At 36.3% G+C, this 57671-nt stretch carries 52 protein-coding genes, 1 CRISPR repeat array and 1 riboswitch (1 of these 54 running past the window's edge); of the genes, 23 read left to right on the top strand and 29 right to left on the bottom strand.

Annotated elements, in window-relative coordinates:
- Positions 1 to 244 precede the first annotated feature (244 nt).
- Positions 245 to 1672, top strand: coding sequence for a sugar porter family MFS transporter (locus tag DKK70_RS12350; protein ID WP_219999777.1), 1428 nt, complete (start codon positions 245 to 247; stop codon positions 1670 to 1672).
- A 308-nt stretch (positions 1673 to 1980) separates the two neighbouring features.
- Here the strand turns inward: DKK70_RS12350 and DKK70_RS17665 are convergent, their stop codons facing one another.
- The 12 genes from DKK70_RS17665 to gutQ all read right to left on the bottom strand — a co-directional run bounded on the left by DKK70_RS17665 (position 1981) and on the right by gutQ (position 12895).
- The gene (locus tag DKK70_RS17665) at positions 1981 to 2223 is read right to left on the bottom strand and encodes a tannase/feruloyl esterase family alpha/beta hydrolase (RefSeq protein WP_110434282.1); all 243 of its coding nucleotides are present in this window, start codon (positions 2221 to 2223) and stop codon (positions 1981 to 1983) included.
- 892 nt (positions 2224 to 3115) lie between these two features.
- Complete coding sequence (gene thiD / locus DKK70_RS12340) at positions 3116 to 3910, bottom strand: bifunctional hydroxymethylpyrimidine kinase/phosphomethylpyrimidine kinase (protein ID WP_110434281.1); 795 nt, start codon at positions 3908 to 3910, stop codon at positions 3116 to 3118.
- A complete protein-coding gene (gene thiE / locus DKK70_RS12335) occupies positions 3907 to 4563 on the bottom strand; it encodes a thiamine phosphate synthase (RefSeq protein ID WP_110434280.1) in 657 nt (218 codons plus the stop codon). The genes thiD and thiE overlap by 4 nt, the downstream gene beginning before the upstream one ends.
- A gap of 12 nt (positions 4564 to 4575) precedes the next feature.
- The gene (gene thiM / locus DKK70_RS12330) at positions 4576 to 5361 is read right to left on the bottom strand and encodes a hydroxyethylthiazole kinase (RefSeq protein ID WP_110434279.1); all 786 of its coding nucleotides are present in this window, start codon (positions 5359 to 5361) and stop codon (positions 4576 to 4578) included.
- Between the two features lie 52 nt (positions 5362 to 5413).
- Positions 5414 to 5515, bottom strand: a riboswitch (TPP riboswitch).
- Positions 5516 to 5566: 51 nt separating this feature from the next.
- Positions 5567 to 6928 carry a Trk system potassium transporter TrkA gene (trkA, locus tag DKK70_RS12325; protein ID WP_034883905.1) on the bottom strand — a complete coding sequence of 454 codons (1362 nt, stop codon included), beginning with the start codon at positions 6926 to 6928 and terminating at the stop codon, positions 5567 to 5569.
- A gap of 115 nt (positions 6929 to 7043) precedes the next feature.
- Positions 7044 to 8039, bottom strand: coding sequence for a tryptophan--tRNA ligase (gene trpS / locus DKK70_RS12320; protein ID WP_110434278.1), 996 nt, complete (start codon positions 8037 to 8039; stop codon positions 7044 to 7046).
- Between the two features lie 23 nt (positions 8040 to 8062).
- Entirely contained in the window at positions 8063 to 8758 is a 696-nt protein-coding gene (locus DKK70_RS12315) for a phosphoglycolate phosphatase (RefSeq protein WP_110434277.1), read from the bottom strand.
- A complete protein-coding gene (gene rpe, locus DKK70_RS12310; RefSeq protein ID WP_110434276.1) occupies positions 8751 to 9428 on the bottom strand; it encodes a ribulose-phosphate 3-epimerase in 678 nt (225 codons plus the stop codon). Before rpe ends, DKK70_RS12315 begins: the two co-directional genes overlap by 8 nt.
- 39 nt (positions 9429 to 9467) lie before the next feature.
- Entirely contained in the window at positions 9468 to 10286 is an 819-nt protein-coding gene (locus DKK70_RS12305; RefSeq protein ID WP_110434275.1) for a Dam family site-specific DNA-(adenine-N6)-methyltransferase, read from the bottom strand.
- A 9-nt stretch (positions 10287 to 10295) separates the two neighbouring features.
- Complete coding sequence (locus DKK70_RS12300) at positions 10296 to 11156, bottom strand: SPOR domain-containing protein (protein WP_110434274.1); 861 nt, start codon at positions 11154 to 11156, stop codon at positions 10296 to 10298.
- A gap of 66 nt (positions 11157 to 11222) precedes the next feature.
- Positions 11223 to 11744: a shikimate kinase AroK gene (gene aroK, locus DKK70_RS12295; protein ID WP_034883898.1), complete on the bottom strand. Its 522-nt coding sequence runs from the start codon at positions 11742 to 11744 to the stop codon at positions 11223 to 11225.
- Between the two features lie 188 nt (positions 11745 to 11932).
- Positions 11933 to 12895 (bottom strand): arabinose-5-phosphate isomerase GutQ, encoded by a 963-nt coding sequence (gene gutQ, locus DKK70_RS12290; protein WP_110434273.1) that lies wholly within the window; start codon positions 12893 to 12895, stop codon positions 11933 to 11935.
- A gap of 500 nt (positions 12896 to 13395) precedes the next feature.
- A CRISPR array of direct repeats spans positions 13396 to 14145; the repeat unit is 28 nt; unit sequence GATTGATGCCGTATAGGCAGTTTAGAAA.
- A gap of 187 nt (positions 14146 to 14332) precedes the next feature.
- On the opposite strand from gutQ, the gene DKK70_RS12285 reads away from it, so the two are divergent.
- Complete coding sequence (locus DKK70_RS12285) at positions 14333 to 14794, top strand: hypothetical protein (RefSeq protein ID WP_110434272.1); 462 nt, start codon at positions 14333 to 14335, stop codon at positions 14792 to 14794.
- A 594-nt stretch (positions 14795 to 15388) separates the two neighbouring features.
- On the opposite strand, the gene DKK70_RS12280 is transcribed toward DKK70_RS12285, so the two are convergent.
- Together DKK70_RS12280 and DKK70_RS12275 are read right to left on the bottom strand one after the other, a co-directional pair.
- Entirely contained in the window at positions 15389 to 16012 is a 624-nt protein-coding gene (locus DKK70_RS12280) for a LysE family transporter (protein ID WP_110434271.1), read from the bottom strand.
- Positions 16009 to 17451 carry an LTA synthase family protein gene (locus DKK70_RS12275; protein WP_110434270.1) on the bottom strand — a complete coding sequence of 481 codons (1443 nt, stop codon included), beginning with the start codon at positions 17449 to 17451 and terminating at the stop codon, positions 16009 to 16011. The genes DKK70_RS12280 and DKK70_RS12275 overlap by 4 nt, the downstream gene beginning before the upstream one ends.
- A 249-nt stretch (positions 17452 to 17700) precedes the next feature.
- Here DKK70_RS12275 and DKK70_RS12270 point away from each other — a divergent pair, with 249 nt between their 5' ends.
- The 10 genes from DKK70_RS12270 (at position 17701) to DKK70_RS12225 (ending at position 27140) form a co-directional block, all read left to right on the top strand.
- Positions 17701 to 18330: a nitroreductase family protein gene (locus DKK70_RS12270; RefSeq protein ID WP_110434269.1), complete on the top strand. Its 630-nt coding sequence runs from the start codon at positions 17701 to 17703 to the stop codon at positions 18328 to 18330.
- Positions 18331 to 18341: 11 nt separating this feature from the next.
- On the top strand, positions 18342 to 19550 hold the full coding sequence (locus DKK70_RS12265) for an FTR1 family iron permease (protein ID WP_219999776.1): 1209 nt from the start codon (positions 18342 to 18344) through the stop codon (positions 19548 to 19550).
- A 134-nt stretch (positions 19551 to 19684) separates the two neighbouring features.
- The gene (locus tag DKK70_RS12260) at positions 19685 to 20248 is read left to right on the top strand and encodes an iron transporter (protein ID WP_110434268.1); all 564 of its coding nucleotides are present in this window, start codon (positions 19685 to 19687) and stop codon (positions 20246 to 20248) included.
- Positions 20249 to 20333: 85 nt separating this feature from the next.
- Positions 20334 to 21554, top strand: coding sequence for a Fe-S-containing protein (locus tag DKK70_RS12255; protein WP_110434267.1), 1221 nt, complete (start codon positions 20334 to 20336; stop codon positions 21552 to 21554).
- A gap of 21 nt (positions 21555 to 21575) precedes the next feature.
- Positions 21576 to 22850: an ABC transporter permease gene (locus DKK70_RS12250; RefSeq protein ID WP_110434266.1), complete on the top strand. Its 1275-nt coding sequence runs from the start codon at positions 21576 to 21578 to the stop codon at positions 22848 to 22850.
- Positions 22851 to 22863: 13 nt separating this feature from the next.
- Positions 22864 to 24006: an ABC transporter permease gene (locus tag DKK70_RS12245; protein ID WP_219999775.1), complete on the top strand. Its 1143-nt coding sequence runs from the start codon at positions 22864 to 22866 to the stop codon at positions 24004 to 24006.
- Positions 24007 to 24017: 11 nt separating this feature from the next.
- Complete coding sequence (locus DKK70_RS12240) at positions 24018 to 24677, top strand: ABC transporter ATP-binding protein (RefSeq protein WP_110434265.1); 660 nt, start codon at positions 24018 to 24020, stop codon at positions 24675 to 24677.
- A gap of 20 nt (positions 24678 to 24697) precedes the next feature.
- On the top strand, positions 24698 to 25192 hold the full coding sequence (locus tag DKK70_RS12235; RefSeq protein ID WP_181416003.1) for a DUF4418 family protein: 495 nt from the start codon (positions 24698 to 24700) through the stop codon (positions 25190 to 25192).
- 77 nt (positions 25193 to 25269) lie between these two features.
- The gene (locus DKK70_RS12230; protein WP_110434263.1) at positions 25270 to 26475 is read left to right on the top strand and encodes an ABC transporter permease; all 1206 of its coding nucleotides are present in this window, start codon (positions 25270 to 25272) and stop codon (positions 26473 to 26475) included.
- The gene (locus DKK70_RS12225; RefSeq protein WP_110434262.1) at positions 26475 to 27140 is read left to right on the top strand and encodes an ABC transporter ATP-binding protein; all 666 of its coding nucleotides are present in this window, start codon (positions 26475 to 26477) and stop codon (positions 27138 to 27140) included. Before DKK70_RS12230 ends, DKK70_RS12225 begins: the two co-directional genes overlap by 1 nt.
- A gap of 25 nt (positions 27141 to 27165) precedes the next feature.
- Here DKK70_RS12225 and DKK70_RS12220 read toward each other — a convergent pair whose 3' ends face one another.
- From DKK70_RS12220 to DKK70_RS16845, 3 genes are all read right to left on the bottom strand, one after another.
- Positions 27166 to 27747: a Maf family protein gene (locus tag DKK70_RS12220; protein ID WP_110434261.1), complete on the bottom strand. Its 582-nt coding sequence runs from the start codon at positions 27745 to 27747 to the stop codon at positions 27166 to 27168.
- Complete coding sequence (locus DKK70_RS16850) at positions 27744 to 27920, bottom strand: hypothetical protein (protein WP_181416002.1); 177 nt, start codon at positions 27918 to 27920, stop codon at positions 27744 to 27746. The genes DKK70_RS12220 and DKK70_RS16850 overlap by 4 nt, the downstream gene beginning before the upstream one ends.
- Positions 27921 to 28011: 91 nt before the next feature.
- Positions 28012 to 28167, bottom strand: coding sequence for a hypothetical protein (locus tag DKK70_RS16845; protein ID WP_181416001.1), 156 nt, complete (start codon positions 28165 to 28167; stop codon positions 28012 to 28014).
- A gap of 167 nt (positions 28168 to 28334) precedes the next feature.
- Here DKK70_RS16845 and DKK70_RS12215 point away from each other — a divergent pair, with 167 nt between their 5' ends.
- From DKK70_RS12215 to DKK70_RS12190, 6 genes are all read left to right on the top strand, one after another.
- The gene (locus tag DKK70_RS12215; RefSeq protein WP_110434260.1) at positions 28335 to 28763 is read left to right on the top strand and encodes a universal stress protein; all 429 of its coding nucleotides are present in this window, start codon (positions 28335 to 28337) and stop codon (positions 28761 to 28763) included.
- A gap of 597 nt (positions 28764 to 29360) precedes the next feature.
- On the top strand, positions 29361 to 29552 hold the full coding sequence (locus DKK70_RS12210; RefSeq protein WP_110434259.1) for a hypothetical protein: 192 nt from the start codon (positions 29361 to 29363) through the stop codon (positions 29550 to 29552).
- 450 nt (positions 29553 to 30002) lie between these two features.
- Positions 30003 to 30383 carry a VOC family protein gene (locus DKK70_RS12205; protein WP_110434258.1) on the top strand — a complete coding sequence of 127 codons (381 nt, stop codon included), beginning with the start codon at positions 30003 to 30005 and terminating at the stop codon, positions 30381 to 30383.
- 675 nt (positions 30384 to 31058) lie between these two features.
- Positions 31059 to 32429 (top strand): hypothetical protein, encoded by a 1371-nt coding sequence (locus tag DKK70_RS12200; protein WP_110434257.1) that lies wholly within the window; start codon positions 31059 to 31061, stop codon positions 32427 to 32429.
- 861 nt (positions 32430 to 33290) lie between these two features.
- A complete protein-coding gene (locus DKK70_RS12195) occupies positions 33291 to 34667 on the top strand; it encodes a hypothetical protein (protein WP_110434256.1) in 1377 nt (458 codons plus the stop codon).
- Between the two features lie 496 nt (positions 34668 to 35163).
- Positions 35164 to 35460 (top strand): ArsR/SmtB family transcription factor, encoded by a 297-nt coding sequence (locus DKK70_RS12190; RefSeq protein WP_181416010.1) that lies wholly within the window; start codon positions 35164 to 35166, stop codon positions 35458 to 35460.
- A 53-nt stretch (positions 35461 to 35513) separates the two neighbouring features.
- Here DKK70_RS12190 and DKK70_RS12185 read toward each other — a convergent pair whose 3' ends face one another.
- The 6 genes from DKK70_RS12185 to DKK70_RS12160 all read right to left on the bottom strand — a co-directional run bounded on the left by DKK70_RS12185 (position 35514) and on the right by DKK70_RS12160 (position 44391).
- A complete protein-coding gene (locus DKK70_RS12185; RefSeq protein ID WP_110434307.1) occupies positions 35514 to 36884 on the bottom strand; it encodes an MFS transporter in 1371 nt (456 codons plus the stop codon).
- 235 nt (positions 36885 to 37119) lie between these two features.
- Positions 37120 to 39243 (bottom strand): bifunctional 23S rRNA (guanine(2069)-N(7))-methyltransferase RlmK/23S rRNA (guanine(2445)-N(2))-methyltransferase RlmL, encoded by a 2124-nt coding sequence (rlmKL, locus tag DKK70_RS12180; RefSeq protein ID WP_110434306.1) that lies wholly within the window; start codon positions 39241 to 39243, stop codon positions 37120 to 37122.
- Positions 39244 to 39630: 387 nt separating this feature from the next.
- Positions 39631 to 40323, bottom strand: a complete 693-nt coding sequence (locus DKK70_RS12175; RefSeq protein ID WP_110434254.1) for a hypothetical protein — start codon at positions 40321 to 40323, stop codon at positions 39631 to 39633.
- A gap of 401 nt (positions 40324 to 40724) precedes the next feature.
- Entirely contained in the window at positions 40725 to 41279 is a 555-nt protein-coding gene (locus DKK70_RS12170) for an MltR family transcriptional regulator (RefSeq protein WP_110434253.1), read from the bottom strand.
- A 6-nt stretch (positions 41280 to 41285) separates the two neighbouring features.
- Positions 41286 to 42446, bottom strand: coding sequence for a mannitol-1-phosphate 5-dehydrogenase (locus tag DKK70_RS12165; RefSeq protein ID WP_110434252.1), 1161 nt, complete (start codon positions 42444 to 42446; stop codon positions 41286 to 41288).
- Between the two features lie 76 nt (positions 42447 to 42522).
- The gene (locus DKK70_RS12160) at positions 42523 to 44391 is read right to left on the bottom strand and encodes a PTS mannitol transporter subunit IICBA (protein ID WP_110434251.1); all 1869 of its coding nucleotides are present in this window, start codon (positions 44389 to 44391) and stop codon (positions 42523 to 42525) included.
- Positions 44392 to 44792: 401 nt separating this feature from the next.
- Between DKK70_RS12160 and DKK70_RS12155 the strand changes: the two genes are divergently transcribed.
- The gene (locus tag DKK70_RS12155) at positions 44793 to 45089 is read left to right on the top strand and encodes a hypothetical protein (RefSeq protein WP_110434250.1); all 297 of its coding nucleotides are present in this window, start codon (positions 44793 to 44795) and stop codon (positions 45087 to 45089) included.
- 598 nt (positions 45090 to 45687) lie between these two features.
- Here DKK70_RS12155 and glmS read toward each other — a convergent pair.
- From glmS to DKK70_RS12140, 3 genes are all read right to left on the bottom strand, one after another.
- Positions 45688 to 47520: a glutamine--fructose-6-phosphate transaminase (isomerizing) gene (gene glmS / locus DKK70_RS12150; protein ID WP_110434249.1), complete on the bottom strand. Its 1833-nt coding sequence runs from the start codon at positions 47518 to 47520 to the stop codon at positions 45688 to 45690.
- Positions 47521 to 47523: 3 nt separating this feature from the next.
- The gene (gene glmU, locus DKK70_RS12145; RefSeq protein WP_375334992.1) at positions 47524 to 48900 is read right to left on the bottom strand and encodes a bifunctional UDP-N-acetylglucosamine diphosphorylase/glucosamine-1-phosphate N-acetyltransferase GlmU; all 1377 of its coding nucleotides are present in this window, start codon (positions 48898 to 48900) and stop codon (positions 47524 to 47526) included.
- Between the two features lie 145 nt (positions 48901 to 49045).
- Complete coding sequence (locus DKK70_RS12140; RefSeq protein WP_110434247.1) at positions 49046 to 50362, bottom strand: MFS transporter; 1317 nt, start codon at positions 50360 to 50362, stop codon at positions 49046 to 49048.
- A 482-nt stretch (positions 50363 to 50844) separates the two neighbouring features.
- On the opposite strand from DKK70_RS12140, the gene DKK70_RS12135 reads away from it, so the two are divergent.
- From DKK70_RS12135 to DKK70_RS12120, 4 genes are all read left to right on the top strand, one after another.
- Positions 50845 to 52221 carry an MFS transporter gene (locus DKK70_RS12135; RefSeq protein WP_110434246.1) on the top strand — a complete coding sequence of 459 codons (1377 nt, stop codon included), beginning with the start codon at positions 50845 to 50847 and terminating at the stop codon, positions 52219 to 52221.
- Positions 52222 to 52241: 20 nt separating this feature from the next.
- A complete protein-coding gene (locus DKK70_RS12130; RefSeq protein ID WP_086359557.1) occupies positions 52242 to 53318 on the top strand; it encodes a zinc-binding dehydrogenase in 1077 nt (358 codons plus the stop codon).
- Positions 53319 to 53335: 17 nt separating this feature from the next.
- Positions 53336 to 54175 carry a class II fructose-bisphosphate aldolase gene (locus tag DKK70_RS12125; RefSeq protein ID WP_086359558.1) on the top strand — a complete coding sequence of 280 codons (840 nt, stop codon included), beginning with the start codon at positions 53336 to 53338 and terminating at the stop codon, positions 54173 to 54175.
- Positions 54176 to 54339: 164 nt separating this feature from the next.
- Positions 54340 to 55098, top strand: a complete 759-nt coding sequence (locus DKK70_RS12120) for a DeoR/GlpR family DNA-binding transcription regulator (protein ID WP_110434245.1) — start codon at positions 54340 to 54342, stop codon at positions 55096 to 55098.
- A 140-nt stretch (positions 55099 to 55238) separates the two neighbouring features.
- Here DKK70_RS12120 and DKK70_RS12115 read toward each other — a convergent pair whose 3' ends face one another.
- The 3 genes in view from DKK70_RS12115 to DKK70_RS12105 are tightly spaced (at most 14 nt apart) and all read right to left on the bottom strand, a layout consistent with a single transcriptional unit that may run on beyond the window.
- The gene (locus tag DKK70_RS12115; RefSeq protein WP_110434244.1) at positions 55239 to 56219 is read right to left on the bottom strand and encodes an aldo/keto reductase; all 981 of its coding nucleotides are present in this window, start codon (positions 56217 to 56219) and stop codon (positions 55239 to 55241) included.
- Positions 56212 to 57189: a carbohydrate kinase family protein gene (locus DKK70_RS12110; protein ID WP_110434243.1), complete on the bottom strand. Its 978-nt coding sequence runs from the start codon at positions 57187 to 57189 to the stop codon at positions 56212 to 56214. Before DKK70_RS12110 ends, DKK70_RS12115 begins: the two co-directional genes overlap by 8 nt.
- A gap of 14 nt (positions 57190 to 57203) precedes the next feature.
- A protein-coding gene (locus tag DKK70_RS12105) for an NAD(P)-dependent alcohol dehydrogenase (RefSeq protein ID WP_110434242.1) crosses the window boundary here: on the bottom strand, positions 57204 to 57671 show its 3' portion. It continues 576 nt past the right edge of the window; only the last 468 of its 1044 coding nucleotides appear in the window; the start codon falls outside the window, past its right edge; it ends in the stop codon at positions 57204 to 57206.

Genomic DNA, 57671 nt, shown 5'->3' with positions numbered 1-57671 from the left:
ATTTTTTATAAAAAAACAAAATTTATTAATTAATTATATTTTCAATCCATTTAATAACAAAATTGTGATTCGAATCACATTTTAATTGTTTTTGATAAAAAAGCAGTGAGCAATGTCACGAAATTGATATTTCATTAAATATATTTTTGGAATAATAATTCTATTTATGGTTTTATATTTGATTAAAAACACAGATTACAAAAAAGTAATCATGTTTATGATAATCAAAAGAGGAAAGTTAACGATGGAAAATTATATTTCAACAAATCCAGCATCAGGGCCAAACAGTAAAACAAAAATAGAACCATTTACAAAATTGGTCGTATTATTTGCTACTCTAGGTGGACTATTGTTCGGTTATGATACTGGTGTAATTGCAGGTGCTTTGCTTTTCATTAAAACAGAGTTACAACTTGATGCTGTTGCTATGGGTATGATAACCAGTTCACTTTTATTTGGCGCCGCATTCGGCGCTTTAGTTTCAGGACGAATATCAGATAAAATCGGTAGAAGAAAAATTATTTTATTACTTGCTACGGCATTTGTTATAGGAGAGGTTGGTTCATCGCTTTCACATAATGTTCCTCAAATGGTTTTTTTTAGAGTTATTTTAGGCATTGGGGTAGGGGGCGTTGCAGCAGTTGTGCCTGTTTATATTGCTGAAATGGCTCCAGCCAATCGGCGCGGGCAATTAGTAACGTTACAAGAATTAATGATTGTATCAGGACAACTTATTGCTTATATATCTAACTTTACATTGCACCAATTATTTGGTGGTGAAAATAGTTGGCGATGGATGTTAGTCATGGCTACACTTCCAGCGGTTATATTATGGTTTGGAATGTTATTTATGCCTGATTCACCAAGATGGTATGCATTGAATGGTAAATTAGCCAAAGCTAAAGAAGTTTTATTAAAAATCCGTTCTAAAGAGGATGCACAATGGGAATTACTCGAAATTGAAGAAACGCTTTCAGATGAAAATAAACAAAATGGTAGCCTTAAAGATCTTACTACTCCATGGATTTTTAAAGTATTTCTAATTGGCGTTATTTTCGTTATGTTTCAACAATTAACAGGTGTTAATGCCATTATGTATTATGCACCAACAATATTACAATCTTCCGGTATGAGTTCTGATGCCGCTTTATTCGCAACGATCGCAAACGGCGTAGTTTCTGTTGTAATGACATTAGTCGGTATTTGGTTATTGGGATTTATTGGAAGAAGAACAATGGCTCTTATTGGACAAATGGGCTGTACTTTTGCACTTTTTTTTATAGCGGTCGTCGGTTTTTTCATACCAGAATTTAATTCTAGTGGTGAAGTTAATTTAGTTCGTAGCTATTTAGTATTGATTGGAATGCTACTATTTTTATGCGCACAACAAGGTGCTCTGGCTCCTGTTATGTGGTTGTTAGTTTCCGAAATGTTCCCAATGAAAGTCCGTGGATTATCAGCAGGTATAGCTGTTTTTACCTTATGGTGCACAAATTTTTCTGTTGCATTAATTTTCCCGTCGTTACTCAATGTTGCAGGAATTTCAGGAACATATCTAATTTTTGCTTGTATAGCTACCGTAGGATCTCTATTCATGCTACGTTTCTTACCTGAAACAAAGGGAAGAAGTCTAGAACAAATTGAACATTATTTAAAAGAAAAATATGAATAATGATATCAATTTCTTTGTTAATATTTACAAGCTAAAAATACAGCTTGTAAATATTATAAAAAAGCATGATATTCAACTAATTATAAATGCTAGTATGGCGAATTATAAATAATATATTTCAGTAGCAGATGGAAGATAAAATTTATTTAACATGAATAATGATAATTAAAATTGAGTTTAAAAATCATCATTCATATAAAAAATTTTTTTAATTCAATAAAGTAAGCAAACCAAAATAATATAAAGAACGGGTTATCTGAAATACTAAAAACTAGCTAACCAAATATTTTGGCTAGCTAGTGATTAAATTACTGACATACAAAATTTTCAAGATTGTTAGTATCGCCTTTACCGCTGTATATTGTTTTTTCTGGGTATTGGTATAAAGGTCTTTGTATGGTCACTTGACCATTTTCAATTTTTTGGGCGATAAGTCGAGTGGGTACTTCTTTCTTCTCAACCCAATTAACTAGTGATTCAAAGCCATTAATCGTATCTGGACCATCACCACCATTACAATGGTCTACGCCAAGCGCTAAATAAAATTCTATAAAATTATCTGTATAGTTTTTACACCCATATTTTTCAGCACGTTATTATAGTATTGAATTGTCCCTTTTGGCGCTATATGGCGAACATCCAAGTCATGTCAAATAATCATTTTGCTACCTAATTTTTAAAATTGACTTAAATCTGGATTATCAGTTCCCATTATTGGATGAAATGATTAAATTTATTCATTAATATAGCTATCCAAACGATTATCGCCTAATGTTTCGCAAAAAAAATTGGTTCTTGTTTAATCCAATATCTTAAATAATAAACAGGGATAGGAAGAGCTGTTTTATTGCTGGCTAATAGATAAAGTGGGGGGGAAGTTGATTGAATATTAAACCACAAATATTGCCCATTTTCTGTTATGTTCCAATATTAACCTTATCAACTCCAGCTTGATAGAGTAATTCATTATTAGTCTTTATCATGTGGTTGGTAAATATGCCGATAATAGAATTGTAATAGCTAAAAAATTGACCTATCAATGAAAAGTTAAAGGATTATCTATTCAGAAGCTAACGATTCAAAAAAAGTTACGTTAAACGGTAATTAGATTGCAGTAAAAAAAGTTACATTAGTCTTTTTGATATGGGCAATCTTGCTATACATCGCTTTTGTTTAACTAAGAAAACTGGTCAATATCCTTTTAATTATTACTCAAATTCTTAAACATATCTTATAAAAGACTAAGTATTTGCAATTTATGCTATCGCGATGTTAATTTAAACGGCTTTCATTGTTTATGGTTTTTGACATAAAAAGAAAGCTCATTTAGTTTATTAATTGAAATTAAGAAAATTTGTGCTTTTGTACCGCAGGTGTATCATTACGAACTAAAATAATATTCACCTTTTTGTACATCGCTTTTAATATTCATTAAAAAGTAATTTACCACCATTGATAAAAATGGTGAGTAGGTCCAATTCCTTTACCAATTTTCAAACTATCCGCATGCTCAATAGCGCCTTGTAGGTAGTTTTTGGCTTGTTTTACCGCGTCTTCTAGATTATGTTTCGGTAATAATGCTGCAATTGCCGCAGAGAGGGTGCAACCTGTACCATGGGTATTTTTAGTGGCGATTCTCGGTGAAGTCATTCTGATAATTTTATTGTCAGTGATTAGATAATCAGGACTTTCTTGGCTTGGCAAATGTCCGCCTTTCATTAATACTGCCTGACAGCCTAATTTGAGTAACTTATAACCCTGTCGTTGCATTTCATCTTCGTTTTTAGCCTCCTGACAATCAAGCAAAGCAGCAGCTTCAGGAAGGTTAGGGGTTATGATGGTAGCTAATGGTAATAAACGATCTCGAATAGCAGAAATGGCATCTGCTTTTAGTAATGGATGGCCACCTTTAGCAATCATTACGGTATCAAGCACAATATTGGCAATAGGATTAGCGTTTAATAGGTGAGCAACCGAGGTGACAATCTCTTTATTCATCAGCATGCCAATTTTCACGCTATCAATATGGATATCTTGATAAAGGGTATTAAATTGTGCTTCGACAAAGTCAGGTGGAACGGCGTGCACGCCATTAACACCTTGGGTACTTTGCGCGGTTAATGCGGTAATTACCGACATGCCATAAGCGCCAAGTGCTGAAAATGCTTTCAGGTCCGCTTGAATACCGGCGCCACCACTAGGATCACTACCGGCTATGGTTAATGCAACTGTTGTCATACTCCTATTTCCTCTTTTGCTTGTCTTATTTTTTTTATTAGTTCAGATGTAGCTTTAGCAATATCGGCTTGACCACAAATTGCCGAAACTACCGCAATACCTTCAATACCTGTTTGTACCACTTCGGTTAAATTATTTACTCCTATGCCACCAATAGCTACTGCCGGGCACTGTTTGGTGTTAACCAGTTTTGTCAATTGGTCAATACCTGTTGCTGTTGCGGCATCTTTTTTGGTGGTAGTTGGAAAGATTGGGCCAATGCCCAGATAATCGACCAATTGCCAAGGAACACTCTCCAGTTGTGCTAGATTAGAAACCGAAAGTCCTAACCACTTATCATTACCAATTAAGCGGCGGGTCACTTCGACCGGTAGATCACTTTGTCCAACATGAACACCATCGGCATCAATGGCTAAAGCTATATCGACATGATCATTAATCAATAGTGGCACTGGGGTATTGCTTAATACCTCTTTTAACGCTAGGGCAGCGTGATACCAATTTTTACCTGAGTAGTCTTGTTCTGAGCGTAATTGCACCGCGGTAACACCATTTTCAACGGCAATTTTTGTGGTATTAACCATGCCGTTTATGCCACCACAAAGTAGCGGATCAAGCACTAAGTAGAGGGTTAAATCCAGTTGCTTTTTCATCAAATATCCTTATTAGTGATTTTGGTTAAATAGCGAAAGTTGGTCAATTATTGCCATAGCAAAAGTGCCTAGACCTGACTGTTTGTTAGCGAGTTCACCGACTTTTTTCATCATAAAACAAGCAGAGGCGGTTGCGGCTAAACGATCTTTACTAGTGGCGATAAATGCGGCCACCATTGCTGATAATGAGCAACCTGTACCAGTTACTCGGGTTAGCGCGATATCCCCCCCTACAATGCTATAAATTTGCTTGCCATCTGTGACATAATCAATCTCGCCGGTTATAGCTACAATGGTTCGATATTTTTCGGCTAATAGTTTTGCCGCGTTTAATGCCGAATCGGTAGAATCAAGCCCATCAGGTCCTTTAGAGGATGATTGTTGACCACTTAAGGCTAGAATTTCGGAAGCATTTCCACGAATAACTGAGGGTGAAAAGGTTAAAAGTTGTTGGGCAATTTCAGTGCGGTATTTCAGTGCTGCCCCAACTGCGACCGGATCAAGTACCCAAGGGGTTTGCGTTTGTTTTGCTTTCGCGGCAGCTAATAACATTCTTTTGGCACTTTGGCTATCTATCGTACCAATATTAATTAATAAACTACTAGCAACGGCAACAAAGTCTTCAACTTCCTGTTCGGCAACCACCATCGCCGGCGAAGCGCCAATCGCCAATAGAACATTAGCGGTAAAATTTTGAACCACATCATTAGTAATACAATGGATTAATGGCCGTTGTAGGCGAACTTGCTCAATAAAGGGGATGGCATCATGGCTTGGGAATAATTTAATAGCCGACATATTCTATCCTTATCTAATTAGTAATGTTAAGGGAAGAATATGTCAAAACGAGCAATTAAGACTAAGACTTCCCTACGCTGGTATGATCCAGATCAGGTTCAACGGGTAAAATCTCAGTTTTTTGCAATAACAAAAAACACCCCGAGTCAAAAACCAATTTGTAAAAAACGCTCTTATTATGAACTGAGTTTATAATTTAAACAAGCTATTGTAATAATCTTTCTATATCACTAATGGCTCGTCTATCAGCTAAGAAAATGATTAAGTGATCGCCATTTTCAATCATCAAATCGGTGTTAACAATAATCACATCTTCGCCACGCACCACCGCACCAATAGTCGCACCTGATGGTAATTTTAGACTGTTGATATTTTTACCCACTAATTTTGAATTTTCTGCCTCACCATTGGCAACCACTTCGACAATTTCTGACTCACCCTGACGTAGTGAGACCACTTTAACCACACCGGTTTGTCTAACATGACTTAATAGCTCTGAAATAGTGGCATGTTGTGGTGAGATTGCGATATCAATCACACTATCGTTGATCAACTCTAAATAGGCTTGGCGTTGAATAAGCACGATGACTTTTTTCGCCCCCATTCTTTTGGCAAGCATGGATGACATAATATTGGCTTCATCATCACTGGTGACCGCCACAAACAGATCGGTGAGTTCCACTTGCTCTTGCGATAATAACTCTTGGTCTGATGATTCACCATGTAATACCGTTGTATTAATAAGTTGCTCAGCAATTGATTCGGCTTTTTCAGCATTGCGTTCGATTAATTTAACTTGATAATCGTTTTCTAAACGCTTAGCTAAAGCGACAGCTATGCCTCCGCCACCACTAATAATGATGCGCTTATAAGGTTTTTCTAACCGTTGTAGTTCACTGGTTACAGCTTTAATATTAAGAGGAGGAGTAATAAAATAGACCATATCCCCAGCTTCAATTAAAGTTGAACCAATCGGTCGAATAAAGCGGTTTTTACGATAAATTGCCACCACCCGAGCTTCGACATGCGGTAAATGCTCTTTCAGTTCTGACAGTTCACTTCCAACTAAGGCGCCACCATAATAAGCGGTTACTGCCACTAAACAGACTCGATTATCATAAAACGAAGCAAACTGAAGCGCGCCAGGATATTGTACTAATTGGCTAATATGATTGGTGATTAAGTTTTCGGGAGCGATAATGTGGTCAATATTGATACAATCTTTATTAAAAAATGGGTATTTTTCATCGTTATATTCAGGGGCGCGGATTCGGGCAACTTTTTGTGGAATATTGAACATTACATGACCAATCTGACAAGCCATCATATTTACTTCATCAGAGTTAGTCACGGCAACTAACATATCAGCTGATTCAGCTCCAGCGCTCTCTAACACTTGCGGATAAGACGATTTGCCACAAATGACTCGGAGATCAAAACGTTCTTGCAAAGATTGCAATTTATCATGATCTTCATCAACGACTGTCACATCATTCTGCTTTTCAGTTACTAGATATTCAGCAAGTGCACTACCGGTTTGGCCGGCACCAAGAATAATAATTTTCATAACTAACCTATTATAATCAAAAAGGCTTTAATATGATTTATTGTCAAAAATATGACTGTAATTATCAATTAAAGCCGATCGATGTTATTTCGTATAGTGGCAATCTTATTTGGAATTATACAAAACCGATTGCATCATAAACTTTTTTCAACGTTGGCTCTGCTTTAGCGCGAGCTTTTTGTGCACCTTCTTGCATAATTGAAAGAAGATAATTTTCATCATCACGATACTGATGATATTTTGCTTGTAACCCAGTTAACATATCAATCACTTGAGTTGCCACCTCGGTTTTTAGATGACCATACATTTTACCTTCAAACTCTTTTTCAAGTTCAGCAATTGGCTTGCCGGTGATGCCCGTTAAGATATCTAATAAATTCGATACACCCGCTTTATTTTTTAAATCATAACGCACAACTGGTGGCTCGTCTGAATCGGTCATCGCTCGTTTAATCTTCTTCTCAACATCTTTTGGATTCTCAAGTAACCCTATAACATTGTTACGGTTCTCATCAGATTTAGACATTTTTTTGCTTGGATCTTGTAATGACATTACCCGAGCGCCAACTTTGGCAATAAACGGTTCAGGAACGGTAAATATATCCCCATAAAGCGCATTGAAGCGCATAGCAATATCACGCGATAGCTCAAGATGTTGTTTCTGATCATCACCAACAGGAACTAAATTAGCTTGATATAACAAAATATCAGCCGCCATCAACACCGGATAATCAAACAGTCCAGCGTTTATATTTTCAGAATGACGAGATGACTTATCTTTAAATTGCGTCATACGGCTCAATTCACCAAAATAGGTATAGCAGTTTAACGCCCAACCTAATTCAGCGTGAGCCGGTACTTGTGACTGAACAAAAATAGTACTTTTTTGTGGATCGATACCACACGCCAAATAAAGTGCTAGTGTATCAAGCGTCGCTTTACGCAACTTATTGGGATCTTGACGGACTGTGATCGCATGTTGATTGACGATACAATAAACGCAATCATATTCATTTTGTAAAGACACCCAATTCTTTAAAGCACCTAAGTAGTTGCCTAATGTTAGTTCTCCTGATGGCTGAGCGCCACTAAATACAATTGGTTTACTCATAATTTATTCCTAACTTATACTCATTATTTTTTTGCATCAGCTTTTGGCTGAGGTAACAGGGTTAATATTTCTTCAAAATCGTCAAATAAAAAATCTGGTTCGCTAGTTGCAATTGAGATCCCATAGTTATAACCATAACTTAACGCCACAGTTGGGCAATGGGCATTTTTAGCAGCAGTGATATCATTCTTTGAATCCCCAACAAATAGCAACTGATCGCTAAATAATCCAAACGTCGCCATAACTTGATAAAGTGGGGCAGGGTGTGGTTTTAACTTAATCACATCACCACCACCAAGAACCAATGAAAAGTAGTCTTTAATACCTAATGACGTCAATAGCGCCGGTAAAAATTGCGCTGGCTTATTGGTTACTAAAGCTAAAGGGTAATGATTTTCATAAAGAGTTTTTAAGGTCTGTGCTACATGAGGAAACAGGGTTGTCTGTTCATCCATAACCTTATCATAATGCTGGCTAAATATCTGTTTAGCTTCAGCAAAATATTCTTTTGTTGGATTGGTGTCAACCGCTTTGAAAACTCGTTCAAGCATCACATCGATGCCATTACCCACCATATTTTTCACTTGCTCATTAGTTACGGTCGCTAACTTTAAATCTGCTAACATTTTTTGTGCCGCTAAGGCAAGTCCCGGCACGCTATCAACTAAAGTTCCATCTAAATCAAAGGCGATGGCTTGAATATCATTTAACTTAGCCATGGTTAACTCCTGCTAATTCTTTACGCATTGCATCGATGACAGTTTTATAATCAGGTTGACCAAATATCGCTGAACCTGCAACAAACATATCTGCGCCGGCTCTAGCAATTTCTGCGATATTATCAACTTTAACCCCGCCATCAATTTCCAAGCGAATTTGTCTACCAGACTCAACAATGCGTTGCTTAACTTGTTGTAATTTTTTAAGCGTAGTCGGTATAAAAGATTGCCCGCCAAAACCCGGATTCACGCCCATTAATAAAATAATATCAACTTTATCCATTACATAATCTAAATGATCTAACGGCGTTGCTGGGTTAAGTACAATCCCTGCCGTACAACCCTGATCTTTAATTAACTGCAAAGAACGATCAAGGTGAATAGTGGCTTCAGGGTGAATTGAGATATTGGTGGCGCCAGCTTTGGCAAATGAAGTAATTAAATCTTCAACAGGGGAAACCATCAAATGGACATCAATTGGAGCGGTAATACCATAATCGCGAAGCGCCTTACAAAACATACTGCCCATAGTTAAGTTTGGCACAAAATGGTTATCCATTACATCAAAATGGACAACATCGGCGCCAGCATCTAATACTTTTTGCGTATCTTCACCAAGGCGAGCAAAATTAGCGGATAATATCGATGGTGCAATAATAAACTCTTTCATAACATACCTCTACTAACAAAACCTTATACGCAAAATAGGTTATTTTTGGTATAAGGCTAATATTTCATCAATTTTTTTGCGTCCTTCGCCTGCACAACTAATTGAGCGTCGCATTTCTGCTCGGTAAAGATGGCGCGCTTTATTATATAACGTTCTGGTATATTCAGTATCATGATTTGACACCAGTACTGGAATATCTTTTTTATAAGCAATACTTTCAGCCAGTTGTGACAATCGCATATGCTCTTCATAGCCAAAATTATTGGAATAATAAGCAGTAAAACCCGCTGATTCATTTGGTGAAAGATAAGGTGGATCACAATAAATGACGGAATTACGCTTCGCTAATTTCATTGCTTCATGATAAGGGGTACAAATAAACTCAGCTTTTTGCGCTTTTTGGGCAAAATAGTAAAGCTCCCTTTCAGGAAAATAGATCGTCTTATAACGACCAAATGGTACATTAAAAAGTCCACTATTATTATAGCGACACAGGCCGTTATAACAGTGACGATTCAAATAAACAAATAACAGCGATCGTAAATATTGATCTTTACTGTAGTTAAACACTTCACGAAGTTGATAAAAAGCCTCAGCTTGATTATTCTGATGATTAAATAACAGTTTAAGATCACTAATAAACTGTTCAGGATTAGATTGCAACAACTTAAATAATGCAATTAAGTCGTGATTGATATCAGCTAAAATATAACTTTTGAAGTTTGTGTTTAAAAAAACTGAGCCAGCTCCTACAAAGGGCTCAATAAGTTGCTCTCCTTCTGGTAGATACTGCTTAATTGTGTCCACAAGCTCATATTTTCCTCCAGCCCATTTTAAAAAGGCTCGTCGCTTCTTCAAAGGAAACTCCTATTTTGCTGATTTTTCTTTATTAATTGTAGCGCCAGATTTAATCCAAGGCTTATTGTTTTGCATTTCACTTGGTAAAGATTTAATTGCTTTTCTGGCTTCGTCAGCAGAATCATATGTACCATTAACTAAAATGTACCATTTATCATTATTTCTTTTGGTTTCATATATTTGGTAATTAGTTAAATTATGTTTTTTTACTAATTCTTTTAAGCCATCAATTGAACTTGATGAACTTAATTGAATCGCAAATTGAGTATCCTTAATATTGGCAATTGAAGTTGAATTTTTGCCTGTTTTGACATCATTGTCTGAACTCAATCTAACAGGTTTATGATCACTGCTATTTAGATCTTGAGGTTTGTTAGTAGTGACATCATTATTAGATGAACCACTACTGTGAGTCGTACTAATGTCAGTTGTGGGCGAGTTTGGTTTAGCACTCTTTGCGGGCAAATGGGTTTGACCATGACCACTCATACTTGTTATACCATTAGTCTGTGCCTGCCCATTAACATCATCAATAGGTGCTCGTCCCCTGTTGTTAGGTGCGTTACTTGGTGTCTGAGCAATTTGGGTACTGTTTATACCTTCATTTGCTTGCTCATTGTTGATTGTATCCGCTACTCCAGTTGATGAAACACCATTAATTTCAGGTGGCGTCAAGGGTGTTGGTGTTTTAGATTTTAATGAACGAAATATCATTAAACTAAGCAATAAAACAATAATGATCAAAGCTAACCCCATAACAATCAACTTTTTTTTCGAATATTGCTGAAAAAAAGTGGAAATGTTAAATGAGAGCGTAGACTGTTTATTTGATTGTTCTGGCATATAACGATCATCTTTATCTACACGCATGTTAACTCCTTAACCTATCAAAAGGTTGATTGCTTTATGGTTAGCTGATTTGAAAAATTAAAACTTTTAGATCTGTTCTATTTTTTCAATGATATATCCAGCAACGCCTTTAGCGCTTTGCTCATCAGTCTTAATCGTAATATCAGCGATCTCTTCATAAAGAGGATCACGCTCTTCGGCTAATTCTTCATAAAGTTCACGGGGGGTATTACCACCTTGTAATAAAGGACGACGCTTATCTTTTTGGGTTCTTGCCATCTGTTTTTCAATCGTAGTTTCTAAGTAAACTACAATACCTCGTGCTGATAAACGGTTACGCGTCTCTTTAGATAAAACCGAACCACCACCGGTTGCAAGTACTACTCCTTGTTTTTCAGTCAATTCGTTAATGACTTTTTCCTCTCTGGCTCGGAATCCGTCTTCACCTTCTAAATCAAAAATCCATGCTATATCAGCACCGGTACGTTTTTCAATCTCTTGGTCAGAGTCAAAAAATTCCATGCCTAGCTGTTGTGCAATTTGTCGGCCTATTGTGCTTTTTCCTGCCCCCATTGGGCCAATTAGAAAGATATTTCGCTTTTCTGCCATTGTAATTTCATCATCTATTAATTTTGGTTAAAATTTACAACACAATATCAATTTATAATGAAATGATTAATCAATCATTTCAGTACTGAATTGTGTAACTTACTTGGATCTCCGTCTAACGACAAAAATTTAGGTCGGTAATTATCTCAATAGATAGCCCCTTTTTGCAACAGGTATTTATTAATCGTTTAACCAATACCCGCTTGATGCAGATCATGAATATTCAGTGCACCGACTAATTCGCCGTGGTTATTGACCACTGGTGCAGCTGTGATGTTATGATCATTAAATGATTTTAAAGCCTCGACTGCTTTCCAAGTTTCCGGTATTTGATATCCTGGACTTGTCATCACATCGATAATCTTATCTTGTAGTGTACCATGTTTTAATAACAAACGGCGTAAATCTCCATCAGTAAAAACACCGACTATTTTATTACCATCTTTACATATTGCAACCAACCCTACACCGGTTCGACTTAATTCTAACATCGCGTCAAGTACCGTTGCCGATTGTGGAACGCTAGGAATTAAATCTCCCTTACGCATAATGTCTTTTACATGATTTAATAATTTTGCGCCTAAACTGCCAGCAGGATGGGAACGAGCAAAATCTTCTTCCTTAAAACCACGAGCTCGCATAACCGCAATGGCTAGCGCATCACCCATTAATAACGTATTGGTTGAACTTGACGTTGGTGCTAGTCCCATCGGGCAAGCTTCCTTTTCGATTGAAATGTCCAACACTGCTTGTGCCGCTAAGGCTAATGGTGAATCAAGCCCGCCAGTGATGGCGATAACCGGAATATTCATCCCGGCAAGGATCGGTAAAATAAATTGAAACTCCTTAGCTCGTCCTGAATAAGAAATTAAAATCACTACATCGTTTTCGGTTACCATGCCTAAATCACCGTGCAATGCCTCGGAGGGATGCATAAAAAACGCGGGGCTACCCGTACTGGCTAATGATGCAGCTATTTTTTTACCAATATGCCCTGATTTACCAATACCTGATACTACAACTTTGCCTTTGGTTGACAAAATTAACTGACAAGCTTTAACAAAATCTTTGCCAAGCCGAGCTGGTAATTTTTGTGCCTCATGAAGCTCAAGTTCTAGTAACTCTCGACCGTATTGTAACAATTTATCCATTTTTCAATCGCCCATTGAATTAAGACTTAAAATATTTTAATCGACCAACCGATTTTATTAATCGAATTATAACTAGTCTAACAATTAACTATCCAATATTCAAAAGGCTTTTAGAATAAAAAGCAAAAACTAGAAAATTAATTGGAAAAAGGGTAGAAAGTGATAAGCGTTTTTACTAGAAGTAGTATAAATAAATTCGGCACAATTTTTAATTGATGAAATGTGATGATTATTGGTTGCCCAGATTGAAAAATCACAGAAAAAATAAATTAATATCTACTTATTATAGTAATATCAACTAACCTATAAACACCTTGCGCAAAAAAGTTGAACCCTCTCATTTTGAAAACCAAAATTACCTTATGGTTAACCCTTTTTTTTGAAACAAAATAAAGCCATTAAAAATCAATGCATTAAAAAGTCACTTAAAAAAAGGGTTTTTATAACCAAAATTACTCTTTGCCTTTTTGTAAACAAGATTTATAGTATGTCTGGTTCTAGATTGATGCCGTATAGGCAGTTTAGAAATATCCACCATCAGTCAATAACTATTGGAGAGTGATTGATGCCGTATAGGCAGTTTAGAAAAATTGAGATTGGTTTTAGTAGGTTTTTCGATAGATTGATGCCGTATAGGCAGTTTAGAAAGCTCTGAACTGTATACCACTATCTAAAAACATGATTGATGCCGTATAGGCAGTTTAGAAAACATGTTTAAAGTTTTTGGTTTCGCAAATTTTGATTGATGCCGTATAGGCAGTTTAGAAATCCTTATTTCTTTTTTAAAATCCACATCTTCAGATTGATGCCGTATACGCAGTTTAGAAAATTTGCCAGTAAAACAAATAGAACAGAACCATGATTGATGCTGTATAGGCAGTTTAGAAATCACTTAATAAAACTGATCCAATGTGTATTTGGATTGATGCCGTATAGGCAGTTTAGAAAATCAGTTAATAAAACGCTGACACGAACGATGCGATTGATGCCGTATAGGAAGTTTAGAAACAAGACTTCTGAAATTTATCCATATTAATTGGAGATTGATGCCGTATAGGCAGTTTAGAAAGCGCAAGTCCGGTAAAATTCCCGACGGATATGGATTGATGCCGTATAGGCAGTTTAGAAAAATCAAGCAGGGCATTTTTGAGTATTTAGGGTGATTGATGCCGTATAGGCAGTTTAGAAACCATTGCGCAAGTTGTAAATCCCGTTTTCACAAGATTGATGCCGTATAGGCAGTTTAAAAAGATAGCATTCCAAACGCTAACTCCTAAATCATGCTCTCTGCCGTAGGAAATTCACAATTTACAATCAAAATCCTGATAAACCGCTCTAGTGAAGTGACCCCATAAAGTTGGACGCTTTTATTAAGTGGTTTTTTATTGCCCAGATATTTTAAATAACTTACCATTACTTAAAATCGAAGGAGAGGGTATGAAAAGAATTTCGTTGTTATGTTTAGTTTGCTTGGCATTGTCTGGCTGTGATGATGATAGTGGTGGTAAAGTTACTAATGAGTTTTTGGTTGGAAAGTGGGATTGTAAATTAAAAAAATTCTTTGCTAAAAATGAAAATGGAAAACTTTCTGATTATGCAAAAGATGGTGAAATTATTTTTGTAAAGGAATATAAATTAGACCAAGGTAAACTATACTCAAAAAAAGATAATTCTAAAGATTGGGTATACATAGATCTAGATAATAGATATACGGGTAAAACTGATGTTATTCGTGACGATGGATTTCGCTCATTAAAAGTTACAACATTAATGACTAAAAAAAGTGATAATCAATACTTCATTAAGGAAGAATTTTTTTTAATGGAAAGAGATACTGATAACAAAAATAGATATGTATATAAAACAAACGCAGAAGGTCTGTGCACAAGAATAAAATAATCATATATTGCCCCAAAAGCAATTCAAACTCGCTGGTGAGGGTATAATGTGTTTATTACAGTGTAGGCAGTTTAAAAATACGAAAAAGATGGAGGATGGTATTTAGTTGAGATTTATGCCGTGCAGGTAGTTTAGTAATGAAAGCGTAGATATTAATAAACTAGTAGCGCGTTCACTAGCGCATAGGTCGTTTAAAAATACTCATTTCATGCTGATATGATGTTGAATCGGATTTATGCCGTGTAGGCAGAGTTCCATTTGATAAATAATTTGAAGAATGGGATTTTGAACAGCAAAATTTGGCCAATAACGACTAAGTGTAAATGCTAAATTCCTATTTTCTTAACAAGCCTAGCGTGCATTGCTTTGCATGGCCAGTGCAGGGACAAATTTTTCTGCAAAGAATTTGAACAGCTGTACATAGTAAAGATGGTATTGACCAGATGAGTATCTGGACGATATTGATAATATGTACAGAAGGTTTGTGTAACCCCCCTGTGCTAGTTGTTGTCTCAGTTGGGAATATAGTTAGCAAAGAATTAAATATCTGAACGCTAGTCACTAAAAAGTTGAGCGACAGTTTTTCTCAACGCCTTAAAACCCTAACGCCACTTTAACCCCAAGTACAATCAATATCACCCCTAATAACTTATCAATAACCGCTTGCAACTTAAAATATCGACGCTGGACGACTTGGGTCTGGAAGATAAATACGACCAATGGCCACCAAAGTAAGGCTTCAAGCCAAATGATAGCCGCAACCATCAATTTATCCATCATGGTTGAGCTAGCATTCAGAAGTTGGGTGAAGATAGCCAGAAAAAACAGCGTTGCTTTCGGGTTTAGTAAGTTACATAACAATCCTTGCATAAACGCTTTTTTAGCCGTGACATTAATCGCTTGAGTCTGTTTGGTGACATAGGTGGTGCCACTACTCTTTGCTAGTAAGGCTTTAATACCTATCCATAACAAATAAGCGGCGCCGGCATAACGTAAGGCGTTATAAAGCCATGGGGTGGCACTGATTAACACGGCAATGCCGGCCACACAATAACACATATGAATGGCGATGGCGCTAATTACCCCTAAACAGGTCATTAATGCCATTTTTCGCGGGTAGCTTAAGCTGTTTTTTAACACCAGAAAAAAATCGGGTCCGGGTGATATCATGCCTAAACAGCTAATGGTGATGACTAAAATTAAGGTATCGACGTTCATTTTTGCTCTTGTGCTGCATTATTTAAAGTGGCGATGTTTGCTTTATGTTGTTCAATAAACTGTTTTTTATCGACCTGTTCAGCAATTAAATAGTCGGTTAAAAATTTTGCATTGGTTTTAATTTGCGCACCATTTAAAATCAACCGCGGTAAGTCTATTTGGTAAATGGTTTGATTAGGGGATTTTTGAAGATCATCAATACTCGCATTAGTTAATAAGTAGAGTTTGCGCTCTTTTTCCGATAATTTTTTAACAGTTTCGGTGCCCGCACCCATCATTAGATGGTCAGGGAAGATGTAGAACACCGTGTTGTCTAGCATGCCTTGCTGTTTTAGCTGGTCGATAAATTGCCCTAAGTTGTAATCGAGCGATGCAGCCACAAAAGACATGTTGTCTTGTTTAGGGCTGATGACAGCAGTCATGCGATCATCATGAAAACCATTTGGTGCATGAGTTGAGACGGTCGAGATAAAAAGAGCAAAAGGTTTGTCAGTCTTTTTCATCTCTTGTATTTGCAGTTTGGCGATCTCTAAGATGTCTTTGTCGTATAGTCCAAATGGCGCATTCGGGTATTTGCCCGGGTAGGTCTTATCCGATATAACTTGCATGCCAAGCACTTCCGCGGTATGACCTATGCCAGCAAATTCAGGACCAGCCATCACGTAACGAGTTTGGTAGCCAGCTTGTTTTAGAACATCACCTAAGGTTACCAATTGAGTGGTGTTGGCGTTTTTTAAAGGGGATGTTGAGTGTTCACCGATTAAAAATGGTACTCCCGTCATATAGGTGTACATCGAGGCGGTGGTCCAAGTACTTCCCGCACTCATTGGCATATTCGGGAAGAAGGTATATTGTTGCTTAAGCTGTCTTAAATTCGGAGTGATATCAGCAAAATCTAAAAATCCTTGTTCAAAAGATTCTAATGATAATACGATAATATTTTTGCCTTGTTGGCTGTTAATTTGAGATTTTGCAACATAATCGCTCATGTTTAGCGCTTGTAACGCTTGTTCAAAGGTTGCTTTTGGTGCACAAGTGACTTGATAGATCTCATAAATGCGACTAATTGGACCATTATGATAACTAATAGAGGCAATGGCGATAGCGGCTAATGGTAAGCGCCATAGCAATCGACATTTATTACGAAATAAGCTGGCTAATTTGCTAAGGATAAAGACTAATCCTAAAAAGACGACAATCACCAAAAGCGCTTGTAGTTTGAAGATGAATAAACCTTCAATAATATCATTTACATTTAAGTTGACGTAAAACTGATAATCAATAAATCCACCACTAAAATAAATTGAGGTCAGCTCCATCACAATGATGACAGTCATTAGGATGATGGTAAGTAGTTGCCATTTTTTTTGTTTAAAAAACGAAGCTAAGGTGATAGTTAAGATAAATAGTGGTAATACAATTAAAGTCGATAATGGCATAACGAAACAGACTCAGTTTAACTTAAAGTTGGTAAATTGCATCAGTATATACTTTTTAAGCCAAAAAATAAAAATTGGACTGATGTAAAGTGTCCACAAAGTGATTTATTTTAGTTAAAGAAATGTTAAGGAGAGAATTGTTTTTTGGCGATAGCATTAGTGATAATAATTATTGTTTGTTATTGATAATTGAAAGCATTAGCAATAAGATAACAACAAATAAGTTTCTAATGCTGAAAGGTTTTGGCTATGTTGTTGTTACGTAGATTTGCTGTTTTTTTGCTAATATCTTGTATTTCCTATTGTTATGCAGATGTCACTTTACCTACACCACAAAAAAAAGAGGGTATGGGGCTATTTGATAGTCTTAAAAAACGCACTTCAACGCCAGGTGGTGGATTCCCAACTGGAATGCTATCGGACGATGAACTTTCAAACGTACTTTGGGCCGCCAGTGGCTTAAATCGTGGTAAAAACGGTTGGACTGTGCCGATGGCAAGCGGTAAACCGCCTTATGTCCGCCTATATGTTGCTAGCGAGAAGGGTACCTTTGTATATGAATGGGAAGGTCATTATCTTCGTGAAATCAATAAGCAAGATATTCGAGGTGAAATTGGTAAGCAAAACTTTACTAAGCGTGCTCCTTATATTTTAATTTTTGTCTCTGATGGCGATAGCCTTAAAGATTATGATGCGCAACAAGCCAATGATTTTAGTCAAATTGCCGTTGGTGCAATGAGTCAAAATGTTTATTTATCGGCAGCTGCATTAAAACTTAGCACACGTTATATCCATTCAATCAATCCTGAATTTATTAATCAATCATTGCAATTGCCAGAAAACAGCAAACCAATAGGAATAATGTTGTTAGGAAAATAAAGGAGCTGTAAGTGAAAAAGTATCTAACTTTAGTTGTACTTCTAATTGCAAGTTTAGCGATTTTTAGTACCCCCTCTTATGCGGCCGAAAAAAAATATGAAAGCTGGAATGCAATTATTGATGAAATGGATATCATTCTTAACGATGCCTACAATATCTATTTTATGAAAGACATCGAAGGTGCTAAAGCCCGCGTGAACAATGCCTACTTCGGGTTTTATGAAAAACATGGTGTTGAGCGAGCAGTAATGTCTTATATTTCAGGTAAACGTGGCACCGACACCGAATATCAATTTGCGAAAATCAAACGTTTAATGACGCAAAACTCACCGAATAAAACAGTACGCGCCGAAATTGACGTTATTTTAAAAATGCTACATGAAGATGCCAACGAATTAGATGGTAAAAAAGAGAGTGGTTGGAGTGTCTTTTTAGCGTCGTTTATCATTATCTTCCGTGAAGGATTGGAGGCGATACTCGTTATTGCCGCTATCTCTGCCTATCTTGTGCGTTCCAATAATAAACCAATGCTTAAAGTGGTTTATTTAAGCAGTTTGTTTGCAGTGTTTGCTAGTGTTTTAGCAGCGATTGCGTTACATACTGTGGTGGGGTTAAGTGGAGCTAATCAAGAAATTATGGAAGGCGGAGCCATGTTATTGGCTACTGTGGTGCTATTCTTTATTAGTAATTGGATGTTGTCTAAATCGGAATCTGAGGCTTGGAAGAATTATGTAGAAGGTAAGGTGCAAAGCGCAGTTTCTACTGGTAGTAGTTTTGCTTTAGGATTTGCAGCCTTTTTAGCGGTATTTCGTGAAGGTGCGGAAACCATTATCTTCTATCAAGCTATGCTAGCCGATGCGAAAGAGCATATGGATATGGTTTGGTATGGCTTGGGTGTTGGTACAATTGTCCTAGCCTTTGTCTTTGTGATTATCCGTTTTGGTACGGTTAAATTACCACTCAGACCGTTCTTTATTTGCACCAGTGCGTTAATGTATCTGATGGCGATCGCTTTTGCCGGTGGCGGAGTAAAAGAGTTGCAAGAAGCGGATATCATTCCGGTTACCCCGGTCGATTTTGTTCATTCGGTGGAAATTCTGGGTATATATCCAACTTTAGAAACATTAATTCCACAATTATTTATGGTTGTGGTGGTTATTTTGTCAGTTATCTATTACCGAAAACATACTATTAAAAATAAAACAGATAATTTAAATTGATTACATTAAATGATTCGTTGTTAAATCAAACTGTAATTAAAAATTTGGTAGTAATTGTGATTAATTAATCATTATTTTATTGATTAATTATTGAAATATAGAACTATTTGTTAAAATAAAATTAAGGAGTTTCAATGAAAAAATTATTAATCTCTGCGGGTATTTCATCAATACTTGCACTTTCATCTATGGCTTATGCTGCGGCACCGGCACCAGGAGAAGAAAAAGGTTTTGAAGAGTTCCCAATCGGTGATGAAGTAACAGTTGGTCCTTTACATATCGGTGCGGTTTACTTCCAACCTGTTGATATGGAACCTGCCGGTATGGGTGGCTTACCTGCGTCTAAATCTGATATGCATATCGAAGCTGATATTTCAGCAGCTGAAGGCAATAAATTAGGTTTTGGTGCCGGTGATTTTGTGCCTTACTTAACTGTAAAATATAAAATCCAAAAAGAAGGTAGTGCTAAAGCGATTGAAGGTACTTTTATGCCAATGAATGCATCTGACGGCCCTCACTATGGTAACAATATTAAATTAGATGGTGCTGGTAAATATAAAGTCACCTTTACTATTGAAAACCCTGAAAAACAAGGCTATTTATTGCATGTTGATAAAGAAACAGGGGTTGAAGGTCGTTTCTGGTCTAAACCAATCGAAGTTTCTTGGGACTTTGACTTTATCCCGCGTGCATGGTAATTATTAATTTAATTATTAAATAATTTTGTACTTAAGGCGAGTGTAAAAGCTCGCCAATATACGTTGTAATCGTTAGGCAATCATTATGCTCCAATATCTTATCAATATTACCGATAACACTTTTGTACCAGTGATTATGTTTGCATTAGTCAGTGCGGCATTTGTTCAATCAAGTAAAAAACATCTTGTAACTGGTTGTGTATTGGGGATGATGGCTGCACTGGTTTATGCAATATTAAAACGAAATACAGGTATTGCTGTTCGTGAATTTTATGATCTTGGTGTGATTATTGGTTGGTGCGTCATTGCCATTCCATTGCTTATCTGTTTATCGTTTAAAAAATCATTATTCCTTAATTCATTATTACTGGTGATTGCCACTGGTCTTATCACCGCACAGTGCCTACCGAATATTTTACTCTATCCATTTGAATTTGATGTTGGTATGGAATCCATATTCAATAATGACTATCTGTTTAAATGGGTGGGTTATGGTTTTGCTCTAATAGTTTGTGTTTTGCTTGGGTTGTTTGTCTATCGCCTTTGTGCTCGATTTTCAACTCGATTCGTTACTGCCATTACTACATTGGCAATTATTATCTTCACTGCGCAAAACGCTGTTAATTTACTACAAATCCTGATTGTGAGACGATTCATCTCGCCACAAAAATGGATGATGGAATTAGTAATTTTTATTTTAGCGCATGTCAATTTGTTTACCTTTATCTTCATGGTTTTGGTGTTATTACTGAGTATTTTGTTGTACACCAAATCCAAAACTACCTCGTTAGTTGGCAGTAATCCAGCCCAAATACGTAAATTAAAAGCAAGTTTACGTCGTGATCGTCGTACCTCATTATTATTAATGGCTGGCATTGCCATAACTGCTTATACCGTTACTCGTGCCCGTTATATTTTTGAAAAAGGGGTGGAATTAACTCCAGCTGAACCTGTGACACCCAATGCCGATGGTTTGATTGTGATTCCGTTAGATAGAGTCAATGATGGCAATTTGCATCGTTATGGTTATCAAGCGACTGATGGCACATTAGTTCGGTTTATTGTGATTAAGAAAAGTGAAAATGCTTACGGTGTCGGTTTTGATGCTTGTGATATTTGTGGTGCCAGTGGTTATTATCAACGCGGTAATCAGGTTGTCTGTATTTTGTGTGATGTAGTGATGAATATTGCGACGATAGGTTTTTCCGGCGGTTGTAATCCGGTACCACTTAAATATGAAATTTTAAATGGTAATATGATTATTCGACCAGCTCATCTTGAAGCTGAAAAGAGTCGTTTTAAGTAACAGTGAAAAAAGGAAGAAAATATGTTTCGTAGAATGTTACTTAGTGTGTTAGTTCGTCAAAAAAAGAAGCTATTTTTAATTGCCTTGACCGTTGCTTTGGGTGTTTCACTAGCGACCGCCATGTTAAATGTCATGTTTGATGTCGGTGATAAAGTTAATCAAGAATTAAAAGCCTATGGCGCTAACTTAAACATTGTGCCCAAAGGTGCGGCGTTGGTGAGTGAGTTATATCAACTAGATGACAAACAAGACGCGATTCAATATATTAGACAAGATGATTTAGTGAAGATTAAAATGATCTTCTGGGCATATAACATTGTTGATTTCGCCCCTTATTTAACAACCCAAGTTATGGTTAATGGTAAACCGGTCACGCTAGTTGGAACTTGGTTTAATAAACATTTGACAATTCCGACCGGTGACGAAGTGGATACCGGAATGTTAGCTATGAAGTCGTGGTGGTCAATTGAAGGCAACACCATGAAAGATGATAATTTGCAAGGTGTAATGGTAGGTGAGACTATTGCCAAGCAATTGAATCTCAAATTGGGTGATAGTATTGAGTTAACATCATCCACCCAAAAAATCACCCTAACAGTGAATAATATTTTCCATAGTGGTGGGGTTGAAGATAATGAGCTTTATGTTTCATTGCCAGTTGCGCAAAACTTGGCAAACAAAGCCGGTTTGGTTGAACGGGTGGAAGTGAGTGCACTCACCACGCCAGAAAATGATTTAGCCCGAAAGGCGGCGCAAGATCCTAATAGCTTATCACGAACCGAATGGGATACTTGGTACTGCACCGCTTATATCAGTTCGATTGCCTATCAGTTAGAGGAGTTAATGCCAGATGTTCGGGTAAAAGCGATAATGCAGGTAGCCGAATCTGAAGGATCTATCTTACAAAAAACTCAACTATTAATGTTATTGTTAACCATCTTATCGTTAATCTGTTCGGCACTCGCAATTTCTAACCTAGTGACCGCCAATGTGATTGAACGCAGTACTGAAATCGGCTTATTAAAAGCATTAGGCGCCACCAATACCTCGGTGGCGATGTTGATTCTTACCGAAATACTAATCATCGCCTTATTGGGGGGAATGGTCGGTTATTTTATCGGTCTTGGTTTTGCGCAAATTATTGGCCAAACCGTATTTGGTTCATTCGTTGAGCCTAAGATGATTATTGTCCCATTGGTATTAATTATGGTAAGTCTGATTACATTGTTAGGTAGTTTGCCTGCATTGCGTATTATGATGTTTTTACGCCCAACCGATGTATTACATGGTCGGTAAGTGAGGCTAACAGATGATGAATAAAAACCAACGCTTTATTTTAAAAACACTATTTAGCTCGCTAATTCGCCGTCGTTCTCGGATTGCTATTGCCTTACTTGGTGTCGCTATTGGGGCAACGGTACTACTAGGTATGGTAACGCTTTGCTATGATATTCCAAGACAAATGGGGCAAGAGTTTCGCTCTTATGGTGCTAACTTATTGTTGATGCCGGCCAATAATCAATCCACTATGCCAATAACTGAGGTGAAAAAAGCCGTTGATCTGTTACCGTCAGATAAAGTATTAGGTGTGACACCGTTTCGTTATGATTCCATCCGCAGTAATCAACAACCGTATACCATCGTTGGTACGCAGTTTGATCAGGTTAGCAAAACTAGCCCGTATTGGAAAATAGAAGGCGAACTACCCAAAAATCCAAATGAAATTATGATCGGCACCGATATCTCCCAATTTGCTAAACTTAGTATTGGTAGTACGATGCCGATTTCAGGTAAATCTAAAGAGAATTCTCGCTTTGATGAAGAGTTAACCATTACCGGTATTGTCAAAACCGGCCGTGCTGAGGATAACTTTATCTTTATTGATCTAAACGATCTTGAAACACTACTTGAAGAGCGCAATCAAGCCGAAGTAGTTGAAGTCAGTATTATGGCAACACAAGATGAATTACAGCGCTATATTCAAACCATTAAAGATCACTCCACTACGGTTGAACCGCATCTTATAAAATGGGTAACGCAATCCGAAGCATCGGTACTAGGTAAACTCTCCTCTTTACTTTATCTGGTCACGCTAGTGGTATTAATTTTGACGATGATCTGTGTGGCCACTACCATGATGACTGTCGTCATGGAACGGCGTAAGGAGATCGGCCTGAAAAAAGCCATCGGCGCAACCAATAAGAGTATTGCCAAAGAGTTTTTAGCTGAAGGGCTGATCTTAGGTATTATTGGTGGTGTTATCGGTGTGATTTGTGGTCTGATTTTTGCTCAAGTGATCAGCGCCAATGTTTTTGGGCGCTCAATTGTAGTTGAATTTTATCTGATACCTACAACGATTGTTATTTCGGCGGTGGTAACCATCATTGCGTGTTTGATTCCAGTAAAACGTGCGCTTGAAGTTGAACCAGCATTAGTTTTACGTGGTGAATAGGATAGTTAAGTATGAATATGCTCGAAGTGAATAATGTATCTAAAATCTATGGCTCATTACATGCCTTATCAGAAGTTAACCTAACGGTTGAAGAGGGCAAATGGTTATCCATTATGGGGCCATCAGGTAGTGGTAAAACCACGTTAATGAATATTATCGGTTGTATGGATAAACCGTCACTCGGTTCGGTAATTTTAGATGGACAAGATATTACTCAACTTTCATTACCACAATTAACAGAAATTCGCCGTGATAAGATTGGCCTAATCTTCCAACAGTTCCACCTTGTCTCTTATTTAACTGCATTAGAAAACGTGATGGTGGCGCAATATTATCACAGCATGGTGGACGAAAAAGAAGCCCTACTGGCATTAGAACGGGTGGGGCTCGCCGCACGAGCTAAACACTTACCGCGCCAATTATCGGGTGGTGAACAGCAACGCGTCTGCATCGCTAGAGCATTAATTAACTATCCAAAACTGATTTTAGCTGATGAGCCAACCGGCAATTTAGATGAAAGCAATGAAGCAATGGTCATGAACTTACTACATCAGCTTCACGAAGAAGGAAGCACCATCATCGTAGTTACGCATTCACCGGAAGTATCTAAACATGCGCAAACCACGGTGGTCCTTGAACATGGAAAAGTAGCAAGTATTATCAATAATTAATGATTAAAAGGTCTCTATTTATGAAAAATCGTATTATTACATCAGTATTGTTTATGTTAATCGGCTTACTACTTATTTTATTTCCGCTCTATATTTTACCTGTCTGCCCACTGCCAGATGTACAAGCGATGCCGGCTAGCTCTGCAATGCCAACGGAAACCATGCACGCAACGCCAATGGTTGGTGATGGTCATGTACACAATACCCCTGGTAAAATTATGAAATGCTTTTGGACATCAAGGGCGGAAATTGGTATTGGTAGTTTAGTGATCGCTATTGGTGTGCTGATGTTATTTAGTCGTTCCCTACTTGTGCGTATGGGATTAAGCATGGCATTAGCTTGCACCGCAGTACTAGCTGCTGCGATTCCAACCATTTTAATCGGTGTGTGTGGTAACGAAATGATGCGTTGCAATATGGGGGCAAGACCGGCATTGGTTTTATTGTCCTTGGTCTTGGCGATTGTTGCTATCATCAATGTATGGTATTTAAATAAACAAGCTAAACGTTGGTAACTATTATTAGTAAATAGCATTTAGTAAATAGCATTAACTAGCGTTAATATCCACTAGACAATAACGAGAAGCAAAACATGCAAGAAATAACTATCGCGAATTTAGCATGGCGAAACATTCAACGACGACCATTTCGTAGTTGTTGTTTGATTATTATTATTATGCTTTTTTCCGCTACGCTATTTGGTGGTAGTGTGTTAATGAAAAACCTAAGCTTAGGGATTTCAGGCATGGCTAATCGTTTAGGGGCAGATATTCTGGTAGTGCCTTATGGTTATGAAAAAAATCTTGAGGTGGCGCTATTACGTGGCGAACCAAGTAGCTTTTATCTGAAGGCAGACTTGATTGATAGAATCAAAGTAATCAAAGGGGTTGAAGCTGTCTCTCCTCAACTGTTTATCGCTTCATTGAGTGCTGGTTGCTGTACGTCTAAAGTACAACTAATTGGATTTGATCAGCAAAGTGATTTTGTAATCAAACCTTGGTTACAAACGCAGTTAAGCCAACCCTTGACCGACCAACAGGTTGTGGTGGGTAGCAAAATTACCTCAAATGTGGGTGACGAAATTAAGTTTTTTAATCATCCCTTTAAAATTGCCGCTAAAATGGATAGCACAGGGATGGGGTTTGACACTTCGGTTTTTATGACCATACCTGCCGCACAATCACTGATGAAATCTGCCAATTTAATTGAGGGCGATACTGATCACTTTGTTAACTATGTATCATCAATTTTTGTTAAAGTCGATCCTGATTATCAACCTAAAGATGTTGTTAATCAGATGATGCCGAAATATGCCATCGACTACAATATTGATTTTGTGATGACTAAAGGCATGTTGAGTAATATTTCTAAATGGCTTAAAGGCTTTTCAACCATTGTTTACAGCTTATCGGCAATATTTTGGTTGCTAGCGATTATTGTGATCTTTGTGATATTTTCTTCCTCACTTAATGAACGTAAACGCGAAATTAGCTTATTACGTATTTTAGGGGCTTCGCGTAGTGATTTGGTTAAAATGTTACTGCGAGAATCACTGATTATTAGCGCCTTAGGTGGTATTGTGGGCATTGTGATTGCCGGCGTCTTAATTTATGCTTTTAGCTTATTAATTTGCCAGTCAATTGGCTTGCCATGCGTAAATATTTCCATAACAGATGGCTTAATTTATGCATTATTGGTATTTTTGCTGACGTTAATTATTGGTCCGCTGTCAAGTATCTATTCGGCATTATCATTGACCAAATTTGATACTTATCAAACATTAAGAGAGGGTGAATAATGTTATTGGAAGTCAAAAACCTTCGTAAAGATTATAAACGCGCAACGCAACAATTCTCGGCGGTAAATAATATCAGTTTTTCAATGGCTCAAAACGACTTTATCAGTATTATGGGAAAATCAGGCAGTGGTAAAACCACACTACTTAATATGATTGCCGGGTTATTAACGCCAACACAAGGTAAAGTTACCATTAACGGTACTAATTTATTCGAACTCGATGATAAACAGGTATCGGCATTTCGTAATCAATACCTTGGATATATTCCACAAGGTAGTAGCTTATTACCTAACTTGACTGCACTGGAAAATATTCGCTTACCGTTTTCTCTAACTAAACGAGAAAACCAATCGAGTTTAAATTATGCGCTACAACTGCTTGAAAAAGCGCAAATCAGTTATTTGAAGGATGCTTACCCAGCCAATATGTCGGGCGGTGAAATGCGCCGAATTGCTATTTTACGGGCGCTAATTTGCCAACCACAACTGGTGATTGCCGACGAACCAACCAGCGATCTTGATGAAGAAAGCTCAGCACAAATTATGGCGTTATTAGCCGATATTCACCAACAAGGCACAGGGCTACTAATTGTTACCCATGATAATGATGTAGCAGGTTATAGCCAAAGAACGCTAAAAATGTCCTCAGGTCGATTAATCGATTAGTTTGCACTAATGATATCTTGAGTAATTATAACAATAATGGATTACAGCCCATATCAATCATGATTTTATTTAACTTTATCAATGGTAATCCGACTAACGAATTAATATCGTCACCTTCGAGTTTATCAAACAGCGTAATGCCTAACTCATCACATTTAAAACTGCCAGCACATTGTAATGGCATCTCTTTAGCGATATAAGCTTCAATTTCCGCATCAGTTAATTGGCGAAAAGTGACCTTAAATGGTTCACAAATTGTTTGCGATTGACCGCTACGAGTATTAAGCACCGTCATTCCCGTATAAAAATAAAACGCTTTGCCACTGCTGTGTTTTAATTGTTGCTTAGCATTTTCAATGGTATGTGGTTTACAAACAATCTGCCCATCCAAAACACCCACTTGGTCGGAACCAATAATTAAACTATCAGGATAGCTTGCCACTAATGACTGTGCTTTAGCATTAGCTAATCGCACCACTAACTGCTCTGCACTCTCATTTGCAAGAGGTGTTTCATCACAAATTGGTGGCACACATTCAAAAGGAATAGCTAATTTATCCAGTACTTTTTTACGTGATAGTGATGTCGAGGCTAGAATAATTCTCATTTTAACTGTTCTCTTAAAATCCATGCGGAAAGATGAGCATTAAAACCGATATGAGCGTAATAATCAACTGTCTGTGGTGCTGCAAGTAAGCCAATCGCCCAGCGATTATCAATATGCTTTTCGATAGTTTTTATCAATTGCTTACCAATATCTAATTTGATAACCCTCGTCAACTGCCAAATCAGTTAAATAAGTTATGTAAACGAAGTTACTTAAAACGAAGTTATTTAAACAGCGAGCAATAGTGATTAGCTTCGATCCACTTCATGCACTAACGGTTAAATTAGTATTATCTGATATTACTTGAAAACGAGATATTTCATCTATTGGTCTACGTTCTCCTAACCAATAACGACGCGATAATAGCGTCGCGGGTTCTATAGTTGGTTTGCTGTCATTGTCAAAAATAATATTTGCCATAGTTGATTTCCGTCATGATTTTGCAAAAAAAATATTTCAATCTTTTAAATTAGCGTTAGGATATTAATATTGGATTTAATGTGAAATTAGTATCATACTAAACCAATAGCATTGGTCTTTATTAGTTAGAATGATAAAGCCAAATTTTAATATTGTGTGGAGGTGTTATGTACAAAAAAATATTAGTACCAATTGATGTGCTTGAAGATGCATTAACTCAAAAAGTCATCCCTCATGTTGAGTGTTTAGCAAAATTATCCAATGCGCAAGTTATCTTCTTTCATACCTTACCGGTTGCATCAGCTATTGTGAATGCCTACTCATTTGGTTTTGATGAGTTTAAAGATCAAGCGACAATACAAACGGAACAGTGGTTAAATAGCTTAATTGATTCGATTAATTTACCGCGGGAAAATTTATCTTTTTCCATTACTTTTGGTAACCCAAGAGATGAAATTTTACGTTTAGCCGAAGAGATTGAGCCAGATTTGATCATCATTGGTTCAAGGCGCCCTAATATCTCTACCCATTTATTGGGATCAAATGCCTCTGGTGTGGTGCGAGGTGCAAAAACATCAGTGTTAGTCGTTCGCTAGTGTCTAAATTTATTCTCTAAACTATAACGAGGAGCAAATAACTCCTCGTTAATAATTTGTCGTTTAATACTCTTAATAAATAACCTAAAATTCATATCAATACAATCTACTATAAGTTGTGTTTATTATTAATATTAATTATAGATGCGTTTATAAATTATTTTATCACCTAACAAATTGATTAATATATTTTAATATAATTATCATCAAAAATGAAAACAAAATAGAAGCCTGTTTCGCAGATGGTCATTGTAATATATGGAGTACCTCGGTTGCTGAGAGTTATAATGATGAAAAAAGGTATTTTTGGGGTGGTTATTCTTTATTTTAAGTTTTGTTGTTAATGCAAAAATATTTAATACTTATAATGCAGTAATAATTATTTATAATTCAACACCAGAAGCTCAGGTTTGAAGAATGCGCTTTAAAATCACTGAAAACTATATTGTTAAATAAGCAACATTAACTTGTGTCCAAAACGATAATGTTAGTAGCTGCACAGCTAATGGACCTGACAGTAAATACACCGGTCATCATAATCTTTTTCAATTAATCCCTGAAAGATATTTAAGAGATAGAGATGATGAATATTATAATATGCAAGAGTACGATGGGCCAGGTTATAAGATTTCTATTTATGGTAATAGGGCAAGCAATTTATTTAGCTCTAACACGCCAGATCGTAAAGATAAAGATATTGCAGAATTTTTGGATAAAATCGATCAATTTTTAGCAGGTAAAATAGAATATCAATTTGAGCCTATTGAGCCTATTATGGTGGATAAATAGAATAAATAAAAACAATTTAAGTATTTTTTGCTCCTTTTTAGTATGCCAATAAAATAGGGTATACCTACTCGTAATAATATTATAATAATGAAGTTTGATAGAGATGGTATTACTGAAATTGTTTTGAAAAATTGTCACAACCAGATAATAAAAAAATATTTTGATTTAACTATCAGGGATAATAAACAGAGTAGACCTCATTTCTGTATACATTATCTGAAGAAAATGCTGAACAATTATTCAGAGTTTATATCAGGATTGATACTAATATTCTTTTATCAGAAACAGCTCTAGACAACATTCAAAAATTTTGTTTTGTTTGATCAATTTGTTAATTTATATATTAAGTTGAATAATAATTATTTAATCCATAAAACTATTGCAAGTCAAATAATCAATATAGTTTCAATATATACTCTTTTTTAGATTAGATAGAGAGGATAAATACTGATGAAAATTAAAAATATCGATCATTTTGTCATTACTAGTCATGATCTCACTAAAAGCATTGCCTTTTATCAAGATATTTTAGGATTGAAACATGTCGAACGCAACGGACGTCATGCTTTTGTTTTTGGAAACCAAAAGATTAATATTCATGCCAAAAAAGGTGAATTTCAGCCAGCAGCCCTACATCCAGAATATGGTAGCCAAGATTTTTGTTTAATAGTTGAAGACGATATTGAGAACGTAAAAAAAGAGATTATAAAAAAAGGTTATCCGATTGTTGAAGGGATCGTTGATCGACACGGTGCTAAAGGTAATATCAAAAGTCTTTATCTAAGAGACCCGGATGGAAACCTTGTTGAACTAGCTAATTATTGCGATTAAGTTAATATTTGCCCACTTAAGGTCAGGAAAAAATTGAGAAAAGGTCTTTTTGTGGGCATCAATTTATTAAAGTTTATAATTATGCTAATTGGTTAAATTATTAAAACTTCATTAAATCTAAATGATTACACTATACTGCTAAAAACTTTAGTAATACACTTTTTGCTGTTAATAACGTGCTTAAAAAATCAAAATCTCGTTCTTAATAACCACTAATTTCAACTACTAAAACAAATTTTTTCATCCTCAAAAGACTAAAATTTATAAGGATATGTAAAAAGCTATCTCCAATTAGAATAAATATTAAGTAATCTATTTCTATATCTTTTTTGTTTCTCTTTACGAAAGTTAACAATTAAATGTAAAAAAATATTGCATAGAGTTTTTTCAGTCACTATACTTTTTGCATCGTTTAATGCAAACGATAAATATTTAAATAATTAGCATTAAATTTAAAATAAATCAAAGGTCTAATTGACAGGAACGTCGAAATGCATTATAATTTTCAACACGCAACACGCAACATGTACAACCTATAATTTAATTTCGTCAAAGTTAAGTTCTCAACGTTTATTTTTCACCATAATTTATTTTTTATCGAAGTTATACATAAATTCGCGAAATTTTGCGCGATCCTTTTTATCCCAGCAGATCTTTTTAGGATTATCGTTTAGCTTGTTGCTAATAACTTCCTATACCAGCCACGCATTAACGACTAAAACATCAAATCCTATACATGGTAATGCGCCATATTTAACGTTTGATGGTGGTCAAACTCGAGTGACTGATACTGATGGGCTTCTTTGGATAAGCTTATCAGATGGTACTAAATATACACCAACAACGAATAATTCAAGTCCATCAACTCCTATTAAATTGCCTGAGGATTATCAGCGTTTTACAGATATTGATATGATGGTACCAACTGATACTAACGAAATTGGTTTAAATGTTCTTATCGGTCAACCATTTAATTATTGGGGTGATGATGACGGTGATGGTCAGGGATTTGATGGTATAACTGTTACAGGAAGTTTGAGTTTAACTATCTTTGATAAAAATAATCAATCTGTCGCTCGTAACGAGATATTAGATATTTGTAAAGCACCATATAAATTAGTTTTATCGAGTACAACAGGTTCATTAACAACTCTTTATGGTTTACCTAAAAGCAGTAGTTTTAGTCCCAGTAATGTTACTTATTTTATCAATCCTCGAACAAAAGCTACTGTCTGCTTTGCTAAACCAAATTTATATTTAAATATGGATGATTATGCTGGCCCTGCTTCCATATGGGATTCTAATAAAGGTTTTCTTACACAATCATTTTTGCCTTCTTCATATGGTTTAAACTTCCCAACTACTGGCGCTGATGGATTGGATTTTTATTTAGATATAGGTGGAATTGGTCGACTAAATTGGGAGCCAGTTTCACCTAATGGTGATATTACTGCGATTATGACACCTAATGACTCTGGTACAAGTGTCCGCGTTCTTTTGAAGGGGCCTGTAGCCAAACCTTTGCAATGGAGCACTGATAATCCAAGAAGTTTAGGAAGTATACCCAATCCGACATTACCTCAGACATTTGAGTTAGTTGGTCGAAATAGTAGTGGTGAAGCTGTCGTAAAATATGGTTTTCAGTTAAAGCAATGGTTTGTCAACCGTGGTATTTCTTATTACAGTTTATCTAGCACATCATCTTGGTGTAGTAATATTGGATACCGTATACCTAATGTAAAGGATTTAACTAACGCTTCCTGTCAAGGAGTTAATTCGAGTCCTCTCTGTGAAGGTTCAGTCGGTGCTACACCTTCATCACCTAATGATTTTTATCGACGCCACATTGGAGCAGGGCTTTTTACGGAGTGGGGTTATATGTACGACTATACTGGCGCCAACTTTAATGCCAGTGGGGCCCCTGGTGCCGGATATTGGACGATTGATACGATGCATGGTATCGTTTTTGTCGTTGGCTCAAATGATGGTCACATTGGTGGTAATAGCCTTGACGGCATAGGTAGCGGACTTTGTGTCTATCCTTAAATCCTATTTTTTAGTTCTGGCTAGGGAAGCATAGAAGGTTAAAATATAATTAGTTCGCTAGGGAATAGTAGCTTTGAAAAGGCAATGACTTTGACGATGTGACAAGTTAAAGCGATTTTGCGGTGTAACAACGAGTTAATTATCCCCCCAACTGGGGCGGGTTTATTTTTGAGGAATAAGCTCAATGGCGTAAAAAATTTGAGAAATAGTTTTTATTCGGCTGTAAATTTATTAAAATTTATAATTATACTAATCGGTTAACTTATTAAAAATTGTTTTAAAATATATAATTACATAATACCTCGAAAAAGTTGCAGAATGTACTTTTTGCTGTTAACAGCGCGTCTAAAAAATCGACTACCCATCCCCAATAATAACCGCTAATTTTAACTACTAAAACGAAAGTTTTCCTCGTTAATACGCTATAACTTATAAGTATATGCAAAATGGTTTTTACTATTAGAATAAACATTTAGTAATCTATTTTTTATATTTTTTTACTTCTCTTTACGAAAGTTAACAATTAAACGTAAAAAAATATTGCATCGTGTTTTTTCAGTCACTATACTTTTCGCATCGTTTAATGCAAACGAAAATATCTAAATAATTAGCATCAAATTTAAAATAAATCAAAGGTCTAATTGACAGGAACGTCGAAATGCATTATAATTTTCAACACGCAACACGCAACACGCAACATGTACAACCTATAATTTAATTTCGTCAAAGTTAAGTTCTCAACGTTTATTTTTCACCATAATTTATTTTTTATCGAAGTTATACATAAATTCGCGAAATTTTGCGCAATCCTTTCTTCAACCCTTTTTATCCCGGCAGATCTTTTTAGGATTACCGTTTAGCTTGTTGCTAATAACTTCCTATACTAGCTACGCGTTAACGTCTAAAACTTCGAATATTATTCATGGTAATGCGCCATATTTAACCTTCGATGGCGGTCGTACACGAGCCACAAATGCCGACGGTCTGCTCGGGATAACCCTTTCAAATGGTGATGAAATTACCCCTGAAAGCAATAATTCAACTTTTGCTAATCCAATTGAATTACCCATCGCTGACCAGAGTTTAGCTGATATTGGTATGTTTGTGCCAATTGATACTAATGAGATCGATTTAAAGGCACTTATCGGCCCACCATATAACTATTGGAGGGATGATGATGGTGATGGTCAGGGACCTGATGGTATAACCGTAACAGGAAGTTTAAGTTTAGCTATTTTTGATAAAAATGATCAACCTGTCGCTCGTAGTGAAATATTAAATATTTGTAATTCACCATATAAATTAGTTTTATCGAGTACCGTAGGTTCTTTAACTACGCATTACGGGGTTCCTGATGAAAGTAGTTTTAATGCAAGTAATGCGACCTATTATGTTAAACCTAAAACATCACCAATGGTCTGTTTTGCTAAGCCTAGCATAAAACATGGTGGAAATGACGAACCTGATCCATGGGCTCAAGGCGTTGATTTTCGTGGTCCAGTTACAATGTGGAACGAAAATAAAGGTTTTATTCCACAGTCTACCAATGTTTCATCTTATCATTTAAATTTTCCTACTACCGGAGCTCATAGTCTATTTTTTGATTTAGATATAGGAGGAAGTGGTCCGTTAAATTGGCAAACAGTTTCACCTAATGGTGATATTAAGGCGATTATGACGCCAAATGACTCTGGCACAACCGTTCGTGTTGTATTAGAGGGGCCAGTAGCCACCGATGCCCAAGTGAATTCAGATGAGCCAAGTAGTTTAGGCAATATAGGTAGTCCTACATTGCCGCAGACCTTTGAATTAGTCGGTCGTGATAGTTATGGTAACGAGGTCGTTAAGTATGGTTTTGTGTTAAAGCAGTGGTTCGTCAAACGTGGTATTAAAGAGTTTACTTATTTTAGCTTAGCGCCTTGGTGTGCTAATATTAGGTATCATGTGCCTAAAGTAAAGGATTTAACTAATGCATCTTGTCAGGGAGCTATTTCTGATCGATGTCAAGGTGCTGTCGGTGCTACACCTGCATCACCAAATAATGTATACCAGCGTCACATAGGAGCCGGGTTCTTTGCAGAATGGGGCGACATGAGTTTCTACGACTTCAATGGTATCCGCGGAGTGAGGGGTAACTATTACTGGACAAGTGAAGGATTTATCGTAGGCTCGCTTGTTGGTAACGCGGTTACAATGGGCCTAGTGTCCCCGCGCAATGGGCTTTGCGTCTATCCTTAAATCTTATTTCTTAATTTTTGGATTGGCACGGCATAATAAGGAAAAATAGAGTTAATTCATTCTATAAAAGCTCCTCGCAAAATCAACCAAACTGGCGAAGTGGGTGAGCTAAAGTGATTTTATGACGTAGTAATGCGTGAACTATCCGCCCTAATAGCGGCGGATTTATTTTGTTTAATGGAGTTTTCACAGTAAAAGATTGCGAAACAAAAATTTCAGATGAAAATCCAATAAATATATAATTATTTTAATTGGTTATGTTATTCAGGCTTGTTTGAAAAAATATCAAATTTATGCCAGAAAATTTATCCGCACGGTGCTTTTTACTAGCACAGTGACAGCATGATCAACTTAACTCATTGTTTGGTATTAATATAACGATCTGTTTCAGCTTATCAAATATCAGGCCTGTTTCTAAGTCGTTACTACTTTTTAGGTGAATAAATTCACCACATGTTATAATCATGTTTAATTATAATTAACCTCTGTAAATATGATGAAGAATAGTATAATTGATAACCAATTTAATGAAAAAATGGTGCTTATTTTCAAAGCATTATCTGATCCGGTTAGAATAGAAATCATTAAATATTTAAAAAGGATAGGAACAGAGGTTATCTGTGGTGAAATTGGTCAAGCAGTTGGTATTAGTAAACCTTCAGGAACTTATCATTTTAGGTTATTACAACAAGCAGAATTAATTAACGTAAGAAAGAGTGCTAGGGAAAAATATGTATGGCTTAATAAATCAACATTTGATAAATATGTTACCGGGTTTTTTGATAATCTTTAAAATACTCAAATATTGATTTATTGTTGAATTTATCGCTTTGATTTTATCAAATATTATTTTTTATCCCTTGTTGTTAACCTTATTGAAAAAACTATTCCAAATAATGATATCAGACCAGCCGTAATAATAACGGCATCAAATCCTTCGGCAAAAGCTGTTGAATTAGTGGTTCCGCCGAAAATATTGAATACAATTACGCATATTGTGGTACCTATTGCGCCACCAAATAAGCGAAATATATTGTATATTCCAGATGCTTTCCCTAAATATATTGGTTCGACAGCGCTTAACACCGCTTTTTGCAGAGCCGGTCCTGCCATCGAAAGTCCCATACCAGCGATCATTAATGGTATTGCCATTGCTATATATGAACCAGTTGCATTAAATAAAAAAATAATTAATAGATAACCGATCCCCTGTAAGAATAATCCTAATGTTGCAATAATCTTTTCGCCAAATCTATCTACAGCGCTGCCTGCAAAAGGTGCGATAACGACTAATGTTGCTGTCCAAGGTAATAATTGTAATCCTGCCACGAGTGGATTAACGTTTTCTAGTACTAAAAAAAATTGTGGCAAAAAGAATAACACGCCAAACATCGAGGCATATAATAAAAAAGTTGCAATGTTACCATTAGTGAATACCTTGGTGCGAAATAGTCTTAAAGGAATCATAGGGGTAGAACTTATTTTTTGCCTAACAATAAATAAAATAGCTAGTGCGAGGCTAGATAATCCGGTAATAATCGTTATAACATGTGTGGTATTTGTGGTTATGGTGGATAATGACCATATTATCCCGGCGGAAGAGATGGCAATAAACAGAATATCAGTAAAGTTCAACTTATCATCCTTACCTTTACTTTCAGGTAATAAATTATGAGCAAAATAGATTGTTATTATTCCAATAGGCAAATTAATCCAAAATATCCATTGCCATGATAAAGTTGCGACAATAAATCCACCTAAAACTGGCCCAACAATTAGTGCTAAACCACCAATCCCACTCCATATTCCTAAAGCTTTTCCGCGTATATCAACGGGTAACGAATGCGTTAGAATTGCCATGGACATTGGCGTCATAACACAAGCACCAACAGCCTGTATCATTCGAGATATAATTAATAAGGTAATACTAGTCGATAAAGCACAAAATATAGAAGCAATAGTGAAAATGGCAATACCAATCAGATAGACTTTTTTTCTGCCTATTTTTTCGCCCAGTGATACACCAACCAGTAGTAATGCCGCTATGGTTATATTATAAATGTTCAACAACCACTGTAATACATTTACCGATATTTGAAAATCATGCCTTATGGCGGTAGTGGCTGTGGTAACTATCATTGAATCGATCATTGACATGAAAAATCCTAAAGAAGTTAAAATAATGATAGCTGATGAATTAACCTTTCTTTCTTGCATATTGTCAACTTCCTGCTTGGCTATATTGGGCAAAATAATTTCCTTAATTTGGATTTTTTAATCTATTAGGCTATATGGTATAAAATTTGTTTAAGTTTATAGTTTAATAGTTCATTAGTTATTTAACTATTTTGCCATTTAAATGAATTAAAACAAACAGAATAGCTAATTGCTAAGATAAATTTGATTGAATTATTTTTGAAGATGGAAGAATTTACCGCCTTGCGGCGGTATTTTATGCTTGATGTTTAACGATAAAACAGCAGTGGATCTGTTTATTGCGTTTAAAATCAAGCGATAGAGTTTTATCGGTGATATCTTTAAATGTTAGCCCTAGTTTTTGCATACCATCGGCATCCATTTTGAAGCCTCGTTTATTGTTTGAAAATACTATTACTCCATTTGGTCTAAGTAAGCGTTTTAAATCACTCATTAATTTTAGATGATCACGCTGAACATCAAAGGTATCGTTCATCCGTTTAGAGTTGGAAAATGTTGGAGGATCGATAAAAATCAGATCAAACTGTTCATCCGCCTGCGATAAATAGAGCAAGCAGTCGGCTTGTATCAATCGATGTTTTTTTCCGGTTAAACCATTTTGTTTTAAATTACGATCAGCCCACTCTAAATAGGTGCGTGACATATCAACGGTCGTGGTTGATTTTGCGCCACCAAGACCGGCATAAACGGTTGCGCTACCTGTGTAGGCAAATAGATTTAAAAAGTCTTTACCCGCGCTCATCTGGCCGATCATTTTTCTGGCTAGACGGTGATCCAAAAATAAACCAGTATCTAAATAATCGACCACATTAACCCAAAACTGCGTTTTTTGCTGGTTAATAGGATATTCATGGACTAAGAAGTAATCCTGTTTTTGCCCAAGTTTTTGATATTGTTGTTTACCTTTTTGCTTTTCACGAGTTTTTAGTACCAATTGGTCGGCAGTTAACTCCAGTACTGACATAGTGGCATTAATAATATCAAATAGTCGTTGTCGAGTTTTTTGTGGATCAATATTTTTTGGTGCGGCATATTCTTGTATCACAATTTTGTCTTTATAACGATCGATAGCCACGTTATATTCAGGTAAATCTGCATCGTAAAGGCGATAACATTCAAGTTGTTCTTGGCTAGCCCATTTTGCAAATCTTTGGCAATTTTTACGTAGGCGATTGGCAAAATCGGCAGCGGGTAAATTGGGGGATGTAACCGGCTTATCGACTTGACGATCAGCAATGGTATAATTTTTTTGTACGCAATCTAAAGGGCCATTTTTAGCTTTGAACTGTTTGTCGGCTCGCATTTGCAAACAATCTAACAGTTGTGGAGCGCCACTAAATAGCGATAGTCGCCATCCAGCAAATTGTTGCTTAATTTGACGACCAAGTGCAGAGTGCAGGGCAACCAATGCAGGTTCACTTTCCAATCGTTCACCATAAGGCGGATTGCTGATGATCATACCATGTATCTGGTGCTCAAATGGATTAGTTAATTGAGTCACATCCTGCACAGCAAAAGTAATTAAGTCACCAACTCCAGCTTGGATAGCATTTTGCTTGGCGCGCTCTAACACCGCAGGGTTATTGTCATAACCAATGAAAGGCGTTGTCGCTTTTTTTACATTGTGCTTGGCGGTAAATAACAACTCATTCCAAAGTGTTGGGTTGAATCCTTGCCAAGCAAAAAATCCCCACTGTTTACGTAGAAGTCCAGGTGGAATATTAGAGGCCATCATTGCAGCTTCAATTAGTAAGGTTCCTGAACCACACATTGGATCGATAAGAGGTTCATCTGTTTGCCAGCCAGAGCGGCGAATAATTGCTGCAGCTAAGTTCTCTTTTAATGGCGCTTGACCTGTTTGTTGACGATAACCACGTTGATGTAGGCTTTCACCACTTAAATCTAACGATAAGGTAACTCGATTTTTGTTGAGATAAGCATGTAAACGAATATCTGGATTTTGTTTGGCAACATTTGGGCGTTGATTGGTTTGACGCATAAAATGGTCAACAATTGCATCTTTGATCTTTAATGCTCCATATTGGCTATTGCGAATAAAGTCATTAACGCCAACAAAGTTGATAATAAATGAGTTATCGACCGCAAAAATATCGCTCCATTTGATATTCATCACACATGAATAGAGATCTAAGTCACTATAGATATCAAACTCAGCAATCGGCAATAGAATCCGAGAAGCCAAACGAGACCATAATAATGATTGGTACATGGTTGATTGATCAGCGTCAAAGTAGACACCACCTTGCGACACTTTACAATTTATCGCGCCAATATTTTCTAACTCTTTTTTTAATAACTCTTCAAGCCCGCGAGAGGTGCTGGCAAATAGCGTTTTCATGCATAATCCACTTAACAATAAAATTGCTGGCATTATACCGACTAATTGCAATGGTGGGAAATGATCACCTTAAACAATATGTAATCAAATAAAAAATAAACAATATAAAAAAATGACGAATAGTTTTATTGCAGGAAGAAATCAAACAATCATTAAATCAATTTTTTGATAAATTTATGTTATATCGCGAATTTGACATTTTCACTTGATAAATTTAAATCTTAAAACACTTAAAATGATAAGCGAGATAAGATTAATCTGTTACTTGTTTCTTTCTCGCTTTTATTACATACCATTTTAAATGAGATAGATAGATTCAAACTTGATAATTACTATCATTCTGGCAATTTTAAAACCTTTGGCGATCAACTAAAAATAAAAAGTTTGTTAATAGTCATCTAAGTTTTCAATACTAACAATAGGAGGTTTGGGCGGAATAATAATTCTATGCTTTATCAATATGTTGCAAATAAAAAAGACAACGATTGATATAACACCAGAAATAATGAATATCATGTGATGAGATGAATTAAATGTTACGTAATTTTTAAATGTCATAAACGAATCAAGTTGATAATAGTAACATATAACAATAAAACCAATTATCCATGATATCATTGAAATATAACAGCTTTTTAACTGGGATAAAAGTTCGGTGTAACTCTCCCATGAACGATAAGGTTTTTGTTGTAAGGAAATGATCTCTTGTTCAGATATAATTTTCATTGGTGTATATTTATCTATTATAGCGCATATTTCTTTACCTTTATTGCTCCGTTTACTATAAGAACCATCCTTATTTATTGATATATTATGTTCTGCAGCCATTAAATGAGCTTCGTCTATCTTATTATTAATAATGAGTAAATTATGAAGAGTAGTTTTAAATTGTTGTTTTTCTGATGGATCTAACCAAAAGTCAGAAATACTTTTAGGTTTTGGTTGATATTTATTTATTTTAAATGAAGTATAAATACCATAAAAGATAATTACTAAAGGCGATAAAATTAAAATTGCGGCAATACATAACAATATAATTAATAACGCGCCACCAGCATCAGAATTTTTTTTTCTAGCCATTATTATTCCTTGAAAGTTATTTGGGGATTTTAAAATCCACTATTGCAATGAGTAAAAATCATAAAACTTATCTTTGATTTATTATTGATATGATTGTTATTTGGTATAAATTATTATCTTATTACTTATATTTTAACCTCGAGAATCATAAGTCATAGATAATAACGGTAACTAGCTATCACCGCAAGAAGGAAAAATGTACAAATATATTTTGATAAAATTAGCATTCAAGAGATAGGCAAATATCATCATATTAGCAAAATGCGTTGAAAATTTTGCAAGAAAGTTGAAAAGAGAGCTTTTAAGTTCTTTAGTATTTTCTTAAATTTCCGGATATCCATTATCCACCATATTAATTTTAGTAGAAATTAATAGCGATATTAGTTTATCAATAACTAAGACTATTCGGGAAAATAATCAATTTCCTGTTTATTCACAATTCGTAAGGTTAAGTCCGTGATGGCGATAATTAATGCCGAGCGGATCATCTGTTGATAACGGTTTTGATACATTGACGATTTTAAAGTATCAACAATACCATTTTCTTGAAGGTTATTTGGAGGATAATTCCAGTTAGGCGGGAGTATCATATCATGCAATAAGCTGATAGGTCCTAAAATTTCGTCATCCAGATAGGTGTAATTTTTATCGTCTTGTTCAAGCTCGTCTAAAATTGCCATTAACAATTCAATATCTTCATAATCCTCACGGGTAATAATTCCTAGCGCATAGAGTAATTTTAAGCAGACCGAGGTGTCATTAAGTGGGCCGTTTTTGCCCACTAATGATGGAATGACAAACTTGATGGCATGAGGCTCTTTACGAAAAACTTTTAGAATTAGTTGATTTACGCTGTCATTAATTAGTTTGATAGCAACCTTCAGCAAGCCGTGGATATCAGCTTGCTGATTGAGTTTTTCCAGTATGGTATCTTCTGCTAATGTCTGCTTTGGCATTGTCACTTAAAATTGATGATTTTGCATAGCAGTATAAAGTTGTTCTATTTGGCTAACAACTGGATTATCACTTTCGATTTCAGAAATATTACAAAATGCTTGTTTTAAGCTGCTGTTAGCAATTTGATTTGCTAAATCGATAGCTTGTTCGTCGTCATTATTGCGATAGTTAAGCGCTGCAGCAATACCAATAAGTAAATTTTGGTTACCAAGTTGATATTCAAAGGTGCCCAACAATGGTTTAATTAAACGATCGCCCCGGCCTAATTTGCGTAGGGGTTGACGACCTACTCGGGCGGTATCATCGTGGAGATAAGGATTTTCAAAACGGCTTAAGATTTTTTCAATATATGCTTGATGTTTGACAGGATCAAAATGATAGCGTTTGATTAGTACTTGACCACTTTCTTCCATAGCGCCACGAACAATTTTACGAATTTTATCATTTAAGATCGCATCACGGATGGTAGCAATATTGTTGTAAAAACCTAAATAGGCTGTAATAGCATGTCCAGTATTTAGGGTAAATAATTTACGCTCCACAAAGGCCATTAGGTTATCAACAGGCTCCATACCTTTGATTTGCGGGATTTCACCAATAAATTGGGTTTTATCGACAATCCATTCCGAGAAAGTTTCAACTGTCACCTCTAAAATATCACCTGTTTTAGACGTTGCTGGCGGTACGATACGATCCACGGCTGAATCAACAAAGCCAATATGCTCATTAACCCATTGATGTAGATCATCAGGTAAATATTTAACAATTTCTTGTTTAAACTGGCTGGTGCCGCGCACCATGTTTTCACAAGCAATAATATTGAGTGGAGCATTGTTACCTGATGCATGGCGGGCGATAATACCTTGTGCAACACTCTGCGCAATACGAGCTAAAATTTGAGGACCCACCGCAGTTGTAACCAGATCGACCTTGGCAATGTAATCACTGACTTTAGGTGAGGTACTGTTGATGGCATCAACATTCTTAACAATTTCGCAAACCGATTGTTCACCCACCACATTGACTGGATATTGATGACGACTCGCCAGTTCATCAATCACTTGTTGATTAACATCAGCGAAAGTAACATGGACACCGGCATCAGATAATAGTTTACCAATAAAACCACGCCCGATATTGCCGGCGCCAAAATGTAATGCTTGCATAATAAAACCCTTAATCTCAAATCATTTTTAATGTGTTAGACTACTTCCTAGCTAACTAGGAAGTAGTTAAGTTGTGTTAGCTTAATATTGCTAAAACTTCTTGAATATTATTAGTGGTAGCCAGTTTAGCAATAATCTTTTCGTCATCAAGTGCATTGGTTAATTTGGCGATAACATCAAGATGTTCATTGTTGCGAGCGGCAATACCAATTACAATTTTAGCTTTGTCTTGCTCCTCTTCACCAAATTGTATACCTGCTGGGTATTGGCAAAATACGATACCGGTATTAATGACATCATCCTTAGCCTCAATTGTGCCATGTGGAACTGCAATTGATTCGCCTAAGTAAGTTGAAGTCAGACGTTCACGTTCTAACATGGCTTCGACATAAGTCGGTTTCACATAACCTTTTTCAACCAATTTTTGACCAGCAAAGCGAATAGCTTCTTCTTTAGTTTGTGCGGTTAGACCTAAAAAGATATTTGTTTCATTCAATTTGAATAACGGTTGTTGGCTGTCTGTTTTTGATTGCGTAGTTGGCGCGATCTCTTGACCTCTTGCCTTGATTAAATCATTCACCAATTGATTATATAAATCACTATCTAAAAAGTTAGTTAATGAAATATGATAAGCGTTAGGTGCATATTGTTTAGCACGTGCCGTTAAGTCTTTGTGGGTGATGATGATATCCGCATCTGTTGGTAAATTATTAATCGCTAGGTTGGTCACGTTAATATCTAAATGGGTATCTTCTATTTTTTTACGTAGTACACCGGCGCCCATCGCACTTGAACCCATGCCGGCATCACAAGCAACGATAATTTTTTTCACGTTAGCAAGGTCTAGTTTACCGTTGATCACTCCTTTAGCTTCGTTTTTCATGTTAGAAACATCAGATTTGGCATCTTCAAAGCTTTTATCAGCATTTTTAGTTGTTTTTAATAAAATCGCAGAAATAATGAAAGTCACTGCTGCTGCCGCGATGACGGATGCGCTTACTCCAAGAAGTGAATTTTTTGGGGTTACGGCAAGTACGGCAATGATAGAACCCGGTGAGGCCGGCGAACTCAAACCCGCACCAAAAATAGTCAATGTAAATACGCCAGTCATCCCACCGCAAATCATAGCAATAATTAAACGAGGGTTCATTAGTACATATGGGAAGTAAATTTCGTGAATACCACCAAAGAAGTGAATAATTGCCGCACCACTGGCTGATCCTTTGGCCGCTCCTTTACCAAAAAACATATAAGCAAGTAATAACCCTAACCCAGGACCAGGGTTTGCTTCAATTAAAAAGAAGATTGATTGCGCATGTTCAGCAGCTTGTTGAATACCTAACGGTGAAAATACGCCGTGGTTAATTGCATTATTTAAAAATAGGATTTTTGCCGGTTCAACAATAATGGAAGTTAATGGTAGTAAATTATGTTGAACCATGTAGTCAACACCACTAGCCAGTACATTTGAGGCAACAACAACTGAAGGACCTATAGCAAAGAATGATAATAAAGCGAGTAACATACCAATAATGCCAGCAGAAAAGTTATTCACTAACATTTCAAAACCACTTTTGATTTTACCGTCAACCGCTTTATCGAATTGCTTAATTACCCAACCACCAAGAGGACCGACTATCATGGCACCTAAGAACATTGGAATGGTTGAACCAACAACGACGCCCATAGTGGTAATTGCTCCCACAACGGCTCCGCGTTCACCGTGAACAAGCTTACCACCGGTATAACCGATTAATATTGGTAGTAAATAGGTGATCATTGGATCTACTAATTTTGCTACAGTTTCGTTTGGATACCATCCGGTAGGAATGAAAATAGCGGTTATAAAGCCCCAAGCAATAAATGCCCCAATATTGGGCATCACCATGTTGCTTAAAAACCGCCCAAAATTTTGGACTTTTAGTTTAATGTTTGATGTTGTCATATTAATCTTTCCTTATTGATTGACATAATCATTATGCAGCTATTTTAGAAGTATTTAGTTAGTAGATTCATCAAAAATAATCAAAAAATGTGACGAATGTCACACTGTTAAAAGCGGGGTATTTTCTGATTTTGTGATTTAGATCACACTTTTGCCTTGAGTAACTACAAGAATGGGGCATTGGCCGTTGTGTGAGTGAATGGAATTAATGGCTATCAGAGTAAAGTAAAGGTAAATATGATAATTTATTGATGCATTATCAGTATTTTATTGAAATTATTAAGAATAGTTTTATCTCGGATGAAAATTTGTTATTATGCGCTTGCTATAGATGCAAACCAGTTTTGTCATATTTCATTTAATGGATTCGATGAAAAATCATTATATTAGTTAGAGGTAAAATGAAAGCTCTCTCAATTTTTGGATTAATTTTAGCCATAATATCTGTTTTTATTCCACTTTTAGGTTTACTTTTAGCTATGTTATGTAGTTTATTGGCGTTAATTACTTTTGTTAAACAACCGACTATTTCTACTACTATATTCGGTATTAATATTATCAGTACCGCATTTTTTTCACCGGTGTTAGCTGCTATGGCTAATAGAACTGGTATTAGCAGTTATCAAATGTTTCTTTTCTTCCATATAATATTACTATTCATTGCGGTTATTTTATTTTTAATTTTCGGCAAAAAATAAACAAATGCATAGTACTAGACAAATCATTAAAAACATATTAAAAAACAATGCGTTACTTAAATTGATTGGATTGCTATTAAGTAAATTCAAATTTTTATACTAGCAAATCATCAAATACTATCGATGTATAGCCACTAATGGTTTAGGTTAGTGGTTGACAATATGCTTGGTTTACCATCAAATCTCTAAGTCTCTAAGTCTCTAAGTCTCTAAGTCTCTAAGTCGTCTCTTTTTATCGATAAAATTTTCGCAGATATTAGTACATAAGTCGGCAAAATTATCATATTCGTTGTTATCTTAATAATAAAAGGGTTTCATACTGTTACTGTTACTGTTACTGTTACTGTTACTGTTACTGTTACTGTTACTGTTACTGTTACTGTTACTGTGTTCATATTCAAAGATTGTTAGCGGCAACACATAATCTGATGTCGCGCAAGCGTGCCACCATTAGAGCACTATTTTGACAGCAGTTAAGTCAAAATTATGATTTTATTCTGCGGGTTTTAATGATTTTGCGAGGTGTTTTTTTGAGTAAATATGAGAACTTAGCCTAAGTTTGTTATTCAAGGCTAAGTCCTTACATTTAACTAACAAATTACTCCACTGTTACCGATTTTGCTAGGTTGCGCGGTTGATCAACATCGGTACCTTTGATTAAAGCTACATGGTAAGCAAGCAACTGCGTCGGTACTGTGTAGTAGATTGGTGCAGTGAGTTCTTCAATATGTGGTAAATTGATAATATGCATAGTATCGTCACTGACAAAACCTGCATCTTGCTCGGCAAACACATAAAGTTGACCACCACGGGCACGCACTTCTTCAATATTGGCTTTGAGTTTTTCGAGTAAATCATTCGTCGGTGCCATAACAATTACTGGCATATCGGCATCAATTAACGCTAAAGGACCATGTTTTAATTCACCAGCGGCATAAGCTTCGGCATGAATGTAGGAGATCTCTTTTAATTTTAATGACGCTTCCATGGCGATTGGGTACTCGTCGCCACGACCTAAAAATAGTGCATGGTGTTTATTGACAAAGTGACCTGCAAGTTTTTTGATTATAGGTTCGGCCATTAACACTTGTTCAATGCGGTTTGGTAAGGTTTGCAGGGCATGGACGATCGCTTGTTCAGTGATTTCGGCCATGTTATTAAGTCGCCCTAATTTGGCCACTAAAAGTAATAATACCGTCAATTGAGTGGTAAAAGCTTTGGTTGAAGCAACGCCAATTTCAACGCCAGCTTTGGTCAATAACACCAAATCCGCTTCACGCACCAGAGTAGAGGCCGCCACATTACAGACGGCAAGGGTACTTAGGTAATTATTCTCTTTTGCTAAGCGTAATGCTGCAAGGGTATCTGCCGTTTCACCTGATTGGGATAGGGTGATAAATAAACTGTTTTTACGACGCGCGGGGTTTCGATAGCGGAATTCTGAAGCGATTTCAACGTCACAAGGAATACCGGCCAAGGCTTCAAACCAATAACGAGCCACCATACCAGCATTATAAGCGGTGCCACAAGCGACGATTTGCACATGTTCAACTTGTTTAAGAATATTTTCAGCATCGGCTCCAAGTTCAGATAAATCCACTTTACCATGTGCCATTCGGCCTTCAAGCGTATTTTTGATGGCATTAGGTTGTTCGTAAATCTCTTTCTGCATGTAGTGGTTAAAGCCGGCTTTACTGCCTGCGTCATATTTAGCATCAGACTCAATACAAGGGCGATCGACTTCTTGATAATTTTTGTCAAAGATGGTTACTGTGCGATGGGTGACTAATGCAATATCACCTTCTTCTAAAAAGATAAATTGCCGTGTAACCGGTAATAACGCTAGCTGATCTGAGGCAATAAAGTTTTCGCCAACACCACAACCAATTACTAATGGGCTACCTGAACGGGCTGCGACTAAAATGTCTGGATTGCGAGTATCCATTACCACAGTGCCATAAGCACCGCGTAATTGTGGGATTGCTTTTTGTACCGCTTCGAACAGTGAGCAATCTTCGGTTGTAATAATATCGTGAATTAAGTGAGCAATAACTTCAGTATCGGTTTCTGAACGAAATTGGTAGCCTTTTGCGATGAGTTTTTCACGTAGCGGCTCAAAATTTTCGATAATGCCATTATGCACAACAGCAATAAAGCCCGATACATGTGGGTGGGCATTGTGTTCGACTGGTTCGCCGTGCGTTGCCCAACGAGTATGCGCAATCCCTGTTGACCCTTTGATTGGATGCTCGTCTAGTGCATCTTTAAGCGCCTTTACTTTTCCGACACGTCTTACTCGCTGTAACTCACCAGTAGGTGAGATAATTGCCAGTCCAGCAGAATCATAACCACGATATTCTAATCGTTTTAACCCTTCTAATAATATTTCTGCCACATCACGCTTGGCGATAGCACCGACAATACCACACATTATTTATTCCTCTTTTAATTTAGTTGGTCTTTTCCAACCAGCAAGTTGTTTCTGTTTTACGCGACTAACCACCAGTTCATTGTCATTGACATCATTGGTTACCGTTGTCCCCGCGGCAATGGTTGCCCCTTTACCGATTTTGACAGGTGCAATAAGTTGGCTGTCAGAACCGACAAACACGTCATCGGCAATTACGGTTTTAAATTTGTTGGCACCATCATAGTTACAGGTAATTGTGCCGGCGCCAATGTTGACGTTGCTACCAATTTCACTATCACCTAAATAACTTAGATGTCCTGCTTTGCTGGACTTACCAAGATGGGCCTTTTTCAATTCGACAAAATTACCTACATGCGCATGATCATCAAGTTGGCTACCTGGTCGTATTCGGGCAAAAGGGCCGATAGTACAGTGCTTGGCAATGACTGAATCTTCAATTACTGTGTAAGGACTAATTTCGCTGTTATCAGCAATGGTGCAGTTTTTCAAAATAGAGCCGGCACCGATAAAGACATTGTTTCCTAACTTAACCTCACCTTGAATAATCACATTAGTATCAATTATGACATCCTTGCCATGGGTTAACTTACCGCGTAAATCAAAGCGTGCAGGGTCAAGTAACGTAACGCCAGCAAGTAAAAGTTGCTCGGCTTGATGCTGTTGATAATGGCGCTCTAAAGTTGCTAACTGCAAACGGTTGTTAACACCTTCAACTTCGAATTGTTTTATTGGATGTGAAGTTAAAATTTCATAACCATCTTGGTGAGCAAAGGCGATAATATCGGTTAAATAGAACTCTTTTTGCGCATTGTTATTGGTTAAGCGCGATAGCCACTGTTTAAGTAATTTGCCAGTTACCAGCATGATACCAGTATTAATTTCAGTAATTTTTTGCTGTTCAGCATTGGCATCTTTTTGTTCAACAATAGCGACCACTTTACCGTTTTTACGTTCGATTCGGCCATAACCAGTTGGGTCATCTAAAATCACCGTCAATAAGGCAATGCCTTCTTGTGGTTTACTGGCGATGAGATTTTGCAAGGTTTCAATTGAGATAAGAGGTGTATCACCATATAAAATTAAGATATCTTCATCATCTTCAATAAAGGGAATAGCTTGTTGAACAGCATGTCCTGTACCCAACTGTTCAGCTTGATAAACCAGTTGTACAGGTTGATCTTGTAGCGATTTTTCCAGCTCGCTTTTGCCATGACCATAGACAATATTGATACGATCAGTATTAAGTTGTTGAACGGTATCAATAACATGTTGTAACATCGGCTTACCGCCGATTTGATGTAAAACTTTAGGTAGGTTGGAATACATCCGTGTGCCTTTTCCTGCCGCCAAAATAATAGCACTACGCTTTGGAGGTGAAATTGCCATAATCAGTTCCGGTCTGGTTAAATAAGGCTAATACTATAATCAAAGTTTTCCACGAAATCACCCCGAAATTGTTAATTTTTATCCTAAAAAAAGTTTTACGATTATCTATTCCGCTAATCTTTGCGCCGAAATTTTATTATTAAATTGACTCTAGGCTTTTGTTATAGGTCTCAATACCCAAACTATAGACGGCTATAGCTTGTATGCATAACAAAATAGCGATCAGCGAGGTTACCATTAATATACCGCCATAGTTATACAGCAAGACGACAAAGAATGGTATGATAATTGAGGATATACGACCACAGATAACGCAAATTGCCGATAACCGCATTCTAACATCGGTTGGAAAAAGCTCGGGGATATAACCGGCTTGGATTACCGAAACCAAATAATAGATTAACGAAAAGGTAACAAAACCACAAAGTGTAGCATATAATTGTGATGAACTAAGTGCGTATAAAATCCCTGATAATGCTGCAAGCAAGGAACCTAAGATTATTGCCGGTTTTCGTCCTATTTTGTCTGTTAAGCAATAGGCAAAAACTGCTCCGGTTGGTCCCCCTAAGGTCATAAGTACAGTGATAGTTAGTGATAGATTAGCCGATATTCCTTGACTTACCATTAAGGACGGTAGCCAAGCGACAAAACCATAAATAGAAATACTTTGTACTACCATCATTAGTGACCCTAAAAATATTCGTTTACGAAAACGTGGCTCAAAAACACTAATTTTGGGTTTAATATATAAATTTGAGTGGTTATCAGTATTGGGTGTCGGTAAATTACCTTGGTAATACTTATTTTCAATATTGCTGACAATGATTTCCGCTTCTTGTTTTCGTCCTTTTCTACTTAACCATCGAGGTGATTCAGGTAGTTGCTTGCGAGCTATATATACTAATAATCCACCAAGACCAGCAATCACAAACATTGTTCGCCAGCCGGCTAATGGAATGATTAGCCAGCTAGTAAAGGTAACAAAAAATAGACCAAATTGACCAATAAATGACATGAGAGCTCCCCAACGACCACGGTGGGAAGGCGGGATAAATTCACTCAGTAAACCATAACCGACAACAATTTCAGCGCCTAATCCAATACCGGTTAAAAATCTAAAGAAAATTAACCAGTACATATCAGGTGTCAAAGCACAGGCAATTGATGCAAAACCAAATATTAGCAAATTAATTTGATAGGTAGATTTTCGGCCATGTTTATCACCAAGGTATCCAGCCATAATTGAGCCAAGTAACATGCCTAATGATGTTCCAGATAAAAAACAGGCATTTAAATGTAATGTAGACCAGTTTTCTTCAATTAAAATACTTAAAACTGAATTAGCCAAATAATTATCAAAACCGTCAAAAAACATTCCTCCACCAATAATAATCAGTAAATTTCGATGAAAAGAACTGATCGGGAGTCGATCAAGTCGTGCTGCTAAATTACTCATTATTGCTCCTAATCATTTAATTTTTAAAAAGATAAAATACTATTGCAACTGTCAATTTTTCTATGCTTTTGCTAATTCGTTTCACTCATAGCAATAAATATTAAGTAATCATTAATATCCCTAATGATTAATCAAAATAATAATGTAATATTCCAAGAAAAAATGATTAATTCAAACAAAAAATCTTTTTTATGTGCGCTATTTCACAAAATTTGCAGAATGTTATTGGTGTGGTATATCAATACATATGGTTTTTTAATTTTCAATTATTTGGATAATTCGATGATTATAATTAAATTTTATTCAATTTGTTTATTCAAAAACAACAATATCACAATCCAACATAAAATCTTTGAATAAAAGAATTTGTGTTGACTTTAAAAAATAATGGTGTCATATTTTGTCTGTTTTCAAAAAAAGGTGATTGTTAATTAATAATTAATCGCTTGGTTGTTTGGCTTAATTGAATAAGGTTGGAAGCAATGAATGAGATAACAAAACCCTATTGTGGGGCAAGATTAGATAGGTTACCAACAAGTAAAAATCAATGGAAAATTTTTGGTTTAGTCGCTTTTGGTTTGTTGGTTAGTTGGAGTAATGCAATTGGTGGTTTAATGCTCGCCCAATTGCAAGAAATTGGTTGGACAAACAATAACATTACCGCGATCTTTTCGTCGCTAACTACAGCTGGTATGTTTTTTGGTGCTTTTATCGGCGGGATTATTGGCGATAGGATTGGCAGAAGAAAAAGCTACCTGCTTTTTGTCTTTATCCATATTATTTCGATGGTTATTGGTGCTATGTCACCCAATATGACGTTCTTAATTGCCTGTCGATTTGTTATGGGATTTGCCTTAGGTGCCTTACTAGTAACATTATTTGCCGGTTTTACTGAATATGTTCCTAGTAAAACAAGGGGAACATGGTCTGCACGTGCTTCGTTTATAGGAAATTGGTCTTATCCTGTTTGTTCATTAATTGCCATGGCTATTACTCCGGCTATCGCCCCGGAAATGAATTGGCGTATACAGCTTTTAGTTCCCGCTTTTTTATCGACTATACTCTTTTGGGTTACCTATCGTCATTTTCCTGAATCGCCTCGATGGCTTGAATCTCAAGGTAGATATGCCGAAGCTGAAAAAATAGTTTCAGATATTGAAAAACGTGTTGTTGCCGAAACAGGTAAACCATTACCGCCATATGAGAAACTGGATAATGCTAAAGAAACCAATATCTCCTATTCACAACTGTTTCAAGGGGAATTATTAAAACGTGTCATTTTAGGATCATTTGTTCTTATCGCAATGAATGTTGTGCAGTACACCCTAATTAATTGGCTACCAACCATCTTCTTGAAACAAGGTATCAATTTAAAAGATTCAGTTTTATTAAATACGATGAGTATGTTTGGTGCACCAATCGGCATATTTATTGCGATGTTTATTATTGACAAAATTCCAAGAAAAATCATGGGGATTGGTCTATTAATTATTATTGCTGTCTTAGGCTATATATATTCATTACAAAGCGATATGACCACAATATCTATCTTGGGATTTTTCTTAATTACCTTTGTTTATATGTATGTTTGTTATGCATCAGCTGTTTATGTGCCAGAAATATGGCCAACAGCAGCAAAAATGCGTGGTGCAGGACTTGCCAATGCTGTCGGGCGAGTGAGTGGCATCATAGCACCATATGGCGTTGCCTATTTTTTAAATACTTCAGGTGTTGTTGGCGTGTTCTTACTGCTTGGTGGCGTGGCTATTGCTACCGCGTTAATCATTGCCATTGTTGGTATTGAGACGAGGAGCGCATCCGTTGAGGATATTGGTAATATTGTTAAAAAAGAGAGTTAATTTAATCTGGAGAGTGAATTATGAAAGCGTTAGCAAGATATGGAAAAGAGTTTGGTGGATATCGTTTAATTGATGTTCCTGAGCCGGTTTGTGGTGATGAAGATATTGTCATTGAAGTTAAAGCCGCGGCTATTTGTGGTGCTGATATGAAACATTTTCGTGTTGAAAATGGTTCTGATGAATTTAATTCCATCAGAGGTCATGAATTTGCAGGAAAGATCGTCAAAGTTGGTAGCAAAGTGACTGATTGGCATGTTGGGCAGAGGATTGTCTCAGATAACTCTGGACATGTTTGTGGTAAATGTCCGGCTTGTGATAAGGGTGATTTTTTAACCTGCAAAGAAAAAGTAAATCTTGGTCTTGATAATAACCGTTGGGGAGGTGGGTTTTCAAAATATTGTTTAATCCCCGGTGAAATTCTAAGAATTCATAAACATGCAATTTGGGAAATCCCTGAAAATTTAGATTATGAAGAAGCTTGTGTACTTGACCCAATCTGTAATGCTTATAAAGCAATTGCTCAACGTTCAAGTTTTTTACCGGGCAACGATGTGGTGGTTATTGGTACTGGTCCTTTGGGATTGTTTTCTGTGCAGATGGCAAAGCTAATGGGCGCGGTAAATATTGTCATGGTCGGGCTTGAAGAAGATACCAAGAAACGTTTTGCAGTAGCTAAACAACTTGGTGCAACGCATTTAGTCAATGGTTCTAAAGAAGATGTTGTAAAACGATGTCAGGAAATATGTGGCGTAGATAATTTAGGTCTAGTGTTGGAGTGTTCAGGTGCCAATATCGCACTTAAACAGTCAATAGATATGCTTAGACCGAATGGTGAAGTGGTTCGAATCGGTATGGGTTTCAAACCTTTTAATTATCCAATTAATGATATTACGTCATGGGCAATAAGTATTATTGGACATATGGCTTATGACTCAACCACCTGGCGTAACGCTATTAGATTATTAGCAGATGGAAAAATTAAAGTTAAACCAATGATAACCCACAGATTTGGACTATCTGAATGGGAAAAAGGTTTTGAGTTAATGGCAAACAAAGAAGCGATTAAAGTCATTTTGACATATGACTTTAATGACTAAAACGAATAGGAGATAACATGTTAGCAAATATAAAATATTGGGAAGAATTTGCACAAAAGAACGGTTTTGCTATTCCACATTTTAATGTATGGAATGCCGAAATGCTAATGGGCGTTATTGATGCCGCTGAAGAAACTAAAGCGCCAATTATTATCTCTTTTGGTACCGGTTTTATCGGTAATACCATATTTGAAGAGTTCGCACCAATGATGGTTTCGATGGCTAAAAATGCCTCTGTTCCAGTTATCACTCATTGGGATCATGGACGAAGTATGGAGATTGTTCAAAATGCCTATAATTATGGTATGAATTCGGTTATGCGAGATGCTTCTGCTTGTCCGTTTGAAGAGAATATTAAACTTACCAAAGAAGTTGTTGATTATTTTCATCCGTTAGGTGTACCTGTTGAAGCTGAATTAGGGCATGTGGGGAATGAAACTATTTATGAAGAAGCGTTATCGGGCTATCATTATACTGAGCCTTCACAAGCGGCAGAATTTGTTGATAGAACACAGTGTGATTCTTTGGCGGTTGCTATTGGTAATGTGCATGGTGTTTATTCTTCAGAACCTAAAATTGCTTTTGATGTTCTTGAAAAAGTAAGAAATGCTGTTGATATTCCAATTGTTCTTCATGGCGCATCAGGGATAGCCGATCATGATATCAAAACTTCAATATCTTTAGGTATTTCGAAAATCAATATTCATACGGAACTTTGTTTGGCAGCGATGGATGCGATTCGAAAAAATGTTAATGCATCCTTCCTTGAGCTTGAAAGAAGTGTTCGAGCCGCAGTAAAAAATAGAGCGATTGAAAAAATCACACTATTTGGTGCTGAAGGCAAAAGCCCGCAATAATGGCTAACCACCCAAAAACTATAGAAGTGTTAGTTTCTATAGTTTTTGATTTAAAAAATGAATTTATTTATTTTTTTCACAGAATAACGTTGTAGAAGTAACTTTTTTTTCTGCAAAAAAATATGATATTATGCAATGAAATCCAAAATTCAGAGCTAAATACTATGAAAGGAACAAATCGATTAGCAACTATTAGGCAATTATTACTTAATGACAAAAAAGTATTAGTGTCTGATTTAAGCCAAAAGTTTTCAGTCACCGAAGAGACAATAAGAAGAGATTTAGAAAAACTTGAAGCTGAAAATTTTGCGACTAGAACTTATGGCGGTGCAGTATTTAATGGGGAAGAGATTGTATCCAACATCCCGTTCTATAAAAGAGCTGAAAAGAATTTTGAGCAAAAACAAAATATCGCAATTAAAACTGTACAACTGCTTAAAAACCGGTCGACCATATCGGCTGATTCTAGTTCGACCGTAATGGAAACCTTAAAATTATTAAAAGATCGCAATGATTTGACTATTGTTACTAATTCGACTGAAGCATTACGCGAACTCATGCTGTCATCGGTGAATATTTTGTCTACTGGCGGTATGTTTAATAAGCAATCACTTTCACTACAAGGCACATTAGCTGAGCAATCGATTTGCAACTATAATGTAGATACTGCCGTTATTAGTTGTAAAGGATTAGATATAGCTACAGGTATTACCGATTCCAACGAAGATGAAGCTAAATTAAAAATGCGCATGATCTCACAAGCTACTGAAGTGATACTACTTGCAGATTCATCAAAATTTAACAAAAAAGCATTTGTTCATTTAACCAATCTATCTAATATTACCACCATTATTACGGATAAAGAGCCGAGTGAAGAGTGGATTACCTATCTCAAAACTAACCAGATAGAGTTAATATATTAATTATTGAGCTTGATAAGTTAGAGAGCAAATAGCGTTATTTTTGTTTTAACTTATGGTAAATAACTATCCATATAACCTACTAAATTAATTTGATTATCTTAACTTAGTAGGTTTATTAGTCAGCTGAATGAGCCTTGTTTTTATGAAATATCTTCGGCTAGTTTTCTAATATAATTTTTATCTTGTTCGGATAAGTTTATATTTGTCGCTTTGCTGTTTTCATCTAATTCAGCTTTAGTGGTGGAACCACTAAGCACATTAATATTATCACCTTGCGCAAGTATCCAAGCGATAGCAAGATTGGCGATACTACAGTGATATTTTTCACATAATGGTTTCCATTTATTCATCATATCAATAGCATTAGATAAATTTTTAGGTTCAAACCACTTTTTTCCAAATCTTGCTGTACCTTTAGGGGCAATATAATCTTTTTCAATGGCACCAGTTAAAATGCCCATTTCTAAAGGGGAATAAGCTTGTAGAGTAATATCATGTTCCTTACACAAAGGTAACAGCTCTTTCTCAACTTGCCTATCTAATACACTGTATTTTGCTTGGACAATATCTAATTGACCATATTTTAGATATTCTTTGACATGGTTGATATCTACATTGGCTGCACCGATTGCCTTTATTTTGCCTTCTGCTTTCAATTCATTTAACACTGCAACGGTTTCTGAAATTGGTGTAAAAAAAGGTTCAACTGATTGCCAATGAGTCATATAAACATCAATATAGTCAGTTTGTAGTCGTTTCAAACTACTCTCAACTTCTAATCTAATTGATTCTTTTGATAAATTTTTAAATAGAGAGCGTTCGCCAACTTTATTAAAAAAACTTCCTTCTCGTTCCCATGTAATACCACATTTGGTAATAATGATGTATTTGTCGCGTATTCCTTTAATTGCTTCGCCAACAATTGACTCACTATTGCCAAAATTATAAGCTGGAGCGGTATCTAAAAAATTTATATTTTTTTCAAGTGCATATCTAATTGTTTCTATTGAAGCTTGTTTATTATCTTGATTGCCAAAAGCGGGACCACCACCAATTGCCCATGTTCCTAAGCCAATTCTTGATATATCAAGTCCAGTTTTACCTAATTTCATTTTATTCACAACTCACTCTCCCATTACTTTTTTCATAAATTGCGATCATCTCTTCTACTTGTTTACGACTTTTCACGCCGGTTGTTGCCCCTAGTGACTCAATTGATACTGAAGCTACTGCATTACCAAATACCGCACACTCTTCAATTGATTGTCCTCTTAATAAGGCAGAAATAAATCCTGATGCAAAGTTATCGCCTGCGCCGATAGTATCAATTTTGACGCCTTTAGGTATTTTGAACGCGGGGGCAATTTTGCTTAGATGTTGGTTTTTAATGTAACAACCTTTTTTTCCAATTTTGATAAGCACGTTCTTTACCCCTAATGCAATGAAAGTATCCGCAATCTCACTCAGTTCTGTTTTCCCTGTGAGCTCAGATGCTTCATCATAATTGGGGAAGAAGTAATCAATATAACTTAATGCGTCAGCTATATCGTTTAAACTTTCACCTAACCGACTCTTAACCATATCAGCGCAAATAATCATATGTTCAGATTTTGCTTTTTTGAAAATTGAAACTAATGCGTGATTATCCAATTTAGGATTATTGAAAATGCTTGCTAAAGATAAGATTTTTGCTTGTTTGATATTAGCCAGTTCAATGTCTTGTAATGACATCTTCCAAAGACTACCATTTCTATTGGTGACAAAAGTTCGCTCACCATCTTCCTGAACCAAACCTACATTTATAGATGTGGTGATATCTTCTCGGGTTATTAAATTGTCTGTAATAATATTATTTTGTTGGGCAAAATCTTTAATAAATTTACCTGCAACATCATTACCAACCATCGCAAATAATGATACTTTGTGACCAAGTCTTGTAATAATTGTTGCTTCATTTATTGCATCTCCGCCTATCGTCATTGATATGTTATCAACTGGATAAGAAACATTTTTAAAGATATGTTCACCTACCGGATATAAAGGTAAATCAACAATTGCTGCACCAATACAAATCACCTCAACACTGCTCATTTCCGAACTCCTTTTTAATCAGCTACTTTGATTACGCCTTTAATTAACTCTTTTTTGTTGTTAACTGAAAATTCAAAGGCCTTTTGAGTATCTTGGTAATTAAAAAAACGATCGGCGATTGAATCTACGTCAAAGTCTCCATTAGCGATAGAATCTATGGTTGCCGGAAAATCATTGGCATATCTGAAAACAGTTTGAATAGTGACTTCACGGTTAATTTTCAAAAATTCAACAGGAACACCACCCGCAATAGAACCAACGATTAGAATTTTTCCTCGGCGTTTAACCACTTCTAAAGCTTTTTCCGCAGTGAAAATTGAACCAGCAGTTTCTAGTACCACATCAGCACCATATTCGCCAACAATACTTTTAACTTTCTCGGTTAATTGCGGATCGTTACCTTTGAGGGTTGCCGTTGCACCTAGTTCAATGGCTTTATTTAACCGATTGTCTAAGATATCGATCATTACAATTTTTGCTGC

Source organism: Gilliamella apicola (assembly GCF_003202655.1).
GTDB lineage: Bacteria > Pseudomonadota > Gammaproteobacteria > Enterobacterales > Orbaceae > Gilliamella > Gilliamella apicola_R.
The sequence above is the reverse complement of the archived record's forward strand: the minus strand, read 5'-3'. Positions and strand labels throughout refer to the sequence as shown.

What these genes read in the sequence shown, in the direction of transcription:
- aroK (WP_034883898.1), bottom strand. Translation starts at nt 11,744, where the DNA reads ATGGCAGAAAAGCGAAATATCTTTCTAATTGGCCCAATGGGGGCAGGA.
- DKK70_RS12230 (WP_110434263.1), top strand. Translation starts at nt 25,270, where the DNA reads ATGCAAGAAATAACTATCGCGAATTTAGCATGGCGAAACATTCAACGA.
- DKK70_RS12300 (WP_110434274.1), bottom strand. Translation starts at nt 11,156, where the DNA reads ATGCGTGTAGATAAAGATGATCGTTATATGCCAGAACAATCAAATAAA.
- DKK70_RS12215 (WP_110434260.1), top strand. Translation starts at nt 28,335, where the DNA reads ATGTACAAAAAAATATTAGTACCAATTGATGTGCTTGAAGATGCATTA.
- DKK70_RS12210 (WP_110434259.1), top strand. Translation starts at nt 29,361, where the DNA reads ATGCAAGAGTACGATGGGCCAGGTTATAAGATTTCTATTTATGGTAAT.
- DKK70_RS12120 (WP_110434245.1), top strand. Translation starts at nt 54,340, where the DNA reads ATGAAAGGAACAAATCGATTAGCAACTATTAGGCAATTATTACTTAAT.
- DKK70_RS12240 (WP_110434265.1), top strand. Translation starts at nt 24,018, where the DNA reads ATGAATATGCTCGAAGTGAATAATGTATCTAAAATCTATGGCTCATTA.
- trpS (WP_110434278.1), bottom strand. Translation starts at nt 8,039, where the DNA reads ATGAGTAAACCAATTGTATTTAGTGGCGCTCAGCCATCAGGAGAACTA.
- glmS (WP_110434249.1), bottom strand. Translation starts at nt 47,520, where the DNA reads ATGTGTGGTATTGTCGGTGCTATCGCCAAGCGTGATGTGGCAGAAATA.
- rpe (WP_110434276.1), bottom strand. Translation starts at nt 9,428, where the DNA reads ATGAAAGAGTTTATTATTGCACCATCGATATTATCCGCTAATTTTGCT.
- DKK70_RS12220 (WP_110434261.1), bottom strand. Translation starts at nt 27,747, where the DNA reads ATGAGAATTATTCTAGCCTCGACATCACTATCACGTAAAAAAGTACTG.
- rlmKL (WP_110434306.1), bottom strand. Translation starts at nt 39,243, where the DNA reads ATGAAAACGCTATTTGCCAGCACCTCTCGCGGGCTTGAAGAGTTATTA.
- DKK70_RS12140 (WP_110434247.1), bottom strand. Translation starts at nt 50,362, where the DNA reads ATGAGTAATTTAGCAGCACGACTTGATCGACTCCCGATCAGTTCTTTT.
- DKK70_RS12315 (WP_110434277.1), bottom strand. Translation starts at nt 8,758, where the DNA reads ATGGCTAAGTTAAATGATATTCAAGCCATCGCCTTTGATTTAGATGGA.
- DKK70_RS12160 (WP_110434251.1), bottom strand. Translation starts at nt 44,391, where the DNA reads ATGACAACATCAAACATTAAACTAAAAGTCCAAAATTTTGGGCGGTTT.
- DKK70_RS12280 (WP_110434271.1), bottom strand. Translation starts at nt 16,012, where the DNA reads ATGAACGTCGATACCTTAATTTTAGTCATCACCATTAGCTGTTTAGGC.
- DKK70_RS16845 (WP_181416001.1), bottom strand. Translation starts at nt 28,167, where the DNA reads ATGGCAAATATTATTTTTGACAATGACAGCAAACCAACTATAGAACCC.
- DKK70_RS12110 (WP_110434243.1), bottom strand. Translation starts at nt 57,189, where the DNA reads ATGAGCAGTGTTGAGGTGATTTGTATTGGTGCAGCAATTGTTGATTTA.
- DKK70_RS12205 (WP_110434258.1), top strand. Translation starts at nt 30,003, where the DNA reads ATGAAAATTAAAAATATCGATCATTTTGTCATTACTAGTCATGATCTC.
- DKK70_RS12190 (WP_181416010.1), top strand. Translation starts at nt 35,164, where the DNA reads ATGAAGAATAGTATAATTGATAACCAATTTAATGAAAAAATGGTGCTT.
- thiM (WP_110434279.1), bottom strand. Translation starts at nt 5,361, where the DNA reads ATGTCGGCTATTAAATTATTCCCAAGCCATGATGCCATCCCCTTTATT.
- DKK70_RS12245 (WP_219999775.1), top strand. Translation starts at nt 22,864, where the DNA reads ATGATGAATAAAAACCAACGCTTTATTTTAAAAACACTATTTAGCTCG.
- DKK70_RS12255 (WP_110434267.1), top strand. Translation starts at nt 20,334, where the DNA reads ATGCTCCAATATCTTATCAATATTACCGATAACACTTTTGTACCAGTG.
- DKK70_RS12165 (WP_110434252.1), bottom strand. Translation starts at nt 42,446, where the DNA reads ATGCAAGCATTACATTTTGGCGCCGGCAATATCGGGCGTGGTTTTATT.
- trkA (WP_034883905.1), bottom strand. Translation starts at nt 6,928, where the DNA reads ATGAAAATTATTATTCTTGGTGCCGGCCAAACCGGTAGTGCACTTGCT.
- DKK70_RS12250 (WP_110434266.1), top strand. Translation starts at nt 21,576, where the DNA reads ATGTTTCGTAGAATGTTACTTAGTGTGTTAGTTCGTCAAAAAAAGAAG.
- DKK70_RS12260 (WP_110434268.1), top strand. Translation starts at nt 19,685, where the DNA reads ATGAAAAAATTATTAATCTCTGCGGGTATTTCATCAATACTTGCACTT.
- thiE (WP_110434280.1), bottom strand. Translation starts at nt 4,563, where the DNA reads ATGAAAAAGCAACTGGATTTAACCCTCTACTTAGTGCTTGATCCGCTA.
- thiD (WP_110434281.1), bottom strand. Translation starts at nt 3,910, where the DNA reads ATGACAACAGTTGCATTAACCATAGCCGGTAGTGATCCTAGTGGTGGC.
- DKK70_RS12125 (WP_086359558.1), top strand. Translation starts at nt 53,336, where the DNA reads ATGTTAGCAAATATAAAATATTGGGAAGAATTTGCACAAAAGAACGGT.
- DKK70_RS12170 (WP_110434253.1), bottom strand. Translation starts at nt 41,279, where the DNA reads ATGCCAAAGCAGACATTAGCAGAAGATACCATACTGGAAAAACTCAAT.
- DKK70_RS12130 (WP_086359557.1), top strand. Translation starts at nt 52,242, where the DNA reads ATGAAAGCGTTAGCAAGATATGGAAAAGAGTTTGGTGGATATCGTTTA.
- DKK70_RS12285 (WP_110434272.1), top strand. Translation starts at nt 14,333, where the DNA reads ATGAAAAGAATTTCGTTGTTATGTTTAGTTTGCTTGGCATTGTCTGGC.
- gutQ (WP_110434273.1), bottom strand. Translation starts at nt 12,895, where the DNA reads ATGGATAAATTGTTACAATACGGTCGAGAGTTACTAGAACTTGAGCTT.
- DKK70_RS12135 (WP_110434246.1), top strand. Translation starts at nt 50,845, where the DNA reads ATGAATGAGATAACAAAACCCTATTGTGGGGCAAGATTAGATAGGTTA.
- DKK70_RS12275 (WP_110434270.1), bottom strand. Translation starts at nt 17,451, where the DNA reads ATGCCATTATCGACTTTAATTGTATTACCACTATTTATCTTAACTATC.
- DKK70_RS12270 (WP_110434269.1), top strand. Translation starts at nt 17,701, where the DNA reads ATGTTGTTGTTACGTAGATTTGCTGTTTTTTTGCTAATATCTTGTATT.
- DKK70_RS12350 (WP_219999777.1), top strand. Translation starts at nt 245, where the DNA reads ATGGAAAATTATATTTCAACAAATCCAGCATCAGGGCCAAACAGTAAA.
- DKK70_RS12175 (WP_110434254.1), bottom strand. Translation starts at nt 40,323, where the DNA reads ATGGCTAGAAAAAAAAATTCTGATGCTGGTGGCGCGTTATTAATTATA.
- DKK70_RS12155 (WP_110434250.1), top strand. Translation starts at nt 44,793, where the DNA reads ATGAAAGCTCTCTCAATTTTTGGATTAATTTTAGCCATAATATCTGTT.
- DKK70_RS12235 (WP_181416003.1), top strand. Translation starts at nt 24,698, where the DNA reads ATGAAAAATCGTATTATTACATCAGTATTGTTTATGTTAATCGGCTTA.
- DKK70_RS12225 (WP_110434262.1), top strand. Translation starts at nt 26,475, where the DNA reads ATGTTATTGGAAGTCAAAAACCTTCGTAAAGATTATAAACGCGCAACG.
- DKK70_RS12185 (WP_110434307.1), bottom strand. Translation starts at nt 36,884, where the DNA reads ATGCAAGAAAGAAAGGTTAATTCATCAGCTATCATTATTTTAACTTCT.